At 62.1% G+C, this 56,413-nt stretch carries 51 protein-coding genes (1 of these 51 cut by a window edge); 33 read left to right on the top strand and 18 right to left on the bottom strand.

Annotated elements, in window-relative coordinates:
- The 4 genes from ACM6IP_RS11685 to ACM6IP_RS11670 form a co-directional block, all read right to left on the bottom strand.
- Positions 1-176, bottom strand: partial view of a hypothetical protein gene (locus ACM6IP_RS11685; RefSeq protein ID WP_414861529.1) — the 5' portion only. 25 nt of this gene lie to the left of the window's left edge; 176 of the gene's 201 nt are visible here — the first part of the coding sequence; the start codon lies at positions 174-176; its stop codon lies beyond the left edge, outside the window.
- A gap of 245 nt (positions 177-421) precedes the next feature.
- On the bottom strand, positions 422-1,528 hold the full coding sequence (gene aguA / locus ACM6IP_RS11680) for an agmatine deiminase (protein WP_095167427.1): 1,107 nt from the start codon (positions 1,526-1,528) through the stop codon (positions 422-424).
- Positions 1,529-1,533: 5 nt separating this feature from the next.
- The gene (gene aguB / locus ACM6IP_RS11675) at positions 1,534-2,412 is read right to left on the bottom strand and encodes an N-carbamoylputrescine amidase (RefSeq protein WP_095167429.1); all 879 of its coding nucleotides are present in this window, start codon (positions 2,410-2,412) and stop codon (positions 1,534-1,536) included.
- A 335-nt stretch (positions 2,413-2,747) separates the two neighbouring features.
- Entirely contained in the window at positions 2,748-5,660 is a 2,913-nt protein-coding gene (locus ACM6IP_RS11670; protein ID WP_414861528.1) for an aminotransferase, read from the bottom strand.
- A 172-nt stretch (positions 5,661-5,832) separates the two neighbouring features.
- Here ACM6IP_RS11670 and ACM6IP_RS11665 point away from each other — a divergent pair, with 172 nt between their 5' ends.
- Genes ACM6IP_RS11665 through ACM6IP_RS11655 form a run of 3 tightly spaced genes read left to right on the top strand, consistent with a single transcriptional unit; the run spans position 5,833 to position 9,546 of the window.
- Entirely contained in the window at positions 5,833-7,641 is a 1,809-nt protein-coding gene (locus tag ACM6IP_RS11665; protein WP_095167524.1) for a sensor histidine kinase, read from the top strand.
- The gene (locus ACM6IP_RS11660; RefSeq protein WP_095167433.1) at positions 7,638-9,041 is read left to right on the top strand and encodes a sigma-54-dependent transcriptional regulator; all 1,404 of its coding nucleotides are present in this window, start codon (positions 7,638-7,640) and stop codon (positions 9,039-9,041) included. The genes ACM6IP_RS11665 and ACM6IP_RS11660 overlap by 4 nt, the downstream gene beginning before the upstream one ends.
- Before the next feature lie 49 nt (positions 9,042-9,090).
- Positions 9,091-9,546 (top strand): YiiD C-terminal domain-containing protein, encoded by a 456-nt coding sequence (locus ACM6IP_RS11655; protein WP_095167435.1) that lies wholly within the window; start codon positions 9,091-9,093, stop codon positions 9,544-9,546.
- Positions 9,547-9,569: 23 nt separating this feature from the next.
- Here the strand turns inward: ACM6IP_RS11655 and cysQ are convergent, their stop codons facing one another.
- Together cysQ and nudE are read right to left on the bottom strand one after the other, a co-directional pair.
- Positions 9,570-10,406, bottom strand: coding sequence for a 3'(2'),5'-bisphosphate nucleotidase CysQ (gene cysQ / locus ACM6IP_RS11650; RefSeq protein ID WP_320333421.1), 837 nt, complete (start codon positions 10,404-10,406; stop codon positions 9,570-9,572).
- Positions 10,403-10,969, bottom strand: a complete 567-nt coding sequence (gene nudE / locus ACM6IP_RS11645) for an ADP compounds hydrolase NudE (RefSeq protein WP_095167439.1) — start codon at positions 10,967-10,969, stop codon at positions 10,403-10,405. The genes cysQ and nudE overlap by 4 nt, the downstream gene beginning before the upstream one ends.
- 88 nt (positions 10,970-11,057) lie before the next feature.
- On the opposite strand from nudE, the gene yrfG reads away from it, so the two are divergent.
- A complete protein-coding gene (gene yrfG, locus ACM6IP_RS11640) occupies positions 11,058-11,720 on the top strand; it encodes a GMP/IMP nucleotidase (protein ID WP_095167441.1) in 663 nt (220 codons plus the stop codon).
- A 74-nt stretch (positions 11,721-11,794) separates the two neighbouring features.
- Here the strand turns inward: yrfG and lysM are convergent, their stop codons facing one another.
- A complete protein-coding gene (gene lysM, locus ACM6IP_RS11635; protein WP_159993154.1) occupies positions 11,795-12,235 on the bottom strand; it encodes a peptidoglycan-binding protein LysM in 441 nt (146 codons plus the stop codon).
- Positions 12,236-12,371: 136 nt separating this feature from the next.
- Between lysM and ACM6IP_RS11630 the strand changes: the two genes are divergently transcribed.
- The 4 genes from ACM6IP_RS11630 to ACM6IP_RS11615 all read left to right on the top strand — a co-directional run bounded on the left by ACM6IP_RS11630 (position 12,372) and on the right by ACM6IP_RS11615 (position 17,267).
- On the top strand, positions 12,372-13,259 hold the full coding sequence (locus ACM6IP_RS11630) for a LysR family transcriptional regulator (protein ID WP_320333419.1): 888 nt from the start codon (positions 12,372-12,374) through the stop codon (positions 13,257-13,259).
- 94 nt (positions 13,260-13,353) lie between these two features.
- Positions 13,354-14,193, top strand: a complete 840-nt coding sequence (gene fdhD, locus ACM6IP_RS11625; RefSeq protein ID WP_414861527.1) for a formate dehydrogenase accessory sulfurtransferase FdhD — start codon at positions 13,354-13,356, stop codon at positions 14,191-14,193.
- The gene (locus ACM6IP_RS11620; RefSeq protein WP_414861526.1) at positions 14,190-16,538 is read left to right on the top strand and encodes an FdhF/YdeP family oxidoreductase; all 2,349 of its coding nucleotides are present in this window, start codon (positions 14,190-14,192) and stop codon (positions 16,536-16,538) included. Before fdhD ends, ACM6IP_RS11620 begins: the two co-directional genes overlap by 4 nt.
- Before the next feature lie 234 nt (positions 16,539-16,772).
- Positions 16,773-17,267 carry a glycine zipper domain-containing protein gene (locus ACM6IP_RS11615; protein ID WP_095167450.1) on the top strand — a complete coding sequence of 165 codons (495 nt, stop codon included), beginning with the start codon at positions 16,773-16,775 and terminating at the stop codon, positions 17,265-17,267.
- A gap of 63 nt (positions 17,268-17,330) precedes the next feature.
- Here the strand turns inward: ACM6IP_RS11615 and ACM6IP_RS11610 are convergent, their stop codons facing one another.
- The 3 genes from ACM6IP_RS11610 to ACM6IP_RS11600 all read right to left on the bottom strand — a co-directional run bounded on the left by ACM6IP_RS11610 (position 17,331) and on the right by ACM6IP_RS11600 (position 21,086).
- Complete coding sequence (locus ACM6IP_RS11610) at positions 17,331-17,762, bottom strand: acyl-CoA thioesterase (RefSeq protein ID WP_095167452.1); 432 nt, start codon at positions 17,760-17,762, stop codon at positions 17,331-17,333.
- A gap of 48 nt (positions 17,763-17,810) precedes the next feature.
- Positions 17,811-19,046: a 3-hydroxyacyl-CoA dehydrogenase NAD-binding domain-containing protein gene (locus ACM6IP_RS11605; RefSeq protein WP_414861525.1), complete on the bottom strand. Its 1,236-nt coding sequence runs from the start codon at positions 19,044-19,046 to the stop codon at positions 17,811-17,813.
- Positions 19,047-19,136: 90 nt separating this feature from the next.
- Positions 19,137-21,086 (bottom strand): ATP-dependent DNA helicase RecQ, encoded by a 1,950-nt coding sequence (locus ACM6IP_RS11600; protein WP_414861524.1) that lies wholly within the window; start codon positions 21,084-21,086, stop codon positions 19,137-19,139.
- A gap of 422 nt (positions 21,087-21,508) precedes the next feature.
- On the opposite strand from ACM6IP_RS11600, the gene ACM6IP_RS11595 reads away from it, so the two are divergent.
- Together ACM6IP_RS11595 and ACM6IP_RS11590 are read left to right on the top strand one after the other, a co-directional pair.
- Entirely contained in the window at positions 21,509-21,796 is a 288-nt protein-coding gene (locus ACM6IP_RS11595) for a hypothetical protein (RefSeq protein ID WP_095167457.1), read from the top strand.
- Positions 21,797-21,896: 100 nt separating this feature from the next.
- Positions 21,897-23,027: a hypothetical protein gene (locus ACM6IP_RS11590; RefSeq protein WP_414861523.1), complete on the top strand. Its 1,131-nt coding sequence runs from the start codon at positions 21,897-21,899 to the stop codon at positions 23,025-23,027.
- A 68-nt stretch (positions 23,028-23,095) separates the two neighbouring features.
- On the opposite strand, the gene ACM6IP_RS11585 is transcribed toward ACM6IP_RS11590, so the two are convergent.
- Complete coding sequence (locus ACM6IP_RS11585; RefSeq protein WP_414861522.1) at positions 23,096-24,637, bottom strand: phosphoenolpyruvate carboxykinase; 1,542 nt, start codon at positions 24,635-24,637, stop codon at positions 23,096-23,098.
- 179 nt (positions 24,638-24,816) lie between these two features.
- A complete protein-coding gene (gene hslO, locus ACM6IP_RS11580) occupies positions 24,817-25,719 on the bottom strand; it encodes an Hsp33 family molecular chaperone HslO (RefSeq protein WP_414861521.1) in 903 nt (300 codons plus the stop codon).
- A 100-nt stretch (positions 25,720-25,819) separates the two neighbouring features.
- Here hslO and ACM6IP_RS11575 point away from each other — a divergent pair, with 100 nt between their 5' ends.
- Positions 25,820-26,629, top strand: a complete 810-nt coding sequence (locus ACM6IP_RS11575; RefSeq protein ID WP_095167466.1) for a phosphatase PAP2 family protein — start codon at positions 25,820-25,822, stop codon at positions 26,627-26,629.
- 51 nt (positions 26,630-26,680) lie between these two features.
- Here the strand turns inward: ACM6IP_RS11575 and ACM6IP_RS11570 are convergent, their stop codons facing one another.
- A complete protein-coding gene (locus tag ACM6IP_RS11570) occupies positions 26,681-27,085 on the bottom strand; it encodes an RNA-binding S4 domain-containing protein (protein ID WP_159993136.1) in 405 nt (134 codons plus the stop codon).
- Between the two features lie 280 nt (positions 27,086-27,365).
- Between ACM6IP_RS11570 and ACM6IP_RS11565 the strand changes: the two genes are divergently transcribed.
- Both ACM6IP_RS11565 and rimK read left to right on the top strand, forming a co-directional pair.
- Positions 27,366-27,788 (top strand): ATP-dependent zinc protease, encoded by a 423-nt coding sequence (locus ACM6IP_RS11565; RefSeq protein WP_237234996.1) that lies wholly within the window; start codon positions 27,366-27,368, stop codon positions 27,786-27,788.
- Positions 27,785-28,690: a 30S ribosomal protein S6--L-glutamate ligase gene (gene rimK / locus ACM6IP_RS11560; protein ID WP_095167472.1), complete on the top strand. Its 906-nt coding sequence runs from the start codon at positions 27,785-27,787 to the stop codon at positions 28,688-28,690. The genes ACM6IP_RS11565 and rimK overlap by 4 nt, the downstream gene beginning before the upstream one ends.
- 130 nt (positions 28,691-28,820) lie before the next feature.
- Here the strand turns inward: rimK and ACM6IP_RS11555 are convergent, their stop codons facing one another.
- Positions 28,821-30,134 (bottom strand): ATP-binding protein, encoded by a 1,314-nt coding sequence (locus ACM6IP_RS11555; protein ID WP_095167474.1) that lies wholly within the window; start codon positions 30,132-30,134, stop codon positions 28,821-28,823.
- Positions 30,135-30,242: 108 nt separating this feature from the next.
- Positions 30,243-30,983, bottom strand: a complete 741-nt coding sequence (gene ompR, locus ACM6IP_RS11550; protein ID WP_095167476.1) for a two-component system response regulator OmpR — start codon at positions 30,981-30,983, stop codon at positions 30,243-30,245.
- A 361-nt stretch (positions 30,984-31,344) separates the two neighbouring features.
- Here ompR and ACM6IP_RS11545 point away from each other — a divergent pair, with 361 nt between their 5' ends.
- From ACM6IP_RS11545 to tauD, 7 genes are all read left to right on the top strand, one after another.
- Positions 31,345-33,669, top strand: coding sequence for a Tex family protein (locus ACM6IP_RS11545; protein WP_414861520.1), 2,325 nt, complete (start codon positions 31,345-31,347; stop codon positions 33,667-33,669).
- Positions 33,669-34,052, top strand: a complete 384-nt coding sequence (locus ACM6IP_RS11540) for a PaaI family thioesterase (RefSeq protein ID WP_095167480.1) — start codon at positions 33,669-33,671, stop codon at positions 34,050-34,052. The genes ACM6IP_RS11545 and ACM6IP_RS11540 overlap by 1 nt, the downstream gene beginning before the upstream one ends.
- Positions 34,053-34,324: 272 nt before the next feature.
- The gene (gshA, locus tag ACM6IP_RS11535) at positions 34,325-35,908 is read left to right on the top strand and encodes a glutamate--cysteine ligase (RefSeq protein WP_095167482.1); all 1,584 of its coding nucleotides are present in this window, start codon (positions 34,325-34,327) and stop codon (positions 35,906-35,908) included.
- A 261-nt stretch (positions 35,909-36,169) separates the two neighbouring features.
- Positions 36,170-37,147, top strand: coding sequence for a taurine ABC transporter substrate-binding protein (tauA, locus tag ACM6IP_RS11530; RefSeq protein WP_159993134.1), 978 nt, complete (start codon positions 36,170-36,172; stop codon positions 37,145-37,147).
- A 15-nt stretch (positions 37,148-37,162) separates the two neighbouring features.
- Positions 37,163-37,957 (top strand): taurine ABC transporter ATP-binding subunit, encoded by a 795-nt coding sequence (gene tauB, locus ACM6IP_RS11525; protein ID WP_159993132.1) that lies wholly within the window; start codon positions 37,163-37,165, stop codon positions 37,955-37,957.
- A complete protein-coding gene (tauC, locus tag ACM6IP_RS11520) occupies positions 37,954-38,793 on the top strand; it encodes a taurine ABC transporter permease TauC (protein WP_414861519.1) in 840 nt (279 codons plus the stop codon). The genes tauB and tauC overlap by 4 nt, the downstream gene beginning before the upstream one ends.
- A 44-nt stretch (positions 38,794-38,837) precedes the next feature.
- Positions 38,838-39,674 (top strand): taurine dioxygenase, encoded by an 837-nt coding sequence (gene tauD / locus ACM6IP_RS11515; RefSeq protein WP_414861518.1) that lies wholly within the window; start codon positions 38,838-38,840, stop codon positions 39,672-39,674.
- Between the two features lie 66 nt (positions 39,675-39,740).
- Here tauD and ACM6IP_RS11510 read toward each other — a convergent pair whose 3' ends face one another.
- Positions 39,741-40,142, bottom strand: coding sequence for a type II toxin-antitoxin system HicB family antitoxin (locus tag ACM6IP_RS11510; protein WP_095167490.1), 402 nt, complete (start codon positions 40,140-40,142; stop codon positions 39,741-39,743).
- Positions 40,143-40,441: 299 nt separating this feature from the next.
- Here ACM6IP_RS11510 and ACM6IP_RS11505 point away from each other — a divergent pair, with 299 nt between their 5' ends.
- A complete protein-coding gene (locus ACM6IP_RS11505) occupies positions 40,442-40,699 on the top strand; it encodes a hypothetical protein (protein WP_414861517.1) in 258 nt (85 codons plus the stop codon).
- A 15-nt stretch (positions 40,700-40,714) separates the two neighbouring features.
- On the opposite strand, the gene betT is transcribed toward ACM6IP_RS11505, so the two are convergent.
- A complete protein-coding gene (gene betT, locus ACM6IP_RS11500; RefSeq protein WP_162530218.1) occupies positions 40,715-42,676 on the bottom strand; it encodes a choline transporter BetT in 1,962 nt (653 codons plus the stop codon).
- 424 nt (positions 42,677-43,100) lie between these two features.
- Positions 43,101-44,027 carry a serine O-acetyltransferase EpsC gene (gene epsC / locus ACM6IP_RS11495; RefSeq protein ID WP_095167496.1) on the bottom strand — a complete coding sequence of 309 codons (927 nt, stop codon included), beginning with the start codon at positions 44,025-44,027 and terminating at the stop codon, positions 43,101-43,103.
- Positions 44,028-44,219: 192 nt separating this feature from the next.
- Between epsC and ACM6IP_RS11490 the strand changes: the two genes are divergently transcribed.
- From ACM6IP_RS11490 to ACM6IP_RS11435, 12 genes are all read left to right on the top strand, one after another.
- Positions 44,220-45,215 carry a D-cysteine desulfhydrase gene (locus ACM6IP_RS11490; RefSeq protein ID WP_095167497.1) on the top strand — a complete coding sequence of 332 codons (996 nt, stop codon included), beginning with the start codon at positions 44,220-44,222 and terminating at the stop codon, positions 45,213-45,215.
- Between the two features lie 254 nt (positions 45,216-45,469).
- Positions 45,470-46,264 (top strand): cystine ABC transporter substrate-binding protein, encoded by a 795-nt coding sequence (gene tcyJ / locus ACM6IP_RS11485; protein ID WP_095167499.1) that lies wholly within the window; start codon positions 45,470-45,472, stop codon positions 46,262-46,264.
- Positions 46,264-46,929: a cystine ABC transporter permease gene (gene tcyL, locus ACM6IP_RS11480; RefSeq protein ID WP_095167500.1), complete on the top strand. Its 666-nt coding sequence runs from the start codon at positions 46,264-46,266 to the stop codon at positions 46,927-46,929. The genes tcyJ and tcyL overlap by 1 nt, the downstream gene beginning before the upstream one ends.
- 4 nt (positions 46,930-46,933) lie before the next feature.
- Positions 46,934-47,680, top strand: coding sequence for an L-cystine ABC transporter ATP-binding protein TcyN (tcyN, locus tag ACM6IP_RS11475; protein ID WP_414861516.1), 747 nt, complete (start codon positions 46,934-46,936; stop codon positions 47,678-47,680).
- Positions 47,681-48,149: 469 nt separating this feature from the next.
- A complete protein-coding gene (locus ACM6IP_RS11470; RefSeq protein WP_414861515.1) occupies positions 48,150-48,926 on the top strand; it encodes a hypothetical protein in 777 nt (258 codons plus the stop codon).
- A gap of 175 nt (positions 48,927-49,101) precedes the next feature.
- Positions 49,102-50,343, top strand: a complete 1,242-nt coding sequence (locus ACM6IP_RS11465) for an SfnB family sulfur acquisition oxidoreductase (RefSeq protein WP_095167503.1) — start codon at positions 49,102-49,104, stop codon at positions 50,341-50,343.
- A gap of 24 nt (positions 50,344-50,367) precedes the next feature.
- A complete protein-coding gene (locus tag ACM6IP_RS11460) occupies positions 50,368-51,561 on the top strand; it encodes an SfnB family sulfur acquisition oxidoreductase (protein WP_414861514.1) in 1,194 nt (397 codons plus the stop codon).
- Positions 51,561-52,928 carry an LLM class flavin-dependent oxidoreductase gene (locus ACM6IP_RS11455; RefSeq protein ID WP_414861513.1) on the top strand — a complete coding sequence of 456 codons (1,368 nt, stop codon included), beginning with the start codon at positions 51,561-51,563 and terminating at the stop codon, positions 52,926-52,928. Before ACM6IP_RS11460 ends, ACM6IP_RS11455 begins: the two co-directional genes overlap by 1 nt.
- Before the next feature lie 82 nt (positions 52,929-53,010).
- On the top strand, positions 53,011-53,820 hold the full coding sequence (locus ACM6IP_RS11450) for a MetQ/NlpA family ABC transporter substrate-binding protein (RefSeq protein ID WP_095167508.1): 810 nt from the start codon (positions 53,011-53,013) through the stop codon (positions 53,818-53,820).
- Between the two features lie 2 nt (positions 53,821-53,822).
- Positions 53,823-54,944 (top strand): methionine ABC transporter ATP-binding protein, encoded by a 1,122-nt coding sequence (locus ACM6IP_RS11445; protein ID WP_401126483.1) that lies wholly within the window; start codon positions 53,823-53,825, stop codon positions 54,942-54,944.
- Entirely contained in the window at positions 54,934-55,578 is a 645-nt protein-coding gene (locus ACM6IP_RS11440) for a methionine ABC transporter permease (RefSeq protein WP_414861512.1), read from the top strand. Before ACM6IP_RS11445 ends, ACM6IP_RS11440 begins: the two co-directional genes overlap by 11 nt.
- 55 nt (positions 55,579-55,633) lie before the next feature.
- Complete coding sequence (locus tag ACM6IP_RS11435) at positions 55,634-56,263, top strand: class I SAM-dependent methyltransferase (RefSeq protein WP_095167513.1); 630 nt, start codon at positions 55,634-55,636, stop codon at positions 56,261-56,263.
- Positions 56,264-56,413 lie beyond the last annotated feature (150 nt).

Here is a 56,413-nt window from a genome sequence, read left to right as displayed (position 1 = left end):
GCTTCCAGTTCTGCCTCGCTGAAAAAATCAGCGGGGTAGCGCTCGATCATCATCCTGCGCGGGTCGGGTTCCCTGACCTGTCGCGTTCCGTTGGACTTCAACCATTGCGCCAGCACTTGCAGCGACTCGCCATTGAGTGCCAAGGGATATGCTGTCCGCTCGCTGACCCTGTTCATCGCAGCGCTCTCTCCCGGTTCTTGAGCGGCCAACTTATCCAAGGTTTATGACAGAACATCGCAGCTCTACATTCCCGGGACTTACCCCAGGACCGATACAAGAGCTATGCCAAGGCGCCTGGCAGCCCGACGTGCGGCTATAAAAAAGCCCGCAGTCCTTTCGGGCTGCGGGCTGGCTGTGAATGCCTCGATGACGCGGGCTAAAACGCCCGCTCATCGCCAGCCACAGGCTGTTACAACTTCACTCAACCTTTGTGGGGCGCAGGTTGCTGTTGGGTCAGGCAATGAATGTTGCCGCCACCCAGTAACAGTTCACGCCCCGGCACCATCACCACTTCATGCTGCGGGAACAGGTTCTGCAGGATTTCCTTGGCCGGGCCATCCAGCGGATCGTCAAAGCTGGGGGCAATGATGCCGCCGTTGACGATCAGGAAGTTCACGTAGGAACCGGCCAGGCGCACCGAAGGATTACGCTCCTGGCTGCCGTCTACCGGATCGACTCCCGCGCATTCTTCCTCGGTTGCATACAGCGGCCCCGGGATCGGCATCTTGTGCACGACAAACGGGCGGCCCTTGGCGTCGGTGCTGTTTTGCAGGACGTTCATGGCCGCCTGGCAACGTGGGTAGTTCGGGTCCTGCGGGTCATCCGTCCAGGCCAGCAGCACTTCGCCGGGACGCACGTAGCAGCAGAAGTTATCCACATGGCCGTCGGTTTCGTCGTTGTACAGACCGTCCGGCAACCAGATGATCTTATCCACAGCCAGTTGCGCGCTGAGCACCGCTTCGATTTCGCTGCGGCTCAGGTGCGCGTTGCGATTGCGGTTGAGCAGGCATTCTTCGGTGGTGATCAGCGTGCCTTCACCGTCGACGTGGATCGAACCGCCTTCGAGCACGAAGCCCTCGGTGCGGTAACGCGAACTGCGCTCGATCTCGAGGATCTTGCCGGCGACTTGCGCGTCACGGTTCCACGGCGAGTACAGGCCGCCGTCGAAACCGCCCCAGGCGTTGAAGTCCCAGTGCACGCCGCGCACTTCACCGCTGTTGTTGATGACGAACGTCGGACCGGTATCACGCACCCAGGCGTCATCACTGGACATCTCGACCAGGCGAATATTCGGTACATCGAGGCGGGCGCGGGCGTTTTCGTATTGGCCGGCGGACACGGCAACGGTCACCGGTTCAAAGCGGGCAATGGCCTTGGCCACTGCCACGTGGGCGGCTTGTGCAGGCTTGCCGCCCAGGCGCCAGTTGTCCGGGCGCTCTGGCCAGACCATCCAGGCCTGGGTCTGGGGGGCCCATTCAGCCGGCATGTAGAAACCGTCGGCGCGGGGGGTGCTGTGCAAAGTGGTCATAACAATCAGGACTCCAGGGAACCGTCTAGGGTTTTCAGCGGGCCATACAGGTTCGGACGCCGATCGCGGAACGAACCCCAGGCGCTGCGGATGTGCTCCAGCTCATCCAGATCAAAACTGTGCACCAGTATGCCTTCTTCGGTCTGGTTGAGCTCCTCGACCTTCTCGCCGAACTGGTTGGCGATGAACGAAGAACCGTAGAAGGTGATGTCGTAGCCGTCCTGTTCCTCGTTGCCGATGCGGTTGCTGGCGATCAACGGCATCAGGTTGGCACCGGCATGGCCCTGCTGTACCCGCTGCCAGTGGTCGCGCGAGGAGATGCTTTTGTCGTGCGGTTCGCTGCCGATAGCCGTCGGGTAGAACAGGATCTCTGCGCCGAGCAGCGCCATGCTGCGGGCGCACTCCGGGAACCACTGGTCCCAGCAGATGCCCACACCAATTTTCGCGTAGCGGGTGTTCCACACCTTGAAGCCGGTGTCGCCCGGGTTGAAGTAATACTTTTCATGGTAGCCAGGGCCATCGGGGATGTGGCTCTTGCGATAAATCCCCAGGTTGCTGCCATCGGCATCGATGATCGCGATGCTGTTGAAGCGCGCCCGGCCAGCCAGCTCGTAGAAGCTGATCGGCAGGACCACCTGCAACTCCTTGGCGACTTTCTGGAAGTGCTTGATGGCCACGTTGTCTTCAACGCGGGTCGCCAGTTGCAGGTAGTCCGGGTTCGGCTTCTGGCAGAAGTACGGGGCCTCGAACAGCTCCTGGATCAGGATGATCTGCGCGCCCTTGCCCGCGGCCTCACGGACCAGCTTCTCGGCGGTCTCGATGTTGGCTTCAAGGTCCCAGGAACAGGCCATCTGGGTAGCGGCGACAGTAACGATACGACTCATGAATCATCTCCCGGGCGGGTGCAGGGGGTCGAGCGTGGCATCGACCGATGACAGTAAGGGGATCGGCCGGGCGCAGAAATTTACAGCGCGGCGTCAGGCGACTTTATAACCGATAAAAATCGGCTTTTGAAGTGACCGTAACGCGAACAGAACTTTTTTTAGCGATAAATACCGATAATAATCGGCATTTGTGGCTGATTGACCGATTCCATCGCGGGCAAGCCCGCTCCCACAGGATGACTTTGGGGGCTCAAAGATTTTTCAGGCACCCCTCAACCTGTGGGAGCTGGCTTGCCAGCGATGGCGGCCGAACGGCCACCCTCGCCAGCGCGGGTTTACAAGCCTTCGCCCAGCACCTTCACCAGCATGTCGACAAAAAAATCGACACTCTGGCGCGACGTGACCATCGGCGGCTTGATCTTGAGGACGTTGAGGAAGTCTCCGGTCGGCTGCATGAAGATCCCCAGCTCGCGCAGGCGGTCGCACAGCAGGGCGGTTTCTGCGGTGGCCGGCTCGAGCGTCTCGCGGTTGCGGACCAGTTCCACCCCCAGGTAAAAACCGGAGCCATGCACCGCACCGACCAACGGATAACGCTCGACCAAGGCCTCCAGGCGTTCCTTGAAATAGCCGCCGACGACCTGGGCGTTCTCCCACAGCTTTTCTTCTTCCATCACATCCAGCACCGCCATGCCGATGCGGCAACTCACCGGGCTGCCACCGGCCGAAGAGAAGAAGTAGCCTTCGGCTTCCAGCGCTTGGGCAATTTCCCGACGGGTAATCACCGCCCCCAAGGGCTGGCCATTGCCCATGCCCTTGGCCATGGTGATGATGTCCGGGACCACGCCCTGCTCTTCAAAGCCCCAGAAAAACTTGCCCATGCGCCCATAACCGACCTGCACCTCGTCGGCGATGCACACCCCGCCCCGCGCGCGGACCAGCCCATAGACTTGCTGCAGGTATCCCGCGGGCAACGAGATACCACCGGCATTGCCATACACCGGCTCGCAGATGAAACCCGCCAACGGGCGCTTCTGCTCGTCCAGTCGAGCCAGGTGGTGCTCGACGCTGCGCACGTAATCCGGCGCACTGTCGGGCCCGCGGAACTCACCCCGGTAGGTGTTTGGCGCGGTGACCGGGTGCACCCAGTCCGGGCGACTGCTCAGCGCTTGCGGGTTGTCGGCGATTGAGGTCGACACCGCGTCCGCCCCCACCGTCCAGCCGTGATACGCCTCCAGCACACTGAGCATGTCGCGAGCGCCGCTGTAGGCCCACGCCAGGCGAATCGCCAGGTCGTTGGCCTCGCTGCCGCTGTTGACCAGGAACACCCGGTCCATCGAGTCCGGCGCCAGCGCCAGCAGACGCTCGGAGAATTCAGCGATGGCGGCATAGTGAAAGCGCGAGTTGGTGTTGAGCAGCGACCACTGCCGGCTGGCCTCGGCGGCCATGCGCGGGTGACCGTGGCCCAGCACCGCGACGTTGTTGAGCATGTCCAGATAGGAGCGGCCCTGCATGTCGATCAGGTGGTTGCGCCAGCCCCGCTCGATGCGCGGCGGATCGACGTAATAGTGCTTTTGCGAACGGGCGAAGCTGGCATCCCGACGGGCCAGCAACGTGTGCGGATCGAGCTCGACCTCGGCATCGCAGGCCAACCCCAGCAACGCCGCCGGAGACGGGCACAATGCTTGCCAGGCCGGGGCCCGGGACGGCGTGCAAAACAGCGGCGGATCGAGTTCGGCGCCACGACACAATTGCACCCGCAACGCGCCGCCGGCCTCCCCCAGCACCTGGCCCTTGAGCACTGCGGCACCACTGTGCAGCGACGGGGTGACACCCCACAGGCGCACGCTCAGTTGGGCACTGTCGAGCTGCAGGCGGCCATCGGCGCTCAAGTGGATGACACCCGCAAACGGCGCCTCGATCGCAGTGCCCATCGGCACCTGCAAATCGACGTGCAGCGGGTAGGTGTCCGGTTCCACCGCACTGTCCGGACGGGTCCGGGCCAGGCGGTACTGCCCGTAGCGACTGGCCGCCAGGCCGTGAGCCAGAGCCGCTTGCGCCAGTAGACGCTGATCGATGCCCTCCTGCTCCCAGTTACCGGCTTCAAAGTGTGCACTCAGCACACCCAGGTCGAGCAAGGCGAACTCGCGCCCCACCAGGCTCGGCAGCAAGGGCGCAAAGCCCTGGCTGGCGATCACCGGCAGCGACTCGCCGGCAGTCACCAGGATCGCCGCTTCCATCAGCTCGAAAGGCACCGACGTGGCGACGCGGAAGATCTCCCACTCGTGGCTCAAGTTGTCGCGGCTGTACTGGTTCTGCGGATCGATGCTCACCTGCTGTTCGCCGCTGAGCACCAGCACCGCCGCCCGCGCCACAATCAGTGGCCAGAGTGCCTGCAACTCTTCACGCTGCAGCGGATTGACCGCGTGGTAGGCGCGCACCGCCGGCAGGATAACCATGGGATCACCATCGGCATGGTGCAGCAGCGCCGCACAGGTCACCGACAGATCGGTGATGCGCCAGGTGCGGATCAGATCGCCGAAGTCGATCACCCCCTGCAACTGCCAATGCCGTTGCGCATCCCGCGTCCAGACCACGTTGTCGTCGGTGATGTCCATGTGGATCGCCTGCACCGGCAGCTTTGCCTGCAGGGGCCGCAAGCGCTGCTCGGCGTGCAAGGCGGCGGCGCTGATCAGCTCGCGCTGCTGTGGGTCGCCGATTACCGGCAGCAGGTGTTCGATCAGTGCACTGGCGTGGCGGGCATCCCACTGCAATGTGCGCTCCAGCCCCGGATGGGTGAACCCGGCCAGGGCCAGGTCCATTTCGCCGCAGAGCCGCCCGAACCCGGCCACCACCTCATGGCCCAGGTGATCGAGGTGAGTCAGGGATTGCCCGTCGATGTAGTCGAGCAAGCGCACGTGCAGGGACTGGCCGGCCAGCTCCAGGGTCAGCAGGTCGGCGCCGCTCTTCGCTGCGATGACCCGTGGCACATGCAGCCCCGGGCGTGTCGCCAGGTGTTTGAGCGCAGCGTGCTGAGCCTCAAGCTCCAGCGCGGCATAGTCGCCACGGCAGATTTTCAGGACGAAGCGCCCCTGATCGCTGTCGAGCCGATAGTTGAGGTCCTGCTGGCTGCCCAGTGACTGCAGCGTCCCGCTCAGCCCGTAGTGCTCACGCAGCAACTCCAGTGCTTGTTCTGCGGTGACTTGCGGACTGGCCAGACTGGCGCGGTGAATCAACGTGGCGAGCAACATACAACGACCCCTGGAATTTTTGTAAGGCGTCTATATCGCCACTGCTCAGGGCGATACGCAACCCCCGGCAGCGGTCAGTGATCGGTCAGCGTGATGGAACGCGTTGCGCGAGTGTCTCGCCGCGCAAGCCTAGGCATAATGCAGCGGTACCCCCAGGCGATGCCCGATGCCCATGACTCCAGCCCTCCCCCGCAGACCCCGTTGGCGCAGCCTGGCCTTGCTTGCCCTGTGCCTCGCTCCCTTGCTGTGGCCGCTGGAGCACCTGGCCGAGCGTTATTACCGCAGCGAACTGGCCGGACAGAACCGCCAGACCCTGGACCTGTACGTCGCCAACCTGCTGGGCACCCTGCACCGCTACGAAGTGTTGCCGCAGATCCTCGGCGATCTGCCCGCCTTGCGCGCCGTCCTCGGGGCGCCGGACGATGGCGTGACCCAGGGCAACGCCAACCGTTTCCTGAAAAACATCAGCGCCCAGACCGGGGCCGAGGTCATGTACCTGATGGACGTGCGCGGCAACACGCTGGCCGCGTCGAACTGGGACAAACAGGACAGCTTCATCGGCCGCAACTTCGCCTTCCGCCCCTACTTCAGCGAAGCCATGCAGGGGCGCCTCGGACGCTTTTTCGGCTTGGGCACCACCTCCACCAAACGTGGTTATTACTTCGCTGCCGCCGTGCGCGACGGCGAGGAAATACTCGGCGTGCTGGTGATCAAGGTCGACCTCGACCACACCGAAAGCCTGTGGGGCAAGACTCCGGAGCAACTGCTGGTAACCGATCACAATGGCGTGGTCATCCTCACCTCGCGGGCGGATTGGCGCTTCCGTGCAAGCCGGCCGCTGACGGATGACGAGCGCACCGCCATCGCTGCCGTGCAGCCCTACCCGACCCTCGATCCACGACCGTTGCAGATCGACCAGAACGCCTGGTTGACCCAGACCCAGCAGATCGATGAAACCGGCTGGCGCGTCAGCATTCTTGCGCCCAGGACCCTGATCGACCGCCCCGTGCGCACGGTGCTGGCCATCGGCGGCGCGACGCTGCTGGTGCTGATGTTGCTGCTGGGGCTGATGATGCAGCGCCGGCGCCACTATCTGCAGCGCATCGACTTCGAAGCCAAGACCCGGCGTGAACTGGAAGTCCGGGTGGCCGAGCGCACCAGTGACCTGGAAGGCCTCAACCGCCGGCTCCGGGAAGAAGTGCTGGAGCGTGAGCAGGCGCAACAGGAATTGGTCCGCGCCCAGGACGACCTGGTGCAGGCCGGCAAACTCTCAGCGCTGGGCACCATGTCGGCGAGCATCAGCCACGAACTCAATCAACCGCTGGCGGCGATCCGCAGCTACGCCGAGAACGCCGAGGTACTGCTCGATCATCAACGCACCGACGATGCCCGCGGCAACCTCAAGCTGATCAGCGAACTGACCGGGCGCATGGCCTCGATCATCGCCCACCTGCGCGCCTTTGCCCGACGCGACCGCCATGCCCCGGAAAGCGTCGCCCTGCAACCGGCGCTGGACGATGCCCTGGCGTTGCTGGCCAAGCGTCGCCGCAGCATGGAAGTGGAGCTGATCCGCGACCTGCCGGCCGCCGCGCTGTGGGTCGAGGCCGGCGAAACCCGCCTGCGCCAGGTGCTGGGCAACCTGCTGGCCAACGCGCTCGATGCCCTCACCGAAAAAGGTCCACCGCGCAAACTCTGGTTGAGTGCCGAAACCACCGCCGAGGGCGTCAATCTGTACATTCGCGATAATGGCCCGGGGTTCTGCATGGAAGCCCTGGGCCGCGCCAGCGAGCCGTTCTACACCACCAAGACCCGCACCCAGGGGCTTGGCCTGGGGCTGGCCATCTGCGAAACCCTGATGCGCGCCTTCGGCGGTGAACTGTCGTTCGCCAACCACAAGGAAGGCGGCGCCCTGATCACCCTGCGGCTGCGCGCTGGCGCACCCGGTGTAAGCCTGCAACCGTCCGAGGACCGCAGTGAATGAGCAACCTGATCGACAATCGGATTGAAGTGGTACTGATCGACGACGATCCGCACCTGCGCCAGGCCCTGAGCCAAACGCTGGACCTGGCCGGGCTGAAGATTCTGCCGCTGGCGCAAGCCCAGGGCCTGGCCGCGCGCCTGGAGCGCGACTGGCCCGGCGTGGTGGTCAGCGACATTCGCATGCCCGGCATGGACGGCCTGGAGCTGTTGGCCGAACTGCACGCCCAGGACCCGGAGCTGCCGGTCTTGCTGATTACCGGTCACGGCGACGTGCCTTTGGCGGTGCAGGCGATGCGCGCCGGTGCCTATGACTTCCTCGAAAAACCCTTCGCCAGCGATGCCCTGCTCGACAGCGTGCGCCGGGCCCTGGCCCTGCGCCGCCTGGTCTTGGAAAACCGCAGCCTGCGCCTGGCCCTGAGCGATCGGAATGAACTGAGCACGCGGTTGATCGGTCACTCGCCGTCGATGCTGCGCCTGCGCGAGCAGATCGGTGCGCTGGCCCCGACCAAGGCCGATGTGCTGATCCTCGGCGAGACCGGCGCCGGCAAGGAAGTGGTGGCCCGCGCCCTGCACGACTTGTCGAACCGCCGCAACGGCCCCTTCGTCGCGATCAACGCCGGTGCATTGGCCGAGTCGGTGGTCGAAAGCGAACTGTTTGGCCACGAACCGGGGGCGTTCACCGGGGCGCAGAAACGACGCATCGGCAAGTTCGAATTCGCCAATGGCGGCACGCTGTTCCTCGATGAAATCGAGAGCATGAGCCTGGACGTACAGGTCAAGCTCCTGCGTCTGCTGCAAGAGCGGGTGGTGGAGCGGCTGGGGGGCAATCAGTTGATCCCGCTGGACATCCGCATCATTGCCGCGACCAAGGAAGACCTGCGCCAATCGGCCGACCAGGGGCGCTTTCGTGCCGACCTGTACTACCGCCTGAACGTTGCACCCCTGCGCATTCCACCCCTGCGTGAACGCGGCGAAGATGCTCTGATGATGTTCCAGCACTTTGCCGATGAAGCCAGCGAACGCCATGGCCTGGCGCCCCACGAACTGCTCCCGGGGCAACGTGCGTTACTGCTGCGCCATCGCTGGCCGGGCAATGTGCGCGAGCTGCAGAATGCCGCCGAACGTTTTGCCCTCGGCCTGGAACTGGCGCTCGACTCCACTGCCGACGATGGCAGTCCCGTGTCGCTGACTGCCGAACCCAGCGGCAACCTCAGCGAGCAGGTGGAAAGTTTCGAGAAGAACCTGATCGCCGCCGAACTGGCACGCTCCCACAGCTCCCTGCGCAGCGTCGCCGAAGCCCTGGGGGTGCCGCGCAAGACCCTGCATGACAAACTGCGCAAACACGGCCTGAACTTCGCCGACGCCGCCGGCGCCCACAACAGCGGCGAGGAGCTCGATTGAGCCACAGCCCGCCAGCTGTCATCCCGGCAACCCACCATGAGGCCCACGCATGAACCACGACAGTCGTTACCTGGAATCGATCCTGCACCACGACATCCCCCTGACCCGGGACATGGGCCTCAAGGTGCTCGACTGGCAGTCCGGGCAGTTGCGCCTGCAGCTACCGCTGGCAGCCAACGTCAACCACAAGAGCACCATGTTCGGTGGCAGCCTGTACTGCGCCGCCGTGCTGGCCGGCTGGGGCTGGTTGCACCTGCGCCTGCGCGAAGCCGGCATCGAGGACGGGCACATCGTGATCCAGGAAGGGCACATCAGCTATCCGCTGCCGGTGACCACCGACGGGATTGCCATTTGCGCGGCACCGAGTGCGGCGGTGTGGAACAAGTTCCTGGCCATGTACCAGCGTTATGGCCGGGCTCGCCTGACCCTGCAAACGCGCATCGTCAACGCCGACAGCAATGACGATGCGGTGACCTTCAGCGGGCAGTATGTGTTGCACCGCTGAAGAACATGAGCAGTGGTGCTGGTTCAGGCCCGAGCCAGTTCCAGCAGCTTTTGCCGCCACGAGGCCTTGGCCGGCAAGGCCAGGAAGAAGCTGTTGAGTAAGGATTCCCGGGCTGGGTAGGTGAAGGGCACACCGCTCAGCTCCAGCACTTCGCCGCCCGCGCCTTCGAGCACGCCTTGCGCTGCCGCGGTATCCCACTGGGACGTTGGCGCCAATCGCGGGTAACAATCCGCCGCGCCTTCGGCCAGCAGGCAGAACTTCAGCGAGCTGCCGATATTCGCCAACTGCAACTCACCCAGGCTGGCACTCAAGCCCGCCAGCAAACGCTCTTGTTCCGGGCTGGAATGGCGGCGGCTGGCAACCACGGTAAAGGCTTCGCCTGCCCCCGGCGCCTGGCGGACCTGGATCGGTAGCGCGGCGCTGTCTTTGTCGGCGCGCCAGGCGCCGAGTCCGGCACCGCCGAAATAGCAGCGGCCATTGGTCGGCATCGACACCACCCCAAACACCACGCGCCCCTGCTCGATCAGCGCGATGTTGACGGTGAATTCTTCACTGCCGGCGATGAACTCCTTGGTGCCGTCCAGCGGGTCCACCAGCCACCAGCGCTGCCAGCCAGCACGCACGGCTTGCGGGATATTGGCGTCTTCTTCCGAGAGCACCGGGATGCTCGGATCAAGCGCCGTCAGGCCCGCGAGAATCACATGGTGCGCCGCCAGGTCGGCGGCGGTGACCGGCGAATCGTCGGTCTTGGTCATCACCTCGGTACCGGTGCGCCAGAACGGCAGGATCGCCTCGCCAGCCTGCAGCGCCAGCTCGACCACCGACGCCAGCAACGGGTGTGCCTGGGGTAAATCCCTCATGGCTGGAACGCTCCGCGCTGGGTCAGCAGGTCGCGGGCCAGGTACAGCGCCGCCAAGGCCCGGCCTTCGGTGAACTGCGGGTTTTGCGCCAGCGCTGCCAGCTCGCGCAGATTGACCCGGTCAACCCGCATCGGCTCCGGCTCGTCTCCTTCCAGGCGCTCTTCGTAGAGCTCGGTGGCCAGCACCACCTGGATTTTCTGGCTCATGTAACCGGGCGACAGCGACAGCTCGGTCAGGTGCTCCAGTTGCCGCGCGCCAAAACCGGCCTCCTCCTTGAGCTCGCGCTCGGCAGCGGCCAGCACATCCTCGCCCGGCTCGATCAGGCCCTTGGGCAAGGACATCTCATAGGCATCGGTACCACCGCAATACTCTTCGACCAGTACTGCATGGTCGGCATCGAGCATCGCCACAATCATCACTGCGCCATACCCGGCGCCCTTGCCGACCAATCGCTCATAGGTGCGCTCCACGCCATTGGAGAAACGCAGTTGCACCTCTTCCACGCAAAACAGGCGGCTGGTGGCGACGATCTCGCGGGCTAGGACTTCGGGTTTTTGGCGCATAGCGGCTCCTTGGCGTGAACGGGTTACTATACCCGGCCTTTCCTGATTGTTTATGCCGGATATCTGTTTCCCGCTGGAGAAGCCTGCAATGCCCACACTGCCCTGGCGCGACATCGATACCGTTCTGCTGGATATGGACGGCACGCTGCTGGACCTGCACTACGACAACCATTTCTGGATGGAACACCTGCCCCAGCGCTACGCCGAATTGCACGGCATCAGCCGGGCCATGGCCGAGCTGGAAATGCAGCCGTTGTTCGAGCGCAACGCCGGTCAGTTGCAATGGTATTGCCTGGATTTCTGGAGCAGTGAACTGCGCTTGCCCGTGCGCGAGTTGAAGCTGGAAACCGCTCACCTGATCGCCCTGCGCCCGGATGCCGATACCTTTCTGGCGGCGATCAAGCAGGCCGGCAAGCGGGTCATCCTGATTACCAACGCCCACCGCGATTCGCTGTCGCTGAAACTGGAAAGGATCGAGCTGGCGCCCTACTTCGAGCGCTTGATCAGCTCCCACGACTATGGCTTCCCCAAGGAGAGCCGACAGTTCTGGGATGCGTTGCAGGCCGACATCGGCTTCGACCCAAGCCGCAGCCTGTTCATCGATGACACCTTGCCAATCCTGCGCAGTGCGCGGGATTTTGGTGTGGCGCATTTATTGGCCGTCAGCGTGCCGGATAGCCGCAAAGGGCCCAAGGACACTGCCGAGTTTGCCGCGGTGGGGGATTATCAAGAGCTTATTGCGGGGCTTTAGACCTGGTCGCCTGCATCGCGAGCAGGCCCGCTCCCACAGGGCGCGCATCAACCCTGTGGGAGCGGGCTTGAGGGTTACTCAGGAATACGCAACGTCTGGCCCGGGTAGATTTTGTCCGGGTGCGACAACAGCGGCTTGTTGGCCTCGAAGATTTTGTTGTACTGGTTGGCCGAACCATACACCGCCAGGGAAATCGCGCTGAGGGTGTCACCCTTCTTCACTACTACAAAGCGTGCAGCGGCCACCACTGGCCCGCTCACGGTGATCTGGTCATCGACACTGCCGACGCCGGCAATGTTGCCCACCGCCAGGAGGATCTTCTCTTTCTCTTCCTGACTGCTGACTTCGCCCGTCACAGTCACCTTGTCGCCATCCACCGTGGCCTGCACATTCGGGTTGCCCAGGCCGACCTTCGCGATGTGATCCTTCAACTGCTCGCTCGCATTGGCGTTACCCGGTGTCAGCAGATCCAGCAGTTTTTCGCCTGCTTCTTTCACAAAGCTCAAAAGACTCATGGTGCACTCTCCTTGGGTTTAATAGGTCCGGTCGCGAAAGACTAGACCAACTCTGCGCAACGCGGTTCCCAACCGACCAATGACGCACGGCAACCCAACCGCTAGAATCCGTCCCTCACCGCGCCCAGGAATGAAGATGGACATCAAACAGCTGAAATTCCTCATCGCCCTCGACGAAACCCGCCATTTCGGCCAGGCCGCCGCGCGCTGCCACATCACCCAGCCCACCCTGTCGATGCGCTTGCGCAGCCTGGAAGAAGAACTGGACCTGCCGCTGGTCAATCGCGGCCAGCGTTTCGAAGGTTTTACCGCCCCCGGTGAGCGGGTGCTGGCCTGGGCGCGCACCGTGCTGGCCGCCTATGACGGCCTGTACGCGGAAGCTGCGGCCTGTCGCGGTAACCTGGTCGGCACACTGCGCCTGGGGGTGGTGCCGCTGTCGAGTTTCGATCCGCTGCCGCTCTTGCACCAGTTGCACGGCGAACACCCGAACCTGCGCTTCGAGCTGTCGGCCCTGAGCTCCGAGCAAATCCTCGAACAACTGGCGAACAACCGCCTGGACCTGGGTGTGTCCTATCTCGAGCGCCTGGATGGCGAGCGTTTCGACTCGCTGGCCTTCAGCGAAACCCGCATGGGCCTGCTATATGACCAGCGTTTCTTCACTTTCGGCGAGACGCCCTTGAGCTGGGAAGCGCTGATCGAGTTGCCACTGGGCATGCTCACCAGCGGCATGCACTTTCGCCAGTCCATCGACCACAATTTCCACAGCCGGGGCCTCAGCCCACAACCGTTGCTGCAGACCGATGCCGTTCATCAATTGTTGCAGGCCGTCCACGGTGGCCTGTGTTGCGCCATCATGCCCCTGGAAGGTGGCCTGGAAGCCTTGACCGAACACCTGCGCCTGCAGCCGATTGCAAACGCGCAAACCCTTGGCCGCCTGGGGCTGATCATGCGCCGCAGCGCACCGCGCTCAGCCCTGGCGGAAGCCTGTTTTGCGATTTATCAGAGATCACAAGCCGGCTCTTGATCGACGCCATCTATCGGTAGATCAGTATTAGCGATTAGACGCGACACTTTGCCGCGCCTAGGCTTAAAGCTGGATAACCCGCCGGTACAGCCCCATGAACGCCAAGCGCCCGACCTGCGCGGCGCCCGCCCTCGACACGCCCGCGCCCGCCGCCAGTCAGAGCTATCAGTATTGCAACCTCGACCTCAGTGCCAGCGCCAGCACCGCACTGGCTGAAGAGGTCGCGCTGGCGATTGCCTACAACGGCATCAGTCAGGCAGTGATGCTGGTGACCCCGACCGATCTCGAAGACTTTATCGTCGGCTTCAGCCTGGGCAGCGGGATCGTCAGTGACCTGAGCGATATCTACGACATGCAACTCAGCGGCTCGGGCTCTGCGCAGTACGCCCAGGTCAATATTGCCAGCCGTGCGTTCTGGAACCTCAAGCAGCAGCGTCGGCAACTGGCCGGTACCAGCGGCTGCGGGCTGTGTGGCGTCGAGGCCGTGGAGCAGGCCCTGCCGCAGCTCGCCGTCTTGCCTGGTGCGCCCCTGCCGCCGGCCGAATGGCTGGAGGGCTTGCGCCAGCGCATCAATGCCTTCCAACCCCTGGGGCAGCACTGCGGGGCGGTGCACGCGGCGGTGTTCATGAATAACCAGGGCGAGTTGCTGCTGGGCCGCGAAGACATCGGCCGGCACAACGCCCTCGACAAGCTGATCGGCGCCCTGGTCCGGCTGGACATCCCGACGGCGGGCGGGGTGGCGATTGTCACCAGTCGCTGCAGCCTGGAACTGATCCAGAAAGCCCTGCGCGCCGGGATCCAGACCCTGGTCAGCCTGTCGTCGCCCACCGGCCTTGCCCTGCAGTGGGCGCGCCGGCACAACCTCAATCTCATCCACTTGCCGCACAAAAGTGCGCCGCGGGTGTATAGCCCTGCGATGGAGAATCAAGCGTGAGCACTCATCATCAAGCCGACCAGACACCCACTCCACGCTACAAGCCCTACAAGGGCCCAGCCGGTGGCTGGGGCGCGCTGATCAGTGTCGCCCAGGCGTGGTTGACCAGCGACAACGCGCTGAAAAACATCCGCATGATGCTCAAGACCAACCAGAACGGCGGGTTCGACTGCCCGGGCTGTGCCTGGGGCGATTCGCCGGAAAGCGGCATGGTCAAGTTCTGCGAAAACGGCGCCAAGGCGGTCAACTGGGAGGCCACCAAGCGCCGGGTCGACGCGGCGTTTTTCGCCAAGCACAGCGTCAGCGCATTGCTGGAGCAGAGCGACTACTGGCTCGAATACCAGGGTCGCCTGACCGAGCCGATGAGCTACAACGCCGAGACCGATCGTTACCAGCCCATCAGCTGGGAGGCCGCGTTCGCGCTGATCGGCCAGCACCTGCAAAACCTGGCGAGCCCTGACCAGGCCGAGTTCTACACCTCGGGCCGTGCCAGCAATGAAGCAGCCTATCTGTACCAACTGTTTGTCCGCGCATTCGGCACCAACAACTTCCCGGATTGCTCGAACATGTGCCACGAAGCCAGTGGCGTAGCGCTGGCGCAGAGTGTCGGGGTGGGCAAAGGCACGGTGACCTTCGATGATTTCGAACATGCCGACGCGATTTTCGTCTGGGGCCAGAACCCCGGGACCAACCATCCACGGATGCTCGAGCCGCTGCGTGAAGCGGTAAAGCGCGGTGCCCAGGTGGTCTGCATCAACCCGCTCAAGGAGCGTGGCCTGGAGCGCTTCCAGCACCCGCAGCACCCGATCGAAATGCTCACCAACGGCGACAAGCCGACCAACACCGCCTATCTGCGCCCGGCGCTGGGTGGCGACATGGCGTTGTTGCGCGGCATGGCCAAGTTCCTCCTGCAGTGGGAACGCGAAGCACAGTCCAGCGGCGCGCCTTCGGTATTCGACCATGACTTCCTCAACGAGCACACGGTCAACATCCTCGACTATCTGAGCCAGATCGACGACACCCCGTGGGAACAGATCGTCGAACAGTCCGGGTTGAGCCTGGAAGAAGTCGAGCAAGCCGCGCGCATGTACGCGGCCGGCAAGAACGTGATCATGTGCTGGGCCATGGGCATCACCCAGCACCGCCACTCGGTGCCGACCATCCAGGAAATCGCCAACCTGATGCTGCTGCGCGGCAACATCGGGCGCCCGGGCGCGGGCCTGTGCCCGGTGCGTGGCCACAGTAACGTGCAAGGCGACCGGACCATGGGCATCAACGAACGGCCACCGGTGGCGTTCCTCGATGCGCTGGAGCGGCGCTTCCAGTTCAAGGTGCCACGCGACAATGGCCACAACGTGGTCGAAGCCATCCACGCGATGCTCGAAGGTCGCTCGAAAGTCTTTATCGGCCTGGGCGGCAACTTTGCCCAAGCCACGCCGGACAGCCCACGGACCTTCCAGGCCCTGAGCAACTGCGACCTCACCGTGCAGATCAGCACCAAGCTCAACCGCAGCCACCTGGCCCACGGTAAAGCCGCCTTGATCCTGCCGTGCCTGGGCCGTACCGACATCGACCTGCAGACCGAAGGGGCGCAAGCGGTGACCGTGGAGGATTCGTTCAGCATGGTCCACGCCTCCAATGGCCAGTTGAATCCGCTGTCCAGGCTGATGCGCTCCGAGCCGTCGATCGTCGCCGGCATCGCCGCAGCCACCCTGGGCAGCGCTCCCGTGGACTGGAACTGGCTGGTGGCCGACTACCGACGCATTCGCGAGTTGATCGCCGACACCATTCCGGGCTTCAAGGACTTCAACCAGAAGATCGAGCACCCAGGCGGTTTCTACCTGGGCAACAGCGCCGGCGAACGGCGTTGGAACACCCCGTCAGGCCGCGCCAACTTCCGCGCCAATGCCTTGCCGCTCGACCTGGTGCACGAACGCACCAGGGCCACAGGGCAGTTGCCAGACTTGATCATGCAGTCCATGCGCTCCCACGATCAGTACAACACCACCATCTATGGTCTTGATGACCGTTATCGTGGGGTCAAGGGCCAGCGCGATGTGCTGTTCGTCAACGAAGCCGACATCATCCGCCTGGGCTTCAAGCCAGGGCAGAAGGCTGACATCGTGTCGATCTGGGATGATGGCCGCGAGCGTCGGGTGAAGGGCTTCACCTTGTTGGCGTTCGATATACCCGCCGGACAAGCGGCGGCGTATTACCCGGAAGTGAACCCCTTGGTGCCGCTGGAAAGCACCGGGGATGGCAGTCACACCCCGACGTCCAAGTTTGTCGCGATCCGCCTGGAAGCGGCGAGTGCCAGTGGCTTGATCAAGGCCAGGTCGGCCTGAAGCCTGGCGTCGAATTGTCGGCCGCCTGCGCTTAACCAACGCCCACAAAAAAGGCCGCTTTGTTAGCAAAGCGGCCTGTCTCAAGTAACTAAAGACCTGCAAAATTCAATTAAGTTCCGCAGCAAAAACAACAACTTAGCAAAATGTGCGAAGGTCGTGTTACTCGTCGGATTTCGATTGTAACCAACCTGTCACAGCCTCAGGATCGCGGCGTCATCCCTCTGAGGCTCCTCTATGAAGTTCTCCTCGATTCTCTTGTTGTCCCTTGGCCTGATCAGTGGCGTCGCGTCAGCTGGAGGCACCACCGAAGCCGGTGTGGGCGGCGCATTGGGCGGGGTTCTTGGCTCAGTCGTCGGTCAGTCACTGGGCGGCAGCACTGGCTCAACCATTGGTGCAGCACTGGGCGGTGCTGGTGGTAGTGCGGTGGGCGCCGACAAACGCAGCCGTGGCGAAGCCGCGATCGGCGGTGCGCTGGGCGCAGCCGGCGGCAACGTGGTCGGTCGCAGCGTCGGCGGTACCTCGGGCAGCCTGATCGGCGCAGCAGCCGGCGGCGGTGCCGGTGGTGCGCTGGGTAACTACATGGGTAATAAAAGCTATGACGACGACCGTGACGATCGTGATGATCGTCGCTACCGCGGTGGTCGCGATGACCGTCGCTATTACCGTAATGGTCACCCTGGCCGTGGCCATGCCTATGGCCACCGCAAGCACAAGCATTATCGCGACTGACCCCGTCGCATCACGCAAATCCCGCGTAAAAGAATCGCAGCCCTCGGGCTGCGATTTTTCGTTTCAGGCCAGCAATCGCTCCAACGCCTCACGCAGCCCGGCAGGGATGGTCACCGGTTGGTTCGAAGCCCGATCGACAAACACGTGGACAAAGCGCCCGGCCGCACAGGCATCCTCCTCTCCGGCCTTGAACACAGCCAGTTCGTACTGCACCGAACTGTTGCCCAGCTTGCCGACCCGCAGGCCGATGTCGATGCGCTCGGGGAACGCAATCGAGGCGAAGTAATCGCACGCCGAACTCACCACAAACCCGACCACTTCGCCGTCATGGATATCCAGGCCACCGACCTCGATCAGGTAGGTGTTCACCGCCGTGTCGAAGAAGCTGTAGTAGGTCACATTGTTCACATGGCCATACACATCGTTGTCGTGCCAGCGAGTAATGATCGGCTGGAAGTGCCGGTAGTCGGCGCGTTGGGGCATGCGGTCAGTCATGAGGTTTCTCGTGCAAAGGGGCTGGCAGTGTAGTGGCTGCAGCGGGGCTCAGTCAGCCTGGTACCGCGCCAGCTGTCCACCACTGGCGGCCAGTTCGCGGATGATCCCGGCAGGCTTCCACAAGGCGCCCTGCTCCGCCTCCAGGCGCAACAATCGCGCCTCAATCGCGGCCAACCCTTGCTGGTCCGCCCATGCCATCGGCCCGCCCTTGTCCGCCGGGAACCCGTAGCCGTTCAGGTAAACCAGATCGATGTCCCGCGCGGATTCGGCAATGCCTTCCTGGAGAATCTTGGCCCCCTCGTTGACCAATGCCAGCAGGCAGCGCTCGAGGATCTCTTCAGTGCCGATCTCGCGGCGTTGATAACCGAGCTGCTCACTGACCCGCAAGACCTGCGCATCGACCTCAGGATCGTGCTCGGCCTGGCGGCTGCCCGGCTCGTAGTGGTAGTAGCCGTTGCCGCTCTTCTGGCCGAAACGTCCTTGCTCGCACAGGCGGTTATCCAACTGGATTTCATCCTCATCCTGGCCGACACCGGCCAACTCGCGGGCGCGCCAGCCGAGATCGATACCGACCACGTCGTACATACGAAACGGCCCCATGGCAAAACCGAAGCCCTGCAGCGCGGCATCGACCTGGTAGGGAAATGCGCCCTCGAGCAACATTTTGCGCGCCTCGAGCACATAGGTATTGAGCATCCGGTTGCCGATAAAGCCGAAGCAGTTACCCGCCACCACACTGACCTTGCCCATGCGTTCGCCCAGGACCTTGGCTGCCTGCAGTACCGCCGGGGCGGTGTGCGCACCACGGACGATTTCCAGCAGTTTCATGATGTGCGCCGGGCTGAAGAAGTGCAGGCCCAGCACTTGTTGTGGGCGCTGGGTGACCGCGGCAATGGCGTCGATGTCCAGGGCCGAGGTATTACTGGCCAGGATTGCCTGGGGCTTGAGCAGCGCGTCGAGCTGGCGAAAGATCTGCTGCTTGAGCTCGAGGTTTTCGTAGACCGCCTCGATCACCAGGTCCACCTCGCTGATCGCCGCGTAGTCCGCAGCGGCCGTGACCCTGGCGATGCGCGCATCCGCCTCGGCCTGGTCGATACGGCCCTGACGCACGTTGTGCGCCCAGGTCTGGGCGATGGCCGTCAGCGCCTGGTCGAGCATCTGCGGATTGTTGTCGACCCACTGCACCGGCACCCCGGCATTGGCCAGGCACATGACGATGCCACGGCCCATGGTGCCTGCGCCGATCACGGCGGCACGCTGAATCTGGAATGGCGTCTGGCTCATTGTTTGCTCTCTTGTTGGCGATCCTTAGACAGCGATCACCATAGTCAGCCGGCCAGCCTTTTTGAAGTCAATTACGCTGATGGGCGACATTCAGCAGATGGATGTTCCTACAGATAGATGGTGCTCGGCCCAACTGCGCACCTCGGCGTAAGGGTAAGCCTCCAACGCCGCAAAGCCGGGAATTGATCGGGCCTTGAGCTTGGTAAACAGCGGCATGCTGATGCCACACAAAAACCGCGTCAGCCGATCCGCGCTCGGCACCTGAGCGTTGAAGCCCTGGTGCCTGCGGATAAAGTCGCCGCACAGGGCCTCGAAGTTTTTATCCGCCAGTGCCGGCAATTCGGGGGGCGCCGGCAGACGGGCAACCTGACCATGGCACACCGAGCAATGCCCACATTGCCGAGGCGCGTTGTTATCACCGAAATACTGCGCCAGACGATACCCCAGGCAGTGTTCGGTGGCGAACAGATCGAGCATGGCGTGGATGCGCGCAACTTCCGTGCGTTCGTGCCGGGTGAAATACGCATGCAGGTCCAGGCTCAACGCCTGCCCATCGAAGTCGCTCTGGAGCAAGCTGTAGACCTCGGTCGTCTGTTTGCTTTCCAGCTCGATCCAGCCTTGCTCTTGAAAGTAATCCAGGGCCTTGACCACCCGGTTGCGCTCAGCCTGGTACCGCAGGTACAGCGCGTCGAAATCGACCGTGACCCAAGTTCGCGCGCGGCTTGAGGTCTGGATGATGGCTTCGACAAAGTCCCGGCGCTCGCCGGTAAAACGTGCCAACAGCGCTTCAGGTTCCAGTACAAACTTGAACCGGTACTCGGCGAAATAGGCGTACCGCGGGGCGATCAGGCGCTTGAGTTCCAGTTGAACCAGGAGGGTCTTGAGCGGCAACTGGCGAATGTTGCTGTGATCGGCCAGCGGCCCCAGCAAAAACTCCCATTGCCCCTCCGGCGCGCACGCTTGCAGCTCATCGAGCACACAGCGGATGCCATCGAGCTCCGGGGTGTCGCCATAAACGAAGTTTTCCAGCACGTTGAGGCTGTCACGATTGGCCAGTACCAGGCAGTCGGAGGGTTCACCGTCTCGTCCGGCGCGACCGATTTCCTGGCTGTAGTTTTCGATGGATTTGGGCAGGTCGAAATGCACCACATTGCGGATGTCGCTCTTGTCGATCCCCATGCCAAAGGCGATGGTGGCGACAATGCAATTGGACTGGCCGCCCATGAACCGGCGTTGAATCGCTTCGCGCTGATCATGGGGTAGACCGGCGTGATAGGCCTCGGCCGCAAGCCCTTGCTGGCTCAGGTGCTGGGCGATCTGTTCGGCGGTTTTCTGCAGGGTCACGTAGACGATGCTGGGCTGTCCGGCCCGTTGACCCAGCCATTGCACCAGGCGCCGACGCTTGTCCTGGCCACGCACCGGCTCCACCAGCAAATTGAGGTTGGCCCGATAGAAGCCGGTGGTGACCACATCATCCGGAGCAATGGCAAACCTGGCCTGCATGTCGGCGATGACCTTGGGCGTCGCGGTGGCGGTCAGCAACAAGGCCTGGGGGATGTTGAACTGGCGCTGGTAGTCCGGCAGCTTCAGGTAGTCCGGGCGAAAGTTATGACCCCACTCGGAAATGCAGTGTGCCTCGTCCACCACCAGCAGCGAGATCGGCACCTGCTGCAGAAAATTGCGAAAACGCTCGTTCTTCAGGCGCTCCACGGAAATCATCAGGATCTTCAACTCGCCGCTGCGCGCCCGCGCCATCACCTCGTTGGCGTCATCACGGCTCTGGGCCGAATCGATACTGGCTGCGGCGATACCGTGCTGTTGCAGGAATGCCAGTTGATCCTGCATCAGCGCCAGCAGCGGCGAGACCACCAGCGTCAGGTGGGGCAACAGCAAGGCCGGCAACTGGTAACACAAGGACTTGCCGGAGCCGGTGGGGAAAATCGCCGCTGCCGAGCGCCCCGCCAGCACTGCACTGATCGCCGCCGCCTGGCCGGGACGAAACTGTGGATAACCGAAGACCTGTTCGAGGGTGTTGTGCATGAGCGGTCACTCCATTGACGGCGGCAATGCCAAAAGCCTAGCGGGCGAGTGCAGCACGTCGAGAAAAGGTCGGGGATAAAAAGATACGGAATGATACAGGGAGAACGTCCCATGACCCGCGACTCTGCAACGCTCGCGAATCGTGCATTTCAATGCGAAACATCCTACTCAGTTTTGTCGAGCTGACGCCGTCACGCCAAGCGTCAAACCTACCCAACACGTGGGAAATCCGCGTCTTGGCCATCCGCCCAAAAAAACCGCGAAACGCCTGTAGGCCAGCTTCCGATCGTCGTGTAATTCCCCTACAACAGCCGTCCATGCAGGCCATCTTGCTGCGCCTTGCCAGCACTCCCTATAGTTTGCAGCAAGGCGCAACCGCCCCTTACCGAGCGATTTCGTATATGCCTCCCGGAACCTTGCCCATGAGCACCTTAACTCCGTTTTTCGAGCGCTATCGTCGGCTGAGCTCTGCCGCCGGCGATACCCCGGTACTGGTCATCGACACCCACGCCACTCCCCAGGCTCTGCTCGACGCGGCTCAACAACGCATCCGCGCCGCCAGCAACTTGCTGGAAACCTTTTACTGCCTGTGTTTCAACCAGGCGGACGTCAAGGATATTTCGCATATCGTCAACGCGTTATATCTATTGATTCAAGACGGCAGTGACTTGCTTGAAGTCATGCAACAGCGCATGCCAAAACAAACTTGAAGTTATCCACACACTAAAACCCAGCAACACTAAGTGCCTTCCATACTTAGCTATTCAAACTTAACCTGCCTATTCATTAAAAATATTAAGGCAGCCCCCAATGACCACATTAACTGTATATTTCTGCGGAACCGGCTCGACTAAATTCGACGCTACGAATGATACGTACTGGAACGGCGAACTTGTTTCCACCCTGGCCAGCCACGAACTTAGTCGAGAGTTTGCCGAATGGGCAGTAATCGACGGCCCCGGCACCAGCAACTTGCAAGCCGACGAAATGTTCTACGAATCCGAAGAATACGGTATTGCCGGAAGCCTGTTCGGCAGTGGCTGGGTAGAAAACGTCAAGCACGCCCTGCAACTCATCAAGGGCAAGAGTTCCTGGCAACGCCTCGAACTAAGCGAAGAAGAATATAATCGCCTGAAAGCTGCCGGCATTCCCATTGAAGAGGTCAAAAAAGTCGGCTCATGGTTCTGGCGCAAGTACAATTACGGCAAACGTCCGGTAAGCCAGCAGGAGTTACAGGAACAAATCATCAAAACATTCCGCAAGGACGGTATTATCCCGACCACTGTCAATCTTGTTGGCTGGAGTCGCGGCGCGGTAAGTTGTCACATGTTGGCCAACATGATGCTCGATGATCCTGAACTGAAACAGGTACCGGTGAATATCTTTGCCGTCGACCCTGTTCCCGGCCCCCTGAATTTTCAGCCTGAGCGGGTGACACTTGGCGCCAACGTCAAAGAGTATGTTGGCTTTTTTGCCCGCGACGAACGCTCCAAATGGTTTTGCTGCGTTATCCCGCAGACTCACAACAGCACCAGGACCCATATCTACCCCATGGCCGGCCGGCACGGCACCTTGGCCGGCAACGCTTCCCTCAAGGGCACCCGTGGTCCGAAACAATTGCCGGAACCCGGCCTGATCGTTCGCCACTTCGCCGAGCGCTGCCTGACCCGCTGGGGCGTTAAGCTCGACAAGATGCTCCAGCTATCGACTGCCGATCTGCAGAAGCACCACGCTGCCATCGAACAAGCCGAGGCCGATTACGTACGCATGCGCAAAGAGTCCTATACCTACTTCACCGAGCAGGAACAGGGCGAGCGTTACGTCTCCCATGGCAGCAAAGGCACCGCCTTCTCTACGGTCCAGGGTCCGGCCCTGCAGCCGACGGCAGGGCTGAGTGCGAGCCTGGTGTTTGAGCAGTCCAGCTACCTGGGTATTCGCTGATTGTGCAGCGCTTCAATCACACAAAAAAGCCGCCCCGAGGGGCGGCTTTGTTTGCATCAGACCAACACTTACAGCTTAGGACCTGCAGCCTTGATGGCGTCGCTCACGTCGAACTTCTTGAAGTTCTCGATGAACAGGCCGGCCAGGGCCTTGGCAGCTTCGTCGTAGGCGGCTTTGTCAGCCCAGGTGTTGCGTGGGTTCAACAGGCCAGTCTCAACGCCCGGTACGGCCACTGGCACGTCGAGGTTGACGGTGTCCAGGTGCTCGGTCTCGGTGCCGATCAGAGCGCCGCTCTGGATCGCTGCGATCACCGCACGGGTAGTCGGGATGTTGAAACGCTTGCCGACGCCGTAGCCGCCGCCGGTCCAGCCGGTGTTGACCAGGTAGACCTTGGAACCGAAGCCGCGGATGCGCTTGATCAGCAGCTCTGCGTATTCGCCAGCCGGACGCGGGAAGAACGGTGCGCCGAAGCAGGTGGAGAAGGTCGACTTGATGCCGCTGCCCGAACCCATTTCAGTCGAGCCCACCAGAGCGGTGTAGCCGGACAGGAAGTGGTAGGCCGCTTGTTCTTCGTTGAGGATCGACACTGGCGGCAGAACGCCGGTCAGGTCGCAGGTCAGGAAGATCACAGCGTTTGGCTCGCCACCCAGGTTCTGCTCGGAACGCTTGGCAACGTGCTCCAGCGGGTACGCGGCGCGGCTGTTCTGGGTCAGGCTGACATCGGCGTAGTCGGCGTGCTTGGCGTCGTCGATCACGACGTTTTCCAGGACTGCACCGTGCTTGATGGCTTTCCAGATAACCGGCTCGTTCTTCTCGGACAGGTCGATGCACTTGGCATAGCAACCGCCTTCGATGTTGAACACCACGCCTTCACCCCAGCCGTGTTCGTCGTCACCGATCAGGTAACGGCTTTCGTCGGCCGACAGGGTGGTTTTGCCGGTGCCCGACAGACCGAAGAACAGGGTCACGTCGCCTTCTTCGCCGATGTTGGCGGCGCAGTGCATTGGCAGCACGTCAGCGGCCGGCAGCAGGAAGTTCTGTACCGAGAACATGGCTTTCTTCATTTCACCGGCGTAACGCATGCCGGCGATCAGCACTTTCTTCTGTGCGAAGTTGAGGATCACGCAACCGTCGGAGTTGGTGCCGTCGCGCTCTGGCACGCACTCGAAGTTGGCCACGTTGAGCACTTGCCATTCTTCACGACCGGCCGGGTTGTACTGGGCCGGGTTGATGAACAGGCAACGACCGAACAGATTCTGCCAGGCAGTCTGGGTGGTCATTTTCACGGCCAGGTAGTGGTCTTGGGCAGCACCAACGTGAACGTGGGAAACGAAATGCTCTTGCGCGTTGTTGAAAGCCTCGACGCGAGCCCACAGGGCATCGAACTTGTCGGCCGGGAACTTGCGATTGATCGGGCCCCAGGCAATGGCTGCCTGGGTGGACGGCTCTTCAACGATGAAACGGTCGACCGGCGAACGACCGGTGCGGTGACCGGTTTCTACGACCAGCGCGCCAGTATCGGCAAGCACGCCTTCACCGCGCTGCAGGGCTTCTTTGACCAGATCGTCAACACTCAGATCGGTGTATACGGCGTTATTGGCTTGCGTCATGAGGTTCCCCGTCGGCCAGTGGCCGAGTGCTCCGAACGTTTTGTAGTAGAAAGTCCCGCACTACTACCGCGAAAAAAGTGGGCCGGATTATGCCAGAAAAGCCTGAAAAGAGTAGGGTCCTCCCGTCAGTACGGCGTTAATCCGGAACAAAGCAGTGAATTTACCTGCGCTGAAACGTTTTAGTGACGAGTATCTGACGGCGTATCCACACCCGCACCGGCGAACAATTGGCCGATATCGGCCGAGTCGAACAGGTAGCGCTGGTTGCAGAACTGGCAATCGATCTCGATATTGCCGCCATGTTCGACGACCAACGTCTGGGCATCTTCCAGGCCGAGGCTGACCAGGGCGTTGCCGGAACGCTCGCGGGAACAGCTGCAACGAAAGCGCAATTTCTGCACATCAAACAGGCGCACCTGCTCTTCGTGGTAGAGACGGTGCAGCACGGTTTCGTTGTCCAGGCTGAGCAGTTCATCGGCAGTCAAGGTGCCACCCAGCGCCGTGATGTGCTGCCAACTGGCGGCACGTTCTTCATCGTCTTTCAGGCGGTCGGCGGGCAGTTGCTGCAGCAGCAGACCACGAGCCCGACGGCCATCGGCATGCAGCCAGAAGCGGGTACCAACCTGCTGGGACATGACGAAGTAATTAGTGAAGCATTCCGACAGGGTCGCACCATCAAGATCGACGATGCCCTGATACCGCTGGCCCTGAGTCGGGTCGACAGTCAGAGCCAGGACGCCATTGGGCATCATGTCCGCGAGGGTCGCATCAGGGGCGATCTGGTCGGCTTCGTAACGCGCCAGGCCACGGATTTCCCGCTCGCTCGAGCACTCGATCATCAAGAGCGGCACCGGGCCTTCGGAACGCGCCTGAAGGATCAGCAAACCATCGAACTTCAAGGTGCCGACCAACAGCGACGCAGCCGCCATCAGCTCGCCAAGCATCTGCGCCACCGGCTCCGGGTAGGGGTGTTTGGCGAGGACTTCGGCATAGCTGCGCTCCAGCGCAACCAGTTCGCCACGGGTATCGCTGTCATCAAAAATGAAGCGCTGGGTGTAGTCGGTATCCGGTAGATCAGTCATAGGTCTGGGTATCTGAAGTGATGACAAAATGTGTGCAAGGGCCGAAAATCAGCTTCTCGCACTATTTTGGTGCGTGATTTATCGCCATGGGAGGCATTTTATGAACAATCCGAGTCTGTTCCAAGCAAGGTGGGACCTCGGCCGATTGACGCTGTGTAATTTAGTCCCGCTGGCCCTGCTGGGCTTCTGGTTATGGCCCGCGGGGCAGATGCTGTGTGTGATTTTCGACGAGTGGCTTTTTCATTTACTCAATGACCCCCTGGCGACCAATCCGACCTGGCTGCACATCTGGGCGGTTGCCAGCCTGAGACCCTTTGACGCGGTGGTCGGGGTGATCCTGCTGGCGCTGCTGATTCGCGGCAACTGGGTGTTCAAGGCCGGCGATGTGCGCCGCGCTTTTTTTGGCTTCTTCGCCATTCTGTTGCTGATGCTGGTGATCCGTACCCTGTTCTCCAAAGTCGCCGCGCACCTGGGCTGGCAACACCAGAGCCCGTCGATGGTGATTGCCGGCGCGGTGCAGATGAGCGACTACTTCCCGGGCCTGGAAAAGACCTGGGAACTCAAGGACCGTTCCAGCCAGAGCTTTCCCGGGGACCATGCCTCGGTGCTGATTATCTGGGCACTGTTCATGAGCCTGTTCAGCCGTACCCTGGGGCAATGGCTGACGGTCTGGAGCCTGGCCCTGCTGTTCATGCTGCCGCGCCTGGTAGCTGGCGCCCACTGGGGCCAGGACGATTACATCGGCGGTATGCTGCTGGCGGTCTGGGCATTGGGCTGGGGTTACTACACGCCGTTCGCTGCCAGGGCGTCGGAGTTCTTTATGCGGCTGACCGCGCCACTTTTCAAGTTGCTGGGCCAGTTGCCGGTGGTTTCGCGGATGAGCGTAGTGCGAAATGTACCTGCCAACTGATTGAATCATCGCCGCAAGGATCGCCACCTGCAGGTGGCGATCCCTGGTCCGCTATTCGTGGCTGCTGCCGTGAAACTTGAACAGGTCACGACGCTGTTTCTTGCTCGGCTTGCCGTCGGTAGTGACACTCAGGGCGCCGGCCTTGCGCAGTGCCGCGGCATTCTCGCGCTTGACGATACTGGCGTCGGTCTCCGCGTACAGCGCCTGGGCCTCTGGGGCGCCGCGCCGAACGATCGATAGCGCCTGGACCACCACCGTGCGTTCTTCAAATCCGATGCGGATCTGTAACTCGTCACCGACGCGCGGCTCCTTGCCTGGCTTGCAGCGCTCACCTCGACAATGCACCTTGCCACTCTCGATGGCGGCCTTGGCCAGCGCGCGGGTTTTGTAAAAGCGCGCCGCCCACAACCACTTATCGAGACGGACTTTGTCGTCCTCTTCGCTTTTTTGTGCCATGGGTTTTCCTCATTCTGAAATATTTCTGAACTGTACTACCGTTTCTGTCATGCCATGAATTTCACCGCCGCAGCATACAATGCCCCACCTCCTCAGGCCGCATCCGAGGAGCGGCAATCCGGGCTGTAGATATCTGTCGCCTTTTAACCACTATTCTGCGTGAATACCGCCCATTCGACCGCGTTGCGGTGCGAGCGGGTATCTCACCGGTTGAGCACATTTGAAGACATTTGACCATTTGACCGTTGTCGGTCTGCGCGAGTGGGTGGCGCTCCCTGATCTGGGAGTTGCGGGCCTGCGTGCGAAAATCGACACCGGTGCCAGCACCTCCAGCCTGCACGCCACCGAGATCGAGCCGTTCGAGCGCGATGGCGAGAAGTGGGTGCGGTTTACCGCACACCTGGGCACGGTGGTGCAGTTGCGCCACCGTCGCTGTGAAGCGCCGCTGGTGACACGAAAAACCATCAAGAGCTCCAATGGTCACGCGCAGGTGCGCTACGTGATCAGCACCACCCTGGCACTCGGTGATCGGGTCTGGCGAGTCGAGTTCACCCTCGCCTGCCGCAAGTCCATGCGTTATCGCTTGCTCCTCGGTTCCAAGGCCCTGATCGACGGCCAGTTGGTGGTCAATCCCGGCATCAAGTACGTTCAAGACAAGCCGGTGTTCCCGGTGTCCACTCTCTCCTCCACAGGTGTTGCATGAAGATCGCTGTGCTGTCGCGGAACCCGCGTCTGTATTCCACTCGTCGTTTGGTTGAAGCCGGGACCGAACGCGGCCATGAGATGGTGGTGATCGATACCCTGCGCGCCTATATGAACATTGCCAGCCATAAGCCGCAGATCCACTACCGCGGCAAACCCCTGGAAGGGTTCGACGCCGTGATCCCGCGGATCGGCGCGTCGGTGACCTTTTATGGTTGCGCGGTGTTGCGCCAGTTCGAAATGATGGGCGTGTTCCCGCTCAACGAGTCGGTGGCGATTGCCCGCTCGCGGGACAAACTGCGCTCGTTGCAGTTGCTGTCACGCCGTGGCATCGGCCTGCCGGTCACCGGTTTTGCCCACTCGCCGGACGACATCCCTGACTTGATCGACATGGTCAATGGCGCGCCCCTGGTGATCAAAGTGCTGGAAGGGACGCAGGGCATCGGCGTGGTGCTATGCGAAACAGCGACCGCCGCCGAGTCGGTGATCGAGGCGTTCATGGGCCTCAAGCAGAACATCATGGTCCAGGAATACATCAAGGAAGCCGGTGGCGCGGACATCCGCTGCTTCGTGGTCGGCGACAAGGTAATTGCGGCGATGAAGCGTCAGGCCAAGCCGGGCGAGTTCCGCTCCAACCTGCATCGTGGCGGCAGCGCCAGCCTGATCAAGATCACCCCGGAAGAACGCATGACGGCATTGCGCGCGGCCAAGGTCATGGGCCTGGCGGTGGCCGGCGTCGACATCCTGCGCTCCAACCACGGACCGCTGGTGATGGAAGTGAACTCCTCACCGGGCCTGGAAGGGATCGAAACCACCACCAGCAAGGACGTGGCGGGGATGATCATCCAGCATCTGGAGAAGAACGGTGGACCGAACATGACCCGGACCAAAGGGAAGGGGTGAGGGCAGCGGCGAGCGGCGAGCTTCAAGCTTCAAGCGGCAAAAAAGGAGCAACATAGATCCTCTTGTAGCTTGTAGCTTGTAGCTTGTAGCTCATAGCTCGTAGCTCGTAGCTCGCAGCTCGCAGCTGCGCCTATACCGCATCCCGAGGCAACATCAACCCCAACGGCAACCGCACCCGCGCCTCCAGGCCACCGCCGGAACGGTTGCGCAGTTCGACATTGCCGCCATGCATCGACGCGATGCGCTTGACGATGGCCAACCCCAACCCGGTGCCCTTGCCGCCCCGGGCACGGTCGCCGCGGGTGAACGGGTTGAAGATCGCCTCCAGCTCCGCCGGATCGATGCCGGCCCCGCGATCCATGACACTCAGCACCACGTACGGCGCGCTGACATCCCCCGAGACGTAAGCCGCCACCTCGACATCGCTACCAGCGTGATGCAAGGCGTTGCCGATCAGGTTGTTCAGCAGGCGCTTCATCGATACCCGACGTAGTGGAAACGGTTGGATCGGCTCCAGGCGCAGCCGCACGCGTTCTTCGTTCTGGTTGTAGGGCGCCGCCACTTCACGCACCAGGTCGCTCAGGTCGACCTCCTCCACCGACTCGTCGCGACCATCACGAATGAATGCCAGGAACTGGTCGAGAATCGCGTCCATGTCCTCGATGTCGCGCACCATGTCGTCCGTCAGGTCGTTGTGGCCGCCCATCAGCTCCAGCGACAGGCGCAAGCGGGTCAGGGGCGTACGCAGGTCATGGGACACCCCCGCCAGCATCAACTCACGCTCACGCCCTGCCTGCTCGACATCCTCGGCCATCTGGTTGAAGGCCCGATACACTTCGGCCATCTCGCTGGGCGTGTCGCTGATCGGCAGCCGCACGCTGCGGCCCTGCCCCAGTTGGCGCGCGGCATCCACCAGGCGCTTGAGGGGCTGGTTGAGCTGGCTGACGAAGATCCACGCCGAGGCGGTGGATAACAGTCCGATGGCGAGGAACCAACCCAGCACGCTCCAGATTTTCTGGCCCCGCAGCGGATGCGGGTACAGCGGCACTTTCAGCCAGCCATCGCCCAGGCTCGGCGCCCGCACCCAGAGCGCTGGTGGTGCGTGCATACGCAGGCGCACTTCGGTGTCGCCACCCAGTTCGGCCTGCATCTGCCGTTGGTAGATTTCACTGTAGGGCCAATGCTGCTCACCGTCGGGCACGCCAGCGCCGACCACACGGATCAATCCGACGGAGTCGGCAATTTCAGCTCGGTTGGTTTCGTCGGCGGCCCAGTACGCGCGCAGCGTCAGGGCGACACCGTGGCTGTACTGACGATCCACCAGCACGTCCTCGTTCATCAATAGATAAACCAGGGTCAGCGCCTTGGAAAAAAGCACGACGATCAGCACCAGCCAGAGGGTGCGGGAGAAGAAACTCTGAGGGAACCACACAGGGGTTTTCATAGGACACAGCTACACACTTTGCAGGAGCGAGAGAGACTCGCAGAGTTGCGGATCACGAATCAACCGGATAACGCACTATCCGGCCGATTCGCTCCTACAAATGACTGATCACTTGGTCGCAGTGCCGTCCGGAACGAACACGTAGCCCACACCCCAGACAGTCTGGATGTAACGTGGCTTGGAAGGGTCGGGTTCGATCATCCGGCGCAAGCGGGAGATCTGTACATCGATGGAACGCTCCAGGGCATCCCATTCGCGGCCACGGGCCAGATTCATCAGTTTGTCGCGGGTCAGCGGCTGGCGCGCGTTCATCACCAGCGCCTTGAGGACCGCGAACTCACCCGTGGTGAGCATGTGTACTTCATCGCCGCGCTTGAGTTCGCGGGTGGCCAATGACAGCTCGTAGTCACCGAAGCTCACGCTTTCGTCTTCGCTGCCCGGCGCGCCCGGCACCGGTGTCGACTGACGGCGCAGGACCGCCTTGACGCGCGCCATCAGCTCGTCCGGATTGAACGGCTTGGCCAGGTAATCATCGGCTCCCAGCTCCAGGCCCTTGATGCGGCTCAACTCGTCGCCCTTGGCGGTGAGCATGATGATCGGGATCTGGTTGTTCGCGCCACGCAGGCGGCGGCAGGCGGTCAGGCCGTCTTCACCGGGCAGCATCAGGTCGAGGACGACCAGGTTGAACACTTCACGGGCCAGCAGACGATCCATCTGTTCGGTGTTCGGTACGGCGCGGGCACGGTAGCCCTTGCTGACGAAAAAACGTTCCAGCAGGCTGCTGAGCCCCGGATCGTCGTCAACGATTAGAATTTTTTCGCCTTCAGCAGTTTGTGCAGTGCTGCTCATTGGATGCTCCTTTGATCTCGGCGCGCATTATGGCGTAGCTGCCGTTATACGCACCGTGTGCATTGTTAGCAGATTTTTCCTCTACCGCCAGCGATACAGGCATTGTGCCTACAGGTTGCTTTAGCCCCCGAAGCGCGGAACGCTGGTTATAATGCGCGGCCTTTTGTGTCAGGCAACGTCAGATCGTTACCGTCTGTGGCGGCTTTTTATTTTTCCGCGCCGGGCAGTAATTTTTCGATTTCACGGGTCAATGGGATGCCTTTTGATCCAGGTAGCGGCGCAGGCCAGGCCGCTCAACCAGACTCGCCGGGCCTAGTCACTGCGCCCGCGAGCCTGCTTTCACAATTTGTCAGGTGGTTTTATGGACAGCATCAACAGCCGCATCGCCGAGGAACTCGGTGTCCGCCCACAACAGGTCGAAGCGGCCGTCGCGCTACTCGATGAAGGCTCCACAGTGCCCTTCATCGCCCGCTACCGGAAAGAAGTGACCGGCAGCCTCGATGACATCCAGTTGCGACACCTGGAAGAGCGCCTGCGCTACCTGCGAGAACTCGACGAACGGCGCATCAGCATCCTGGCCAGCATCCAGGAGCAAGGCAAGCTGACCCCGGCACTCGAGCGTGACATCAAGCTCGCCGACACCAAGACCCGCCTCGAAGACCTGTACCTGCCGTACAAGCAGAAGCGCCGTACCAAGGGCCAGATCGCCCTGGAAGCCGGCCTCGGCGAGCTGGCCGACGGCCTGTTCAACGACCCGACCCTCGCGCCAGACTCCGAAGCCGCGCGCTTCGTCGATGCCGAGAAAGGCGTGGCCGACGTCAAGGCGGCCCTCGAAGGCGCCAAGTACATCCTCATGGAGCGCTTCGCCGAAGACGCCAACCTGCTCGACAAGTTGCGCAGCTACCTCAAGCAGGAAGCCACTCTCAGTGCCCGCGTGATCGCCGGCAAGGAAGAGGAAGGCGCCAAGTTCCGCGATTACTTCGAACACGATGAACCGCTCAAAAGCATGCCGTCGCACCGCGCACTGGCAATTTTCCGCGGCCGCAACGAAGGCATCCTCAGCTCCGCGCTGAAAGTCGGCGACGAACTGCCGGGCACCATGCACCCGTGCGAAGGCATGATCGGCCAGCAATTCGGCATCGCCAACCAGAACCGCCCGGCCGACAAATGGCTGGGCGAAGTGGTGCGCTGGACCTGGAAGGTCAAGCTCTACACCCACTTGGAAACCGACCTGCTGGGCGAGCTGCGTGACGGCGCCGAGACCGAAGCTATCAACGTCTTTGCCCACAACCTGCACGACCTGCTGCTAGCCGCCCCGGCCGGCCCGCGCGCCACCCTGGGCCTGGACCCGGGCCTGCGCACCGGCTGCAAGGTCGCGGTGGTCGACTCCACCGGCAAGATGCTCGACCACGCCACGGTCTACCCGCACGTGCCGCATAACAAGTGGGACCAGACCATCGCGGTGCTGGCGGCCTTGTGCGCCAAGCACTCGGTTGACCTGATCGCCATCGGCAACGGCACCGCCAGCCGGGAAACCGACAAGCTGGCCGCCGACCTGATCAAAAAATACCCAGCGATGAAAATGACCAAGGTCATGGTCTCCGAAGCCGGTGCTTCGGTGTACTCGGCCTCGGAGCTGGCCTCCAAGGAATTCCCGGATCTGGACGTATCGATCCGTGGTGCGGTGTCGATTGCCCGACGCCTGCAGGACCCGCTGGCGGAACTGGTGAAGATCGATCCGAAGTCGATCGGCGTCGGCCAGTACCAGCACGACGTGTCGCAGTTGAAACTTGCGCGCGGCCTGGACGCGGTGGTCGAAGACTGCGTGAATGCCGTCGGGGTCGACGTCAACACCGCCTCCGTGGCGCTGCTGGCACGCATCTCCGGCCTCAACGCGACCCTGGCGCAGAACATCGTCAGCCACCGCGACGAACACGGCGCATTCAAGACCCGCGCCGCACTGAAGAAGGTCGCCCGCCTGGGAGAAAAAACCTTCGAACAGGCCGCCGGTTTCCTGCGTGTAATGAACGGCGACAACCCGCTGGACTCCTCGGCGGTGCACCCGGAAGCCTATCCGCTGGTACAGCGCATTGCCGCTGAGACCGACCGTGATATCCGCTCGCTGATTGGCGACGCAAGCTTCCTCAAGCGCCTGGACCCGAAGAAGTACACCGACGAAACCTTCGGCCTGCCAACCGTCACCGACATCCTGCAAGAGCTGGAAAAACCTGGCCGCGACCCGCGTCCCGAGTTCAAGACCGCCGAGTTCCAGGAAGGCGTCGAAGACCTCAAGGACCTGCAGCTGGGGATGATCCTCGAAGGCGTGGTGACCAACGTGACCAACTTCGGCGCATTTGTGGATATCGGCGTGCATCAAGACGGTTTGGTGCATATCTCCGCGCTTTCCGAGAAGTTCATCAAGGACCCACGGGAAGCGGTAAAAGCCGGTGACGTGGTCAAGGTCAAAGTCATGGAAGTCGACATTCCGCGCAAACGCGTGGGCCTGTCGATGCGCATGAGCGACACCCCCGGCGAGAAGATCGACGGTGCCCGTGGTGCACGTCCAGGCTCGGCTCCACGCCAGTCTTCGAACAACGCACCGCGCAAGGAAACCCCGGCGGCCGCGCCAAGCAACAACGCCATGGCGTCGCTGTTTGCCAACGCCAAGCAATTGAAGAAACGCTGATGGAGGTCCCTGCCGGGTTGTCCGAAAGCGCCTTCTTCAAGCTCTTGGGTTGCCGTTTGCACAGCCTGGAAACCGGGGTCGCGCAAGTCGCCCTGGGCCTTGCGCCAGAGCTGCGCAATCGCGGTGGCAAGCTGCACGGTGGGGCCCTGTTCAGCCTGGTGGACATTGCCATGGGGCTGGCCTGTTCCAGCGTGCATGGCTTTGACCAGCAGAGCGCGACCATCGAGTGCAAGATCAACTACATCCGCGCCGTCTCGGACGGCGAGGTGCTGTGCACGGCCCGGGTGCTGCACCCGGGCCGGCGCACGCTGGTGGTCGAGGCCGACGTGATGCAAGGCGACAAACTGGTCGCAAAAGCACAAGGCACATTCGCTGTCCTGTAGATGCCGCTCATCGATTTGGGTTAATTTCAGCGCAATGCAACCTGTGGGAGCGAGCTTGCTCGCGATGGCGGTGTGTCAGACGACGTTAATGTTGACTGAGACGCCCTCATCGCGAGCAAGCTCGCTCCCACAGGGATTGTGCAGTTGCCGACCGACCGGCATGAGGCCTGTGCGGCGAAAAAACCAGGCGAAAACGCCAGTTTCCACTTCACCCTTGTAGACCGTCTTGCCCACCCCCATATTGGGGCGACTGACGCGTGAAGGAATCCAACTTGAGCGAACTTCTCAACCGCCGCCTGGCTCTGCTCGGTGAGCGCGCTAACCTCTCTCTGCTCGAACAGTGCCTTCACGGCATCGAACGTGAATGCCTGCGCGTGACCAGCGAAGGTCGCCTGGCGCAAACGCCGCACCCGGAAGAATTGGGTTCCGCGCTGACCAACGAACAAATCACCACCGACTATTCCGAGTCGCTGCTGGAGTTCATCACGCCCGCCCTGCCGGACCCGGCAGATACCCTGGCGAGCCTGGACAGCATTCATCGCTTTGCCTACAGCAAACTCGGCAACGAGTACCTGTGGAGTCCATCGATGCCGTGCCCGTTGCCGGCCGAGGAAGACATCCCGATCGCCTACTACGGCACCTCCAACATCGGTCAGCTCAAATACGTCTACCGCAAGGGCCTGGCCCTGCGCTACGGCAAGACCATGCAGTGCATTGCCGGGATTCACTACAACTTTTCGCTGCCGGAGAAGCTCTGGCCGCTGCTCAAGGAATCCGAAGGGTTTGTCGGTACCGATCGCGACTATCAGTCCTCGGCCTACATCGCCCTGATCCGCAACTTCCGGCGCTACAGCTGGTTGCTGATGTACCTGTTCGGGGCCTCGCCGGCACTCGACGCCGGTTTCCTGCGCGGTCGTTCGCACCAGTTGGAACAACTGGACGCCGACACCCTGTACCTGCCTTACGCCACCAGCCTGCGCATGAGCGACCTGGGTTACCAGAGCAACGCCCAGGCCGGCCTGACGCCGTGCTACAACGACCTGGACAGCTACACCGACAGCCTGCGCAAAGCGGTGGCCACACCCTATGCGCCCTACGTGGAAGTCGGCACCCACAAGGACGGGGAATGGGTCCAGCTCAACACCAACATCCTGCAGATCGAGAACGAGTACTACTCCAACATCCGCCCCAAACGTGTGACCTACACCGGCGAGCGGCCGATCCAAGCCCTGGTGGCCCGGGGCATCCAGTACGTTGAAGTGCGCCTCCTGGACATCAACCCGTTCCTGCCGACCGGCATCGACCTGCCCGAAGCACGTTTCCTGGACGCCTTCCTGCTGTACTGCGCGCTGAACGACAGCCCGCTGCTGACCAGCAACACCTGTAGCAACGCCACCTCGAACTTCCTCAGCGTGGTCAAGGACGGGCGCCGTCCGGGCCTGCAACTGCAGCGCGATGGACAGCCGGTGGACATGAAGGAATGGGCCTTCGAATTGCTGGAAAAAATCGCCCCGGTGGCTGCATTGCTGGACCAGAGCCATGGCGCTGACACCCACAGCAAAGCCCTCGATGCACAGCTGGCGAAGATCAAGGACCCGTCCCTGACCCCGTCCGCCCAGGTGCTGGCGGCGATGAACGAGCACAAGGAAAGCTTCGCCCAGTTCTCCCTGCGCCAGAGCCAGGCCCACGCCGAGTTCTTCCGTAGCCAACCGCTGCCGGCCGCAGAACAGGCCCGGTTCGAAGCTGCGGCCCGCGCGTCCCTGGAGCAACAAACCGAGCTGGAACAGAACGAGGTCGGTGACTTTGATGTGTTTGTCGGCTCGTATCAGGCGAGTATTCTGGCGATCAGTAACTAACCGCCGAAGGTCCTGCGCACGTTATCGTCGCAACTGCGCCCGGAGCAAGCTCGCTCCCACAGTGGATTCTCGGTGTGAGCACAATCGTGCAATCACCATTAAACCCATGTGGGAGCGAGCCTGCTCGCGATGACCGCGTAGCGGTCGCTCCTCAAGCTTTCTTCACATAAGCTAATTCGAAAAAGTTATTTACTTTCGAATTCTTAGATCATTTAGTCTCATCACTCGCCGAAATCCCGGCCGCCTGATGAGGACTCGATGATGAAACTGCACTTCCCCCTACGCCTCCTGGCGGCCGCGTCCCTGGCTGCCGCGAGCTTTTTCGCCCAGGCGGCCGACGTCACTGTCGCCTACCAGACCACCGTTGACCCGGCCAAAGTGGCTCAGGCCGACGGCGCCTACGAAAAAGCTACCAACGCCAAGATCGACTGGCGCAAATTCGACAACGGTGCCGACATCATCGCCGCCATCGCCTCCGGCGACGTGCAGATCGGCTACCTCGGTTCCAGCCCGCTGACCGCGGCAATTACCCGCAAAGTGCCAGTCCAGACGTTCCTTATCGCCACCCAGATCGGCGCCGCCGAAGCCCTGGTCGCCCGCGACGGTTCCGGGATCAAGACCCCACAAGACCTGGTCGGCAAGAAGATCGCCGTGCCCTTTGTCTCCACCGGTCACTACAGCCTGCTGGCCGCGCTCAAGCACTGGAACATCGACCCCTCGAAAGTCACCGTGCTCAACCTCGCCCCGCCGGCGATTATCGCGGCGTGGAAACGCGGTGACATCGACGCCACCTACGTCTGGGACCCGGCCCTGGGCGTTGCCAAGGAAAACGGCAAGGTGCTGATCACCTCCGGCGAACTGGCCAAGTTCGGCGCTCCGACTTTCGATGCCTGGATCGTGCGCAAGGACTTCGCCGAGAAGCACCCGGAAATCGTCACCGCCTTCGCCAAAGTCACCCTCGATGCCTACGCCGACTATCGCAAAGACCCGCAAGCCTGGCTCGCCAACCAGGGCAACGTCGACAAGCTGGTGAAGCTGTCTGGTGCCAAGGCCAGCGACATTCCGCTGCTGCTGCAAGGCAACGTCTACCCGCTGGCGGCTGATCAGGTGCTCACCCTGGGTGCACCGACCACCAAGGCCATTACCGACACCGCCACGTTCCTCAAGGAACAAGGCAAGGTCGAGGCCGTGCTGCCGGACTACGCGCCCTACGTCAGCGCCAAATACATCACCAACTGATCGGAGCACATCGCGATGGCCTTGCTACAGCTGGAGCGCATCAGCGCACAGTACCCAGGCAGCCCGGAACCGGTACTGGCGGATATTTCCTTGACCCTGGGGCCCCAGCAACTGCTGGTCGCCCTCGGCCCGTCCGGCAGTGGCAAGACCTCGCTGTTGAACCTGATCGCCGGGTTTGTCGAGCCCAGCGCCGGGCGCATCACCCTCGACGGCGTCCCTGTCAAAGGCCCAGGTGCCGAACGCGGCGTGGTGTTCCAGGACGATGCATTGCTGCCTTGGCAGGATGTGCTGGCCAACGTTGGTTTCGGCCTCGAACTGGCCGGTGTACCCCGCGCCCAGCGTGAAATCCGGGCGCGGGAAATGCTCGCCCTGGTCGACCTCGCAGGCTTTGACAGCCGGCGCATCTGGCAGCTCTCGGGCGGTCAGAAACAGCGCGTCGGCCTGGCTCGCGCCCTTGCCGCCGACCCACGGGTGTTGCTGATGGACGAACCCTTCGGCGCCCTCGACGCCTTCACCCGCGAACAGATGCAGGAGCTGTTGCTGCAAGTCTGGCGCCGCACCGCCAAACCGGTATTCCTGATTACCCATGACATCGAAGAGGCGGTGTTCCTCGCCACCGACCTGATTCTGCTGGCGCCCAACCCCGGGCAAATCGTCGAACGCCTGACATTGGATTTCGGGCAGCGATATGCCGCCGGCGAATCGGCACGGGCGATCAAATCCGACCCGCGCTTCATTGAAACCCGCGAACACGTGCTCGCCCGTGTGTTCTCGCAACGCAGCGCCGCCCAGCGGCAGGAGCGCGCATGAGCACTTATGAGATCCCGGCTGCATCAGCCAAGACATCCAGCCCGACCAGTCCCCTGCCACTGCGGCGCAGCCTCGGCACCCGCTGGATCAGCGTCCTGACCCTGGTCAGCCTGATCACGCTGTGGTGGGCCGTGACCGCCACCGGCCTGATCGAACCACTGTTCCTGCCGCCACCCTCGGCAGTCCTGCAAAAGGGTTGGCTACTGGTGACCAGCGGCTACATGGACTCGACCTTGTGGCAACACCTGGGCGCCAGCCTTGGGCGTATCGGCCTGGGTCTGGGTTTTGCCGTGCTGAGCGCCGTACCGGTGGGCATTGCCATCGGTCACAACCGCATCGCCCGGGGCGTGCTCGACCCGCTGATTGAGTTCTACCGGCCGATTCCACCATTGGCCTATCTGCCCCTGATCGTGATCTGGTGCGGCATCGGCGAGCTGTCCAAGGTCCTGCTGATCTACCTGGCGATCTTTGCGCCGATTGCCATCGCCACCGCCACCGGCGTACGTACCGTCGACCCGGCCAAATTGCGCGCCGCGCAGTCGCTGGGTGCAACCCGGGCACAACTGATTCGCCACGTGATTTTGCCCAGCGCCTTGCCGGACATTCTCACCGGTGTGCGCATCGGCCTGGGCGTGGGCTGGTCGACCCTGGTCGCCGCCGAACTGATTGCCGCCACCAGCGGCCTGGGTTTCATGGTGCAGTCGGCCGCGCAGTTCCTGGTCACCGACATCGTGGTCCTGGGCATCCTGGTGATCGCGCTGATTGCCTTTGCCATGGAGATGGGCCTGCGTGCCCTGCAACGCAAACTGGTGCCGTGGCACGGCCAGCCCCATTGAATTGACTATGCCGACACTTCGGCACCCGGATTGAAGAGAGCCCCATGAGCAGCCTGACCATCACCCCCTTGAGCCATGCCCTCGGCGCGCAGATCAGTGGCGTCGATATTGCCCAGCCCCTGAACGTCGAGCAGCGCGACGCCATCGAGCAAGCCCTGCTCAAGCATCAGGTGCTGTTCTTTCGCAATCAACCGGTCACCGCGCAGCAACAGGCGCGTTTTGCCGCCAACTTCGGCGACCTGCACATTCACCCGATCTACCCCAACGTACCGGAACAGCCTGAAGTGCTGATCCTCGACACGGCCCAAACCGATGTGCGCGACAACGCCGTCTGGCACACCGACGTGACCTTCCTGCCGACTCCGGCCCTGGGCGCAGTACTCAGTGCCAAGCTGTTGCCAGAATTTGGTGGCGATACCCTGTGGGCCAGCGGCATCGCGGCCTATGAAGCCCTGTCCGAGCCTCTCAAGGTCCTGTTGCAGGGCCTGAGCGCCACCCACGATTTCGTCAAATCGTTCCCGCTGGAGCGCTTTGGCAACACCGCGCAAGCGCTCGAACAATGGGAAGCCACGCGCAAGAAAAACCCACCGCTGTCGCACCCGGTGGTCCGTACGCACCCGGTCAGCGGGCGCAAGTCGCTGTTCGTCAATGAAGGCTTCACGACCCGGATCAATGAGCTTTCGGACAGTGAAAGCGAAGCCATCCTCAAGCTGCTGTTCGCCCACGCCACCCGCCCGGAATTCACCATCCGCTGGCGCTGGCAGACCGACGACGTGGCCTTCTGGGACAACCGCGTGACCCAGCACTTTGCAGTGGACGACTACCGCCCCGCCCGGCGCGTGATGCACCGGGCCACGGTGCTGGGGGATGTGCCGTTTTAACTGAATTGTTGCCGGGGCCGACATGGGCCGGCAACGATCGGCTGTTTGCTCAGGCCGGCCCAGCGTTTAAACCGATAACTCACGTAACGCCGCCGCGGCCAAAAAACCGGAACGCGAGCTGTAGCGCTGATCGCGCCTCACGGTCTGGTCGATGCGCTCAAGCAACTGCTCCGGCAACGTTGCGTTAAACCGCACTGATTTGCCGAAATACGGGGTCACGTCAAATTCCACCACCGCCCAAATCCCACCCGCGTAATCCGGGTTCTGGAAGTGTTGGTCAATTTCATGCACCTGAGGTAACGGATCGCCATCGGCGACCAGCCCTTCGTAATGCAGCGCCAGTGCCTCTTTGACGTTATCCAACGCCTGCGCAACCGTCTCACCCGCGGAGAAACAACCGCCGACATCCGGGATAATCACGCCGTAATCGGAGTCGGGATCCTTGTGTAGCACGACTGGGAATTTCATGGAGATAGCCCCTTCCAATCCGCCCTCATCGGGACTTTTATCGATAGATAGGCATACGGATTAATACACACGATACACACTAAGATATAAAACAGCCGGCCGCAAACCAGCGATTGTTTTCCAGACCACTGGCTAACGCGCCTGTGCAAACACCTCAGCCAACCCATCGACAAATACCCGAACCCGTGGCGCCATGTGTCGGTTGTGCGGGCACTGGATCAGGCTGGCGACACGCAGGTCTAAACCGCATTTGGACGAAGCACGCCTATGCTCGATAGGACGCACAGGAGTGTACGACCATGCACAGCACCATCATTATCGTCTTCGGCCTGGCCCTGCTGGCGCTGATGTTGTTCATCGGCCAGCAGCTAGGCTTCAGTCCACAGACCCTGACCTACAGCTTTGTCGTGCTGTGGCTGGCGCTGTCGACAATCAACGGCGCCATCGGCGTGATGGTTGGCGGGCAGTCAGTGATCCATGAGTTGATGGTGGGGTTCATGGTGTTTGCCGTGCCGGTGGCTGCCCTGGTGTTGTTCATGACCATGAGCAACACCTGAGCAGCCCGGCCCCGATCAGCGCACCAGGTGCAGGAACTGCATGTGGCGCTCGTACTGGTCGAGGATGTCGTTGATGATCTGCTCCTTGGTGTAGCCCATCAGGTCGTAGTCCTGACTGCCCTCGCTCAAGTGCACTTCGGCGCGGTAGTAACGGCGGTTGCGCAGCTCCTTGGGGCCCATGCCGCCACGGGCGAACGACGGCGTGAAGTAGCCGCGCATCTGCACCTGGTAGATGAACGGGTGCTGGTCGCCGTGACCGATTTCCAGGCTGACGCTGTCGTTGGCCGGGTCCGGCTGTGCAACCACGTTCACCCCCTTCTCGACGAACACCGCCGTCACTTCCTCGATCGCCGGACGCACCGTGGTCTCGAGGAAGCGATACACCTCATCGCGGGACGGGAAGTGCACGGCCTGGCTCAAGCGCTGGCGCCAGCCGCCCTTGCCACGGCGCGAGGTCGAGACCGGGGCCAAGGAGTGCATCTGCGCGATCTTCTTCTGCGACTCGAGATAGAAGGCCTTGTGCAGCCCCCACATCATCAACAGCAAAATCATCGAGAACGGCAGCGAGGTCAGGACCACCGCCGACTTCAACGAGTCGATGCTGCCGGCGAACAACAGCGCACTCGTCACCAACGCGGTCATCGCCCCCCAGAACACCCGCAGCCATTTCGGCCCGTCTTCATCGGCATTGCCGCCCTTGGCCGACAGCGTCGAGAGCACCACGGTGCCGGAGTCGGCCGAGGTGACAAAGAACACGAAGCTGATGAACACCGTCACGGCGATCACCGTCTTGCTCCACGGGTAGGTTTCCAGCAGCAGGTACAGGGTCATCGACGGGTTGTCGATGGCCGACATGCCGAGCGCGCTCATGCCGTGGTTGAGTACCTGGTCGATGGCGCTGTTGCCGAAGATCGACATCCACGCCAGGGTGAAGCCCAGGGGAATCAGCAGCACCCCGAAGACAAACTCACGGATGGTCCGGCCACGGGAAATCCGCGCAATGAACAGCCCGACAAAGGGCGACCATGCAATCCACCAGGCCCAATAAAACACCGTCCAGCCGCCCAGCCAGTCGCTGGGCTTGTCGTAGGCGTAGAGGTCAAAACTCTTCATCGGCAAGGCGCCCAGATAGTCGCCAAGGTTCTGGATCAAGGTATTGAGCAGGTGCTGGGTGGGGCCGGCAAACAGCACGAACAGCAGCAGCGCGCAGGCCAGCAGCATGTTGATGTCGGACATTACCCGCACGCCCTTATCCACACCCGCGACGGCGACGATAATCGCCGCGCCCATCATCAAGGTGATCAGCCCGACCTGGACCCACTGGGTGTGCGCGACGCCGAACAGGTAATCGAGGCCGGAGTTGAGGTGCAGTACGCCAAAGCCCATGTCCGCGCCCAGGCCAAATACCGTGGCGATAATGCCAAAACCATCCACCGCGTAGCCGATCGGGCCGTTGATGCGCTTGCCGATCAGCGGGTACAGCGCCGAACGCAGGGCCAGCGGCAGGTTGTGCCGGTAGGCGAAGTACGCCAGGGCCATGCCGACAAAGGCGAACACCCCCCAGCCGTGCAGGCCCCAGTGCAGGAACAGAATCTGCATCGCCTGGCGCGCCGCATCGGCCGTGCCGGCTTCGCCCTGGGGCGGTAGCGACAGATGCGTCAGGGGTTCGGAAACGCAGAAGAAGAACAGCGTGATACTGATGCCGGCGGCGAACAGCATGCCGGCCCAGGACAAGTAACTGAATTCGGGCTCGTCGTGGTCGGCACCGAGCTTGATCTTGCCGTAGCCAGACAAGGCGGTGACCACCACGAAGACCAGATACAGGGTCATTGCCAGCATGTAGTACCAGCCGACTGTGTTGGCCGCCCAGTTTTGTGCCGCCAGGAGCCAGGCACCGGACTGCTGCGGGAAGGCGATGACCACCAGGCCGAACAGCAGGATGAAACTCGCCGCGAAATAAAACACCGGCGGATTCATGCGGATTTGACCGCTGGGAGGGGTAGCGGATGCACTCATGGACGGTGCACCTTCTGTGGGTAAAGCGTGGCTGTAAATTTCGGACTCAGCAAAGGCAAGCCTCCTGTTGTGAGCGGGCAGCGAACCACCGGTTTAACTTGAATGAACGTTCAAGTTAAACATGGATAGGGCACTAAGGACTAATTCCAAGGCTCGGCGGTACTCTCGTACGCTAGCTCAAGGAAGGGTATGACGTGAGGTTGAACGGAATCGTTCAACGGATATTTAGCAAATGGCCAGCCACCATTTACCAGGTCTCACAAGCCCTGTGGGAGCGGGCTTGCCCGCGATGGCGGTGGGTCAGGGGTAAGGGCGGAGCCCTAAGCCGCCATCACCGCAGCAACGGATCCACCCCCCAAACCCAGGATCAAAAGACTCCACAGGCTTACTTCTGCGTCCCATCATCATGCTGCAGATTGGCCTGGGTCAAGTTGCTCCCTGGCGGTACGCTGCGGGTCAGCCAGACGTTGCCGCCGATGCTCGAGCCCTTGCCGATGGTGATCCGTCCGAGGATGGTCGCACCGGCGTAGATCACCACATCGTCCTCGACGATCGGGTGACGCGCATGCCCCTTCTGCAACTGACCGTCCTCGTCTGCCGGGAAGCGCTTGGCGCCCAGGGTCACGGCCTGATAGATGCGCACGCGCTCGCCGATGATCGCGGTCTCGCCGATCACCACGCCCGTGCCATGGTCGATGAAGAAGCTGCGGCCGATCTGCGCGCCCGGGTGGATGTCGATGCCGGTGGCCGAGTGGGCAATTTCCGAGCTGATCCGCGCCAGCAACGGCAGGCCGGCTCGGTACAGGTGGTGCGCCAGGCGATGGTGAATCACCGCCAGGATCCCCGGGTAGCAGAGCAATACCTCATCGACGCTGCGGGCTGCCGGATCGCCGTGATAGGCGGCGAGCACGTCGGAGTCCAACAGGCCGCGCAACTCGGGCAAGGCCAGGGCGAAATCCTGGATCAGGCTGATGGCCCGTGCCTCGACCTCGGTATCGACCTGGGCGGTTTGCCTGGCGACATAGCGCAACTCCAGTCGCGCTTGGCCCAGCAGGGCATTCAAGGCCACGTCCAGAGTGTGCCCGACGTAGAAGTCCTCGCTCTCCTCACGCAGGTCCACCGGCCCCAGGCGCATCGGGAACAGGGCGCCACAGAGGGCTTCGAGAATCTCCGCCATCGCTGCGCGCGATGGCAGCTCGCGACCACCCTGCTCACCGCTGCTGCGACCATTTTGCGCACGCCACTGGTCACGGGCTACGCGCAGTTGGCTGACGATGGTCTGTAATTGCCAATGGCTGGAACGCTCACTCACGGTCAAAACTCCTCGCACGCAGCGGCCCCATACCAGGCCGCCTGAATGGCAGTCACTTTACGGTATGGTCACAAACCGCAATTAAGAACGAATTGTGCGAGCCTTAGCACTTTTAGGAATATGCGATTGGCGGTTGCCCGGGTAAAACGGCCTGCCTATAGTCCAGACACCTCCTACTACCCGTGCGGACCCATGATCAAACAACAGCTTGCTCGCTTTCACCGACTGGATCTTCTCGTCAACGCCACCCCCCTGGAAAAGCTCGAGCGGCTGTCGACCTGGCTGGGGCGCGAGGTCTACGTCAAGCGTGACGACCTGACGCCGCTGGCCATGGGTGGCAACAAGCTGCGCAAACTCGAATACCTGGCCGCCGACGCACTGGCCCAGGGCGCCGACACCCTGATCACCGCCGGGGCCATCCAGTCCAACCATGTGCGCCAGACTGCGGCAATTGCCGCAAAGCTCGGTCTGGGCTGCGTCGCCCTGCTGGAAAACCCGATCGGCACGGATGACAGCAACTACCTGGGCAACGGCAACCGCCTGCTGCTGGACCTGTTCGATGCCAAGGTCGAGCTAGTGGACAACCTCGACAACGCCGACCAACAGTTGCAAGCCCTGGCGGAGCGCCTGCGCAGCAGCGGCAAGCAGCCGTACCTGGTGCCAATTGGCGGCTCCAATGCCTTGGGCGCGCTGGGGTATGTACGCGCGGGGCTGGAACTGGCCGAACAGATCAAGGACACCGGCCTGCAATTTGCGGCCGTGGTCCTGGCCTCGGGCAGTGCCGGCACCCATAGCGGCCTGGCGCTGGCATTGAGTGAAGTGCTACCGGAACTGCCGGTGATCGGGGTCACCGTCTCGCGCACCGATGAAGACCAGCGCCCCAAGGTCCAGGGCCTGGCCGAACGCACCGCCGAACTGCTGGGGATCCAACTGCCGGCGAGTTTCAAGGTACAACTGTGGGACGAGTACTTCGCCCCCCGCTACGGCGAGCCGAGCGCCGGTACCCTGGCTGCGGTCAAGCTGCTGGCGAGCCAGGAAGGCCTGTTGCTCGACCCGGTCTACACCGGCAAGGCCATGGCCGGACTGCTCGATGGCATTGGCCGGCAGCGTTTCGACAATGGTCCTATCCTGTTCCTGCACACTGGCGGCGCCCCGGCACTGTTTGCCTACGCTGCATCGTTCGCCTGAAGCCAATCCACGTCATGTAGGAGCGAGCTTGCTCGCGATAGCGCCCTAAAGCACTCCACGACATCCACCAAATAACCACAAAAGGAATAACAAACTCACTTTTTATTATTTTCAAGTCTAAAAATCCCGCCCTATAGTCTCGCCGCAGGCGCAATTGCCGCGAGACGCATACGCTGCTTCTAGGGCAGGATGTGGAATTCCCGATTTTGCCTGCTTCATAAAAAACGTCTTCATAAAAAACACAGGGGCTTGTCATGAATTTTTCCGCATTTCGTCGAAATCTGCTGGTGGGCTCGCTGGGCCTGGTACTTGGTGCCGGTCTGTTGGGGCAAGCGGTAGCCGGTGAGCAACTGCAAAAGATCAAGGACGCGGGCGTGATCAACGTCGGCCTGGAAGGCACCTACCCACCGTTCAGTTTTGTCGATGCCGACGGCAAGCTGGCAGGTTTCGAAGTCGAATTTTCCGAAGCCCTGGCCAAGGAGCTGGGGGTCAAGGTCAAACTGCAACCGACCAAGTGGGACGGCATCCTCGCCGCCCTGGAGTCCAAGCGCCTGGATGCGGTCGTCAACCAGGTAACCATCTCTGAAGAGCGCAAGAAGAAGTACGACTTCTCCGAGCCCTACACCGTCTCCGGGATTCAGGCCCTGGTACTGACCAAGAACAAGGACAGCATCAAGTCCGCCGCCGACCTGGCTGGCAAGAAAGTCGGGGTGGGCCTGGGCACGAACTACGAGCAGTGGGTGAAGGCCAATGTGCCGACCGCTGACATCCGCACCTACGAAGATGACCCAACCAAGTTCCAGGATCTGCGTGTCGGGCGCATCGACGCCATTCTGATCGACCGCCTCGCCGCGCTGGAATACGCCAAGAAAGCCAAGGACACCACCGCTGCCGGTGAAGCGTTCTCTCGTCAGGAAGCCGGTATCGCCCTGCGCAAAGGCGAGCCTGAGCTGCTGGCCGCAGTGAACAAGGCGATCGACAAGCTGCGTGCCGACGGTACGCTGAAGAAGCTTTCGGAAAAATACTTCAACGCTGACGTCACTCAGTAATGGGCGAGGCTTTCCAACTCGCGCTGGACTCCGCGCCCTTTCTGCTCAAGGGCGCGTACTACACCGTCATCCTCAGCCTTGGCGGGATGTTTTTCGGCCTGCTGCTGGGCTTCGGCCTGGCCTTGATGCGCCTGTCGCGCTTCAAGCTGGTGAGCTGGATCGCGCGCATTTATGTGTCGTTCTTTCGCGGCACGCCGTTGCTGGTGCAGCTGTTCGTGATCTATTACGGTTTGCCGCAATTGGGCGTCGAGCTTGATCCGCTGCCGGCGGCCTTGATCGGCTTCTCGCTGAACATGGCCGCCTATGCCTGCGAAATCCTGCGCGCCGCCATCAGTTCGATCGAACGGGGCCAATGGGAAGCCGCGGCCAGTATCGGCATGACCCGTGCGCAGACCCTGCGCCGGGCCATCCTGCCGCAAGCCGCGCGCACCGCGTTGCCGCCCCTGGGCAACAGCTTCATCTCGCTGGTCAAGGACACCGCGCTGGCCGCGACCATCCAGGTGCCAGAGCTGTTCCGCCAGGCGCAGTTGATTACCGCCCGCACCTTCGAAATTTTCACCATGTATCTTGCCGCCGCGCTGATCTACTGGGTTCTGGCCACGGTGCTGTCGCACCTGCAGAACAAGTTGGAAGAGCGGGTCAATCGGCACGACCAGGAGTCCTGACCCAATGATTGTCGTGGAAAAACTGACAAAGCAGTTCAAGGGTCAAGTTGTGCTCAATGGCATCGACCTGGAGGTCAAGGAAGGCGAGGTGGTCGCCATCATCGGCCCCAGCGGCTCGGGCAAGACTACCTTCCTGCGCTGCCTGAACTTTCTCGAAGAGCCGAGCAGTGGCCGGATCAAGGTCGGCGACATCGAGATCGATGGTAGCCGCCCGCTGAACCAGCAGCAGAGCCTAGTGCGCCAATTGCGCCAGCACGTGGGCTTCGTGTTCCAGAACTTCAACCTGTTCCCGCACCGCACGGCGCTGGAAAACGTCACCGAAGGGCCACTGGTGGTCAAGAAGATTCCCAGGGAGGAGGCCCTGGCACTGGGCCGCAAACTCCTGGCCAAGGTCGGCCTGGCGGGCAAGGAAGATGCCTACCCGCGCCGGCTCTCCGGCGGCCAGCAACAGCGCGTGGCGATCGCCAGGGCGCTGGCCATGGAGCCGGAAGTGATCCTCTTCGACGAACCGACCTCCGCGCTGGATCCGGAGCTGGTGGGCGAAGTGCTGGCGACCATTCGTGGCCTGGCGGAAGAAAAACGCACTATGGTCATCGTCACCCACGAAATGGGCTTTGCACGCGACGTGGCCAACCGCGTGGTGTTTTTCGACAAGGGCGTGATCGTCGAACAAGGCGAAGCCAAGGCCTTGTTTGCCAACCCCAAGGAAGAGCGTACCCGACAGTTTCTCAGCAAGTTTCTTAACGCCTGAAGTTTCGCGCAACCCGCAACTTCCCATTTGCAACAGTCACTTTCCACGGAAGGAAGTGGCGCCTGTTAAAAACAATAACTCCCCCCTGGTATTTATCCCTACGCGCACACGGAATAAATAGATACGTCCTCCCCTTTCCTCCGGCGGCGTACCTTGGCCCAGGCTCTGCGTCTCGCCGTCCCGAAAATAGCCTGCTTTATAGTTCTATAGCTTTGATCATCCGAGAAAAACCCCAATCACCTGTACGCTGGAAACGCCTCCAAGGTAGGACATTTCTGATTGACCAAGGATCACCAACTTCCCAACTTTCATCTATTGACACCCTATCAGGCGCGCTCTTATCTAGACGCCAATTAACTGCACACCGGCATTAACCAATCGGCTATCACTTGAACTCGACACCCTGAATCAATGTGAACTAACGCAACTTCGAAACGGACTTCGCTGCGGTATTTCAAGGAGAACACGCATGACCTGTCTGCCGAACAAAGTAGAACTGACGGCTCCGCGCCTGGCGCAATCGTCGGGATCCGCCATTAACGGTGTCTCAGCGGCTCATCTGCTGATCGAGATTGCCCCCTACGCCAGCATGGAAGAAGGCGACCTGATCGAGCTGTTCTGGGACACCAGCTACGTCGCCTCCAAGGTCCTGGAAGCCGCGGATATCGGCCAGCCCATCCACCTACGGGTGCCCGAGAGCTTTATCCGCAACGGCAGGTCCGGTATCCACTATCGGGTCATGCAAGTCGGCCAGGACCCGGCGCGCTCAGCGACCAAGCGAGTGCAGGTCAAGCTCGACTGCCCCGGCGGGCAACCACACAGCCAGTGCGCCGATGAAAACCAGGGGCTGGCGCCCTTGGGCATTCCAGAGATGATCCGCAAGCATGGGGTCAACCCGAACCAAATGAAACGCGGCGTGCCGCTGACCATCGAGCCTTACCTGAACATGGCCACTGCCGATGCAATCACCCTGCGCTGGGGCGATGTGCGCCTGGACCTGCCCAAGGTCAAGCCCGGCGAGGTCGGCAAGCCGATCAACCTGTGGGTGCCGCCGGCAGTGATTCTCGAGGCCGGAGAGGACAGTCGCCTGGAAGTGACCTACTGCATTCTCGATCGGGTCGGCAACAACTCACGCTGGGCGCCTGCACGCTTGTTGCGAATCGGCGGCTGCCCACCCGGTGCCAGGCTGCCAGCCGACCCTGAGGCAACAGCGCACGGACCTTCTATGTATATTCCTAAAAGTTAGTTTATTAATTTTTTATACGCGATTAGGGTATATGCACCGGACCACCGGACATTCTTGATTCTGATTTCGCCGCACGACGCGGCTTATCCATGAGATGTGAGGTAGGTATGGTCCGGAACACAATCACCCCAGTGCAGATCGCCAGGGCATTGCGTGCAGCCAAGGAGTGGCAGTGATGTCCAGTCTGGCCGAAGCAAACATCCAGAGCGATCTGGACATCGCCCCGCCGCTGCTGCCCGCACAGGTGCTCGGCAATGACGCACAAGCCCTCGAAGCTGCCCACGAACTCGCGGCTGTCGCCCGCCAGCAAGCCGCGCGCCGCGATCAGCAACGCAAATTGCCCTGGGCGGAAATCGAGCAGTTCACCCGCAGCGGCCTGGGCAGTATCGCCATTGGCAAAGCCTTTGGTGGCCCACAGGTTTCCTACGTCACCCTGGCTGAAGTCTTCGCGATCATTTCCGCGGCAGACCCAGCACTAGGGCAAATTCCGCAGAACCAGTTCGGCATCCTCAACCTGCTGCAACATGTGGCCAGCGAGCCGCAGAAACAGCAGTTGTTCCAGAGCGTGCTCAACGGTTCGCGCATCGGCAATGCCGGCCCGGAACGGGGCAACAAGAACACCCTGGAACTCAAGGCCCGTATCACCGCCCAAGGCGATGGTTGGGTGCTCAATGGCCAGAAGTTCTACTCCACCGGTGCCCTCTTCGCACACTGGATCGCGGTCAAGGCGCTCAACGACGACGGCAAGCAGGTGATGGCGTTTATCCGTCGTGGCACCCCGGGACTGCGGGTGGTGGACGACTGGTCGGGGTTTGGCCAGCGCACCACCGCCAGCGGCACCGTATTGCTCAACAACGTGCGGGTCGACGCCGACCTGGTGGTGGAAAACTGGCGGCTCAACGAGCGCCCGAATATCCAGGGTGCCGTCTCCCAACTGATCCAGGCCGCCATCGACGCCGGCATTGCTCGCGGCGCCCTCGACGACGCCATTGAATTTGTACGCACCCGCGCCCGGCCGTGGATCGATGCCAAGGTCGACCGCGCCAGTGATGACCTGTACGTGATTGCCGACATCGGCAAACTGAAGATCGAACTGCACGCCGCCGAAGCGCTGCTGCGCAAGGCCGGCAAGGTGCTGGATCAGGTCAGCGCGGCACCGGTCACTGCCGCTTCCGCCGCCCGCGCCTCGATTGCCGTCGCCGAGGCCAAGGTGCTGACCACCGAGATCTCGTTGCTCGCCAGCGAAAAGCTCTTCGAGCTGGCCGGCAGCCGCGCCACCCTCGCCGAATTCAACCTCGATCGTCACTGGCGCAATGCGCGCGTGCACACCCTGCACGACCCGGTGCGCTGGAAGTACCACGCCGTGGGCGACTACCGCCTCAACGGCACCTTGCCGAACCGGCATTCCTGGATCTGACCGACCAGACATCTGGAGATTTACATGACGTTTTCCCATTCCGTCGCGGTCATTACCAGCGATGAACAAGCCCTTATTGTCGCCAGCGACCTGGCCGAAGACTTGCGCCGCGACAGCGCCCTGCGCGACCGTGAACGTCGCCTGCCTTATCCGGAGTTGGAAGTGTTTTCGCGCTCGGGCCTGTGGGGCATCAGCGTCCCCCGCGAATATGGCGGCGCCGAGGTGTCCAACGTCACCCTGGCCAAGGTCATCGCCCTGATCGCCCAGGCTGATGGTTCCCTGGGGCAGATTCCGCAGAACCATTTTTATGCCCTCGAAGTCCTGCGGGTGAACGGCAGCGAGGCGCAGAAAAAACGCCTGTACGCCGAAGTGCTCGCCGGCCAGCGTTTCGGCAATGCGCTGGCGGAACTGGGGACCAAGACCGCCCATGACCGGGTCACCCGCCTGACCCAGGATGGCCAGGGCTACCGCATCAACGGCCGCAAGTTCTACGCCACCGGCGCCATCTACGCCCAGCGCATTCCCACCTCAGTGGTTGATGACAATGGCGTCCAGCAACTGGCCTTCGTGCCCCGCGATAGCCAAGGCCTGACGGTGATCGACGACTGGAGCGGCTTCGGCCAACGCACCACAGGCAGCGGCTCGGTGGTGTTCGAGGACGTCTATGTGTCTGCCGACGACCTGGTGCCGTTTCAAAGCGCCTTCGAGCGTCCGACCCCGGTCGGCCCGCTGGCGCAGATTCTCCACGCCGCCATCGACACCGGTATCGCCCGCGCCGCCTACGAAGACGCGCTGCACTTCGTGCGGACCAAGACCCGCCCGTGGATCGACTCCGGCAACGACCAGGCCACCCAAGACCCGCTTACACTGAAAAGCTTCGGTCACCTGAGCATCCGCCTGCACGCCACCGAAGCGCTGTTGGAACGTGCCGGTGAATTCCTCGACCAGGCTCAGCGCGACACCAACGCAGACACCGTGGCGGCCGCCTCGATTGCCGTGGCCGAAGCCCGCGCCATCAGCAGCGAAATCTCCCTGGCCGCCGGCAGCACCCTGTTTGAGCTCGCCGGTAGCCAGGCGACGCTGGCCGAGCATGGCCTGGACCGACACTGGCGCAACGCGCGCGTGCATACCTTGCATGACCCGGTGCGCTGGAAATACCACGCGGTGGGCAACTACTACCTCAATGATGAAAACCCGCCGCTGCGAGGGACCATCTGATGAGCAGCCCCGTGCACGCGAAGAAAAAAATCCTCCTCAATGCCTTCAACATGAACTGCATCGGGCACATCAATCACGGCCTGTGGACCCATCCACGAGACAACTCGACCCAGTACAAGAGCGTCGAGTACTGGACTGAGCTGGCGCAGCTGCTGGAGCGCGGGCTATTCGACGGTTTGTTCATCGCCGACATCGTCGGTGTCTATGACGTGTACCAGGGCTCGGTGGACGTACCGCTCAAGGAGTCGATCCAGTTGCCGGTCAACGACCCACTGCTGCTGGTTTCGGCCATGGCCGCGGTGACCCGTAACCTCGGCTTCGGCCTCACCGCCAACCTCACCTATGAACCGCCGTACCTGTTCGCCCGGCGCATGTCGACCCTCGACCACCTGAGCCGTGGGCGGGTGGGCTGGAACATTGTCACCGGCTACCTCGACAGCGCCGCCAAGGCCATGGGCCTGAGCGAGCAGGTCGAACATGACCGGCGTTACGACCAGGCCGACGAGTACCTGCAGGTGCTGTACAAGCTCTGGGAGGGCAGCTGGGAGGCGGACGCGGTACTCAACGACCCCCAACAGCGCATCTACGCCCAGCCGGGCAAAGTGCACAAGATCGAGCACCACGGCGAGTTCTATAAGGTCGAGGGTTATCACCTGTGCGAACCCTCACCGCAACGCACCCCGGTGCTGTTCCAGGCCGGCAGTTCGAGTCGCGGCCTGCAATTCGCCGGGCAACACGCCGAGTGCGTGTTCATCAGTGGCCAGAACAAAACCTCGACCAAGGCCCAGGTCGACAAGGTGCGCGCCAGCGCCGTCAGCGCCGGGCGCAAGCCAGACGACATCAAGGTATTCATGGGTTTGAACGTGATTGTCGGAGCCAGCGAAGAGGCCGCCTGGGCCAAGCACGCCGAGTACCTGAGCTACGCCAGCGCCGAAGCTGGAGTCGCGCATTTTTCCGCCTCCACTGGCATCGATTTCTCCCAGTACGGATTGGACGAGCCTATCCAGTACGTGAAAAGCAACGCCATCCAATCCGCCACCCAGCACCTGAAAAACAACGACTGGACCCGGCGCAAACTGCTCGATCAGCACGCCCTGGGCGGTCGCTACATCACCCTCGTCGGTTCACCCGAACAGGTGGCGGACGAACTGGAATCGTGGATCGCCGAAACCGGCCTGGACGGCTTCAACCTGACCCGCATCGTCACCCCGGAAAGCTATGTGGATTTCATCGACTTGGTGATCCCCGAGTTGCAGCGCCGTGGTTCGTACAAGACCGCGTATGACCAGGGCACCTTGCGCGAGAAGCTGTTTCAAGGGGCCGCGCAATTACCCGAACAGCACACCGGTTCGACGTTTCGCCGCTGACCGGTCCCACGAACCATTGTGGGAGCGAGCCTGCTCGCGAAGAGCCTCCCAAACAACCCAACTCTATGACTGGAAACCCATCATGAAAAACACCTTGTTCACCCACCCAGTCAAAGCACTGGCACTGGCCCTCGGCCTTTTCAGCTCCGTGACCTTCGCCGCCGACGCGCCGCTGAAGGTCGGCACCACCGCCGCCTTCGCCATTCCCCTGGAGGCCGCGGTCGAAGAGGCCGGCAAGCAAGGCCTGAAAGTCGAGCTGGTGGAGTTCAGCGACTGGATCGCACCCAACGTCAGCCTGGCCTCGGGCGACATCGACGTGAACTACTTCCAGCACATCCCCTTCCTGGAAAACGCCAAGGCCGCCGCCGGCTTCGACCTGGTGCCGTTCGCCCCAGGGATCATCAACAACGTCGGCCTGTATTCGAAGAAATACAAAAGTTTCGCCGAGCTGCCCGAAGGCGCCAGCGTGGCCATCGCCAACGACCCGATCAACAGCGGTCGCGGCCTGCAACTGCTGGCCAAGGCCGGCTTGATCACGCTCAAGGATGGGGTGGGCTACAAGGCCACCGAAGACGACATCGTCGCCAACCCGAAGCAGATCAAAATTCTCCAGGTCGAAGCCGTGCAACTGGTGCGCGCCTATGACGACGCCGACCTGGTGCAGGGTTACCCAGCCTACATTCGCCTGGCCAAGACATTCGACGCCGGCTCCGCGCTGCTGTTCGACGGTCTCGACCACAAGGAATACGTGATCCAGTTCGTGATCCAGCCCAACAGCAAAACCGATCCTCGGTTGATCAAGTTCGTCGACATCTACCAGCATTCGCCCGCCGTTCGCGCTGCCCTGGATAAAGCCCACGGCAAGCTCTACCAAGCCGGCTGGGAAAGCTGAGCATGAGCGCCGCGAGCCAACTGCGACTGGAAATTCCAGAGCCCCACAACGCGGTCCAGACTGAACTGCACCCCGACCTCAATCACGCCCACGTCCGCTTCATTGGCCTGGGCAAGACCTACAACGGTCAGCAAGGCCCGGTCGCCGCGCTGCACGGCATCGACCTGGCGATCCAGCGCGGTGAGGTGTTCGGCATCATCGGCCGCAGCGGTGCCGGCAAGTCGTCGCTGATCCGCACCATCAATCGCCTCGAACAACCAACCTCGGGCCGGGTGCTGATCGATCAGGTGGACATCGGCGAGTTCGACGAAGACCGCCTGGTGCACCTGCGTCGGCGCATCGGCATGATCTTCCAGCACTTCAACCTGATGTCGGCCAAGACCGTGTGGCAGAACGTCGAATTACCACTCAAGGTCGCCGGCGTGGCGAAACCGGCGCGCGAGCAAAAGGTCCGCGAGTTGCTCGAACTGGTGGGCCTGCAGGACAAGCACAAGGCCTACCCGGCACAGCTCTCGGGCGGGCAGAAACAGCGCGTCGGCATTGCCCGCGCGCTGGTGCACGATCCGGCGATCCTGCTGTGCGACGAAGCCACTTCGGCGCTGGACCCGGAAACCACCCAATCGATCCTCGGCCTGCTGCGCGAAATCAACCGGCGCCTGGGCCTGACCATCATTCTGATCACCCACGAGATGGCGGTGATCCGCGATATCTGTGACCGGGTGGTGGTGCTCGAACACGGCAAGATCGTCGAGCAAGGCCCGGTCTGGCAAGTGTTCGGCAACCCGCAGCACGAGGTCAGCAAAACCCTGCTGGCGCCGCTGCAGCACAGCCTGCCGGAGGACCTGCAAGGTCGCCTGCAAACCCAACCCGCCTCAGCCCAGGCCGCCGTGGTATTGCGCTTGCAGTTCACCGGCAGCAGTCAGGACGAACCGGACCTGGCTGCACTGTTCAGCGCCCTGGGTGGCCGGGTGCGCTTGCTGCAAGGCGGAGTCGAGCGAATCCAGGGGCATGCCTTGGGGCAATTGCTGCTGGCAGTGTCGGGGTCGACCCTGGACACCGAACAATTGCGGCAACGCGCCGCTGCATGGGCGCAACAGGTAGAGGTGCTGGGTTATGTGGTTTGAGCGTTTGCTGCAAGGCTTTATCGATACCTTCCTGATGGTCGGCGTGTCATCGCTGATTGCCTTGCTGGCGGGTATTCCGTTGGCGGTGATCCTGGTCACCAGCGCCAAGGGCGGGATCTACCAAGCCCCGGCGCTGAACCGTGCGCTGGGGGACTTTGTGAACCTGTTCAGGTCGATCCCGTTTCTGATCCTGATGGTCGCGCTGATTCCCTTTACCCGGTTGATCGTCGGCACCACCTACGGCGTCTGGGCCGCCGTAGTGCCACTGACCATTGCCGCCACGCCATTTTTCGCGCGGATTGCCGAGGTCAGCCTGCGCGAGGTCGATCACGGCCTGATCGAAGCGGCCCAGGCCATGGGCTGCCGCCGCTGGCACATCATCTGGCACGTGTTGCTGCCTGAAGCGCTACCGGGGATTGTAGGAGGGTTCACCATCACCCTGGTCACCATGATCAACTCCTCGGCCATGGCCGGGGCCATTGGTGCCGGTGGCCTGGGCGATATCGCCTACCGTTACGGCTACCAACGCTTTGACAGCCAGATCATGCTCACGGTGATCGTGCTGCTGGTGATTCTGGTGGCGGTGATTCAATTGGGCGGGGATCGGTTGGCGCGCGGCTTGAACAAGCGTTGAACCCTCGGCCGCAAAGGGTATATTCGGCTCACTCCCCTTGCCTGCGCAGCCGATCATGAAACACACCCCCGACGACCTCCAACAGATCACCGCCACCACCCTGGATCACTACAATTCGGTGGCCGAAGGCTTTCGCGAAGGCACTCGCGAGCATGACGTCAGCCAGAACATCGCGGCCCTGCTGCGGCACATCCAGGGTGAGGCGCCGCTACAGATTCTCGACTTCGGCTGCGGCCCGGGGCGGGACTTGCAGACGTTCACCCGCCTGGGACATACGGCCGTCGGCCTCGACGGCTCTGAGCAGTTTGCCCGGATGGCCCGCGAGGACAGCGGCTGTGAGGTCTGGCAGCAGGACTTTCTCAAGCTCGACCTGCCGGCAGAACGGTTTGACGGGATTTTCGCCAATGCCGTGCTGTTTCATGTGCCACGCCAGGAGTTGCCGCGGGTGCTACGGCAACTGCACGGGACCTTGAAACCGGGTGGTGTGCTGTTCAGTTCCAATCCCCGTGGCGACAACCAAGAGGGCTGGAATGGCCCGCGATACGGGGCGTATCACGACCTTCAAACGTGGCAGCAATTGCTCACCGAGGCGGGTTTTGTCGAGCTCGAACACTACTACCGCCCGGCCGGGCTGCCGCGCGAGCAGCAGCCTTGGCTGGCGAGTGTCTGGCGTAAATCGGCGTAGGCCGTTAGACCGCCATCGCGGGCAAGCCCGCTCCCACTGGGTGTATGCAAGATCTGCGAACTCCAAAACCACTGTGGGAGCGGGCCTGCAGGGTGTATGCAAGATCTGCGAACTCCAAAACCACTGTGGGAGCGAGTCGGGCGGCGCTCC

This window comes from Pseudomonas sp. IT-P176, from assembly GCF_949767245.1.
Lineage (GTDB): Bacteria > Pseudomonadota > Gammaproteobacteria > Pseudomonadales > Pseudomonadaceae > Aquipseudomonas.
The sequence above is the reverse complement of the archived record's forward strand: the minus strand, read 5'-3'. Positions and strand labels throughout refer to the sequence as shown.

Excerpts from the sequence above, each read along its gene's own strand:
- tauB (WP_159993132.1), top strand. The coding sequence starts at position 37,163 with ATGGCCTTGCTACAGCTGGAGCGCATCAGCGCACAGTACCCAGGCAGC.
- aguA (WP_095167427.1), bottom strand. The coding sequence starts at position 1,528 with ATGACCACTTTGCACAGCACCCCCCGCGCCGACGGTTTCTACATGCCG.
- ACM6IP_RS11450 (WP_095167508.1), top strand. The coding sequence starts at position 53,011 with ATGAAAAACACCTTGTTCACCCACCCAGTCAAAGCACTGGCACTGGCC.
- betT (WP_162530218.1), bottom strand. The coding sequence starts at position 42,676 with ATGAATCCGCCGGTGTTTTATTTCGCGGCGAGTTTCATCCTGCTGTTC.
- tauD (WP_414861518.1), top strand. The coding sequence starts at position 38,838 with ATGAGCAGCCTGACCATCACCCCCTTGAGCCATGCCCTCGGCGCGCAG.
- ACM6IP_RS11610 (WP_095167452.1), bottom strand. The coding sequence starts at position 17,762 with ATGACTGACCGCATGCCCCAACGCGCCGACTACCGGCACTTCCAGCCG.
- yrfG (WP_095167441.1), top strand. The coding sequence starts at position 11,058 with ATGCCCACACTGCCCTGGCGCGACATCGATACCGTTCTGCTGGATATG.
- ACM6IP_RS11570 (WP_159993136.1), bottom strand. The coding sequence starts at position 27,085 with ATGGCACAAAAAAGCGAAGAGGACGACAAAGTCCGTCTCGATAAGTGG.
- ACM6IP_RS11445 (WP_401126483.1), top strand. The coding sequence starts at position 53,823 with ATGAGCGCCGCGAGCCAACTGCGACTGGAAATTCCAGAGCCCCACAAC.
- nudE (WP_095167439.1), bottom strand. The coding sequence starts at position 10,969 with ATGCGCCAAAAACCCGAAGTCCTAGCCCGCGAGATCGTCGCCACCAGC.
- ACM6IP_RS11660 (WP_095167433.1), top strand. The coding sequence starts at position 7,638 with ATGAGCAACCTGATCGACAATCGGATTGAAGTGGTACTGATCGACGAC.
- ACM6IP_RS11615 (WP_095167450.1), top strand. The coding sequence starts at position 16,773 with ATGAAGTTCTCCTCGATTCTCTTGTTGTCCCTTGGCCTGATCAGTGGC.
- tcyJ (WP_095167499.1), top strand. The coding sequence starts at position 45,470 with ATGAATTTTTCCGCATTTCGTCGAAATCTGCTGGTGGGCTCGCTGGGC.
- tcyL (WP_095167500.1), top strand. The coding sequence starts at position 46,264 with ATGGGCGAGGCTTTCCAACTCGCGCTGGACTCCGCGCCCTTTCTGCTC.
- ACM6IP_RS11595 (WP_095167457.1), top strand. The coding sequence starts at position 21,509 with ATGAGCACCTTAACTCCGTTTTTCGAGCGCTATCGTCGGCTGAGCTCT.
- tauC (WP_414861519.1), top strand. The coding sequence starts at position 37,954 with ATGAGCACTTATGAGATCCCGGCTGCATCAGCCAAGACATCCAGCCCG.
- ACM6IP_RS11630 (WP_320333419.1), top strand. The coding sequence starts at position 12,372 with ATGGACATCAAACAGCTGAAATTCCTCATCGCCCTCGACGAAACCCGC.
- ACM6IP_RS11455 (WP_414861513.1), top strand. The coding sequence starts at position 51,561 with ATGAGCAGCCCCGTGCACGCGAAGAAAAAAATCCTCCTCAATGCCTTC.
- ACM6IP_RS11440 (WP_414861512.1), top strand. The coding sequence starts at position 54,934 with ATGTGGTTTGAGCGTTTGCTGCAAGGCTTTATCGATACCTTCCTGATG.
- ACM6IP_RS11510 (WP_095167490.1), bottom strand. The coding sequence starts at position 40,142 with ATGAAATTCCCAGTCGTGCTACACAAGGATCCCGACTCCGATTACGGC.
- ACM6IP_RS11540 (WP_095167480.1), top strand. The coding sequence starts at position 33,669 with ATGGAGGTCCCTGCCGGGTTGTCCGAAAGCGCCTTCTTCAAGCTCTTG.
- hslO (WP_414861521.1), bottom strand. The coding sequence starts at position 25,719 with ATGACTGATCTACCGGATACCGACTACACCCAGCGCTTCATTTTTGAT.
- ACM6IP_RS11655 (WP_095167435.1), top strand. The coding sequence starts at position 9,091 with ATGAACCACGACAGTCGTTACCTGGAATCGATCCTGCACCACGACATC.
- ompR (WP_095167476.1), bottom strand. The coding sequence starts at position 30,983 with ATGAGCAGCACTGCACAAACTGCTGAAGGCGAAAAAATTCTAATCGTT.
- ACM6IP_RS11590 (WP_414861523.1), top strand. The coding sequence starts at position 21,897 with ATGACCACATTAACTGTATATTTCTGCGGAACCGGCTCGACTAAATTC.
- ACM6IP_RS11465 (WP_095167503.1), top strand. The coding sequence starts at position 49,102 with ATGTCCAGTCTGGCCGAAGCAAACATCCAGAGCGATCTGGACATCGCC.
- ACM6IP_RS11490 (WP_095167497.1), top strand. The coding sequence starts at position 44,220 with ATGATCAAACAACAGCTTGCTCGCTTTCACCGACTGGATCTTCTCGTC.
- ACM6IP_RS11605 (WP_414861525.1), bottom strand. The coding sequence starts at position 19,046 with ATGAGCCAGACGCCATTCCAGATTCAGCGTGCCGCCGTGATCGGCGCA.
- ACM6IP_RS11545 (WP_414861520.1), top strand. The coding sequence starts at position 31,345 with ATGGACAGCATCAACAGCCGCATCGCCGAGGAACTCGGTGTCCGCCCA.
- cysQ (WP_320333421.1), bottom strand. The coding sequence starts at position 10,406 with ATGAGGGATTTACCCCAGGCACACCCGTTGCTGGCGTCGGTGGTCGAG.
- fdhD (WP_414861527.1), top strand. The coding sequence starts at position 13,354 with ATGAACGCCAAGCGCCCGACCTGCGCGGCGCCCGCCCTCGACACGCCC.
- ACM6IP_RS11585 (WP_414861522.1), bottom strand. The coding sequence starts at position 24,637 with ATGACGCAAGCCAATAACGCCGTATACACCGATCTGAGTGTTGACGAT.
- ACM6IP_RS11575 (WP_095167466.1), top strand. The coding sequence starts at position 25,820 with ATGAACAATCCGAGTCTGTTCCAAGCAAGGTGGGACCTCGGCCGATTG.
- ACM6IP_RS11460 (WP_414861514.1), top strand. The coding sequence starts at position 50,368 with ATGACGTTTTCCCATTCCGTCGCGGTCATTACCAGCGATGAACAAGCC.
- aguB (WP_095167429.1), bottom strand. The coding sequence starts at position 2,412 with ATGAGTCGTATCGTTACTGTCGCCGCTACCCAGATGGCCTGTTCCTGG.
- ACM6IP_RS11670 (WP_414861528.1), bottom strand. The coding sequence starts at position 5,660 with ATGTTGCTCGCCACGTTGATTCACCGCGCCAGTCTGGCCAGTCCGCAA.
- tauA (WP_159993134.1), top strand. The coding sequence starts at position 36,170 with ATGAAACTGCACTTCCCCCTACGCCTCCTGGCGGCCGCGTCCCTGGCT.
- ACM6IP_RS11470 (WP_414861515.1), top strand. The coding sequence starts at position 48,150 with ATGACCTGTCTGCCGAACAAAGTAGAACTGACGGCTCCGCGCCTGGCG.
- tcyN (WP_414861516.1), top strand. The coding sequence starts at position 46,934 with ATGATTGTCGTGGAAAAACTGACAAAGCAGTTCAAGGGTCAAGTTGTG.
- ACM6IP_RS11555 (WP_095167474.1), bottom strand. The coding sequence starts at position 30,134 with ATGAAAACCCCTGTGTGGTTCCCTCAGAGTTTCTTCTCCCGCACCCTC.
- ACM6IP_RS11600 (WP_414861524.1), bottom strand. The coding sequence starts at position 21,086 with ATGCACAACACCCTCGAACAGGTCTTCGGTTATCCACAGTTTCGTCCC.
- rimK (WP_095167472.1), top strand. The coding sequence starts at position 27,785 with ATGAAGATCGCTGTGCTGTCGCGGAACCCGCGTCTGTATTCCACTCGT.
- ACM6IP_RS11665 (WP_095167524.1), top strand. The coding sequence starts at position 5,833 with ATGACTCCAGCCCTCCCCCGCAGACCCCGTTGGCGCAGCCTGGCCTTG.
- ACM6IP_RS11435 (WP_095167513.1), top strand. The coding sequence starts at position 55,634 with ATGAAACACACCCCCGACGACCTCCAACAGATCACCGCCACCACCCTG.
- lysM (WP_159993154.1), bottom strand. The coding sequence starts at position 12,235 with ATGAGTCTTTTGAGCTTTGTGAAAGAAGCAGGCGAAAAACTGCTGGAT.
- ACM6IP_RS11505 (WP_414861517.1), top strand. The coding sequence starts at position 40,442 with ATGCACAGCACCATCATTATCGTCTTCGGCCTGGCCCTGCTGGCGCTG.